This is a genomic window from Nonomuraea longicatena, assembly GCF_039525605.1.
Taxonomy (GTDB): domain Bacteria; phylum Actinomycetota; class Actinomycetes; order Streptosporangiales; family Streptosporangiaceae; genus Nonomuraea; species Nonomuraea longicatena.
Genome location: NZ_BAAAHQ010000023.1, coordinates 112,254 through 168,198, shown reverse-complemented (window position 1 = coordinate 168,198; position 55,945 = coordinate 112,254). Strand labels below are relative to the sequence as shown.

55 protein-coding genes (2 of these 55 only partly in view) are annotated in these 55,945 nt (G+C 72.2%); 27 read left to right on the top strand and 28 right to left on the bottom strand.

Translation table 11 applies throughout. From position 1 onward, the window contains the following. Positions 1–146, top strand: the 3' end of a protein-coding gene (locus tag ABD120_RS21950) for a beta/gamma crystallin domain-containing protein (RefSeq protein WP_343951839.1). The gene continues 220 nt to the left of window position 1, outside the view; only the last 146 of its 366 coding nucleotides appear in the window; its start codon lies off the left edge, out of view; the stop codon is at positions 144–146. A gap of 7 nt (positions 147–153) precedes the next feature. Here ABD120_RS21950 and ABD120_RS21945 read toward each other — a convergent pair whose 3' ends face one another. The 5 genes from ABD120_RS21945 to ABD120_RS21925 all read right to left on the bottom strand — a co-directional run bounded on the left by ABD120_RS21945 (position 154) and on the right by ABD120_RS21925 (position 6,905). Then, positions 154–2,139: an ATP-binding protein gene (locus tag ABD120_RS21945; protein ID WP_343951838.1), complete on the bottom strand. Its 1,986-nt coding sequence runs from the start codon at positions 2,137–2,139 to the stop codon at positions 154–156. A 97-nt stretch (positions 2,140–2,236) separates the two neighbouring features. After that, positions 2,237–2,926, bottom strand: a complete 690-nt coding sequence (locus ABD120_RS21940; RefSeq protein ID WP_343951837.1) for a DUF2306 domain-containing protein — start codon at positions 2,924–2,926, stop codon at positions 2,237–2,239. Between the two features lie 79 nt (positions 2,927–3,005). Further along, positions 3,006–3,869, bottom strand: a complete 864-nt coding sequence (locus ABD120_RS21935) for an SDR family oxidoreductase (RefSeq protein WP_343951836.1) — start codon at positions 3,867–3,869, stop codon at positions 3,006–3,008. A 20-nt stretch (positions 3,870–3,889) separates the two neighbouring features. Continuing rightward, a complete protein-coding gene (locus ABD120_RS21930) occupies positions 3,890–5,287 on the bottom strand; it encodes an MFS transporter (RefSeq protein WP_343951835.1) in 1,398 nt (465 codons plus the stop codon). Positions 5,288–5,981: 694 nt separating this feature from the next. Further along, positions 5,982–6,905, bottom strand: a complete 924-nt coding sequence (locus tag ABD120_RS21925) for a phosphotransferase family protein (RefSeq protein ID WP_343951834.1) — start codon at positions 6,903–6,905, stop codon at positions 5,982–5,984. A gap of 178 nt (positions 6,906–7,083) precedes the next feature. Here ABD120_RS21925 and ABD120_RS21920 point away from each other — a divergent pair, with 178 nt between their 5' ends. Next, positions 7,084–7,890, top strand: a complete 807-nt coding sequence (locus tag ABD120_RS21920; protein ID WP_343951833.1) for an LLM class flavin-dependent oxidoreductase — start codon at positions 7,084–7,086, stop codon at positions 7,888–7,890. 125 nt (positions 7,891–8,015) lie between these two features. Here the strand turns inward: ABD120_RS21920 and nuoH are convergent, their stop codons facing one another. Together nuoH and ABD120_RS21910 are read right to left on the bottom strand one after the other, a co-directional pair. Next, a complete protein-coding gene (gene nuoH, locus ABD120_RS21915; protein ID WP_343951832.1) occupies positions 8,016–9,296 on the bottom strand; it encodes an NADH-quinone oxidoreductase subunit NuoH in 1,281 nt (426 codons plus the stop codon). Positions 9,297–9,352: 56 nt separating this feature from the next. Beyond that, entirely contained in the window at positions 9,353–10,153 is an 801-nt protein-coding gene (locus ABD120_RS21910; RefSeq protein WP_343952187.1) for a helix-turn-helix transcriptional regulator, read from the bottom strand. Positions 10,154–10,212: 59 nt separating this feature from the next. On the opposite strand from ABD120_RS21910, the gene ABD120_RS21905 reads away from it, so the two are divergent. The 6 genes from ABD120_RS21905 to ABD120_RS21880 all read left to right on the top strand — a co-directional run bounded on the left by ABD120_RS21905 (position 10,213) and on the right by ABD120_RS21880 (position 14,107). Then, complete coding sequence (locus ABD120_RS21905; RefSeq protein ID WP_343951831.1) at positions 10,213–11,169, top strand: RNA polymerase subunit sigma-70; 957 nt, start codon at positions 10,213–10,215, stop codon at positions 11,167–11,169. Positions 11,170–11,173: 4 nt separating this feature from the next. Then, positions 11,174–11,572: a YybH family protein gene (locus ABD120_RS21900; RefSeq protein WP_343951830.1), complete on the top strand. Its 399-nt coding sequence runs from the start codon at positions 11,174–11,176 to the stop codon at positions 11,570–11,572. An 18-nt stretch (positions 11,573–11,590) separates the two neighbouring features. Next, positions 11,591–11,986 (top strand): hypothetical protein, encoded by a 396-nt coding sequence (locus ABD120_RS21895; protein ID WP_343951829.1) that lies wholly within the window; start codon positions 11,591–11,593, stop codon positions 11,984–11,986. Positions 11,987–12,166: 180 nt separating this feature from the next. Then, positions 12,167–12,418, top strand: a complete 252-nt coding sequence (locus ABD120_RS21890; RefSeq protein ID WP_343951828.1) for a hypothetical protein — start codon at positions 12,167–12,169, stop codon at positions 12,416–12,418. Positions 12,419–12,536: 118 nt separating this feature from the next. Then, positions 12,537–13,022: a hypothetical protein gene (locus ABD120_RS21885; RefSeq protein ID WP_343951827.1), complete on the top strand. Its 486-nt coding sequence runs from the start codon at positions 12,537–12,539 to the stop codon at positions 13,020–13,022. A gap of 239 nt (positions 13,023–13,261) precedes the next feature. After that, a complete protein-coding gene (locus ABD120_RS21880; protein ID WP_343951826.1) occupies positions 13,262–14,107 on the top strand; it encodes an alpha/beta fold hydrolase in 846 nt (281 codons plus the stop codon). 97 nt (positions 14,108–14,204) lie between these two features. On the opposite strand, the gene ABD120_RS21875 is transcribed toward ABD120_RS21880, so the two are convergent. Beyond that, positions 14,205–15,353, bottom strand: coding sequence for a winged helix DNA-binding domain-containing protein (locus ABD120_RS21875; protein WP_343951825.1), 1,149 nt, complete (start codon positions 15,351–15,353; stop codon positions 14,205–14,207). 122 nt (positions 15,354–15,475) lie between these two features. Then, positions 15,476–16,111, bottom strand: a complete 636-nt coding sequence (locus ABD120_RS21870; RefSeq protein WP_343951824.1) for a MerR family transcriptional regulator — start codon at positions 16,109–16,111, stop codon at positions 15,476–15,478. A gap of 110 nt (positions 16,112–16,221) precedes the next feature. On the opposite strand from ABD120_RS21870, the gene ABD120_RS21865 reads away from it, so the two are divergent. The 4 genes from ABD120_RS21865 to ABD120_RS21850 all read left to right on the top strand — a co-directional run bounded on the left by ABD120_RS21865 (position 16,222) and on the right by ABD120_RS21850 (position 22,034). Further along, on the top strand, positions 16,222–17,997 hold the full coding sequence (locus ABD120_RS21865; protein ID WP_343951823.1) for an ABC transporter ATP-binding protein: 1,776 nt from the start codon (positions 16,222–16,224) through the stop codon (positions 17,995–17,997). Continuing rightward, on the top strand, positions 17,994–19,736 hold the full coding sequence (locus ABD120_RS21860; RefSeq protein ID WP_343951822.1) for an ABC transporter ATP-binding protein: 1,743 nt from the start codon (positions 17,994–17,996) through the stop codon (positions 19,734–19,736). Before ABD120_RS21865 ends, ABD120_RS21860 begins: the two co-directional genes overlap by 4 nt. Before the next feature lie 87 nt (positions 19,737–19,823). After that, a complete protein-coding gene (locus ABD120_RS21855; protein WP_343951821.1) occupies positions 19,824–20,711 on the top strand; it encodes a LysR family transcriptional regulator in 888 nt (295 codons plus the stop codon). An 81-nt stretch (positions 20,712–20,792) separates the two neighbouring features. After that, on the top strand, positions 20,793–22,034 hold the full coding sequence (locus ABD120_RS21850) for an SGNH/GDSL hydrolase family protein (protein ID WP_343951820.1): 1,242 nt from the start codon (positions 20,793–20,795) through the stop codon (positions 22,032–22,034). A 96-nt stretch (positions 22,035–22,130) separates the two neighbouring features. Here ABD120_RS21850 and ABD120_RS21845 read toward each other — a convergent pair whose 3' ends face one another. Continuing rightward, entirely contained in the window at positions 22,131–22,748 is a 618-nt protein-coding gene (locus ABD120_RS21845; protein WP_343951819.1) for a sigma factor-like helix-turn-helix DNA-binding protein, read from the bottom strand. A 315-nt stretch (positions 22,749–23,063) separates the two neighbouring features. Here ABD120_RS21845 and ABD120_RS21840 point away from each other — a divergent pair, with 315 nt between their 5' ends. Continuing rightward, positions 23,064–26,093: a S8 family serine peptidase gene (locus ABD120_RS21840; protein ID WP_343951818.1), complete on the top strand. Its 3,030-nt coding sequence runs from the start codon at positions 23,064–23,066 to the stop codon at positions 26,091–26,093. A gap of 106 nt (positions 26,094–26,199) precedes the next feature. On the opposite strand, the gene ABD120_RS21835 is transcribed toward ABD120_RS21840, so the two are convergent. The 4 genes from ABD120_RS21835 to ABD120_RS21820 all read right to left on the bottom strand — a co-directional run bounded on the left by ABD120_RS21835 (position 26,200) and on the right by ABD120_RS21820 (position 29,319). Continuing rightward, positions 26,200–27,006, bottom strand: a complete 807-nt coding sequence (locus ABD120_RS21835; RefSeq protein WP_343951817.1) for an SAM-dependent methyltransferase — start codon at positions 27,004–27,006, stop codon at positions 26,200–26,202. An 82-nt stretch (positions 27,007–27,088) separates the two neighbouring features. Beyond that, positions 27,089–27,886: an NAD(P)H-binding protein gene (locus ABD120_RS21830; RefSeq protein ID WP_343951816.1), complete on the bottom strand. Its 798-nt coding sequence runs from the start codon at positions 27,884–27,886 to the stop codon at positions 27,089–27,091. A gap of 249 nt (positions 27,887–28,135) precedes the next feature. Beyond that, the gene (locus ABD120_RS21825; RefSeq protein WP_343951815.1) at positions 28,136–28,798 is read right to left on the bottom strand and encodes a class I SAM-dependent methyltransferase; all 663 of its coding nucleotides are present in this window, start codon (positions 28,796–28,798) and stop codon (positions 28,136–28,138) included. Positions 28,799–28,833: 35 nt separating this feature from the next. Continuing rightward, a complete protein-coding gene (locus tag ABD120_RS21820) occupies positions 28,834–29,319 on the bottom strand; it encodes a response regulator transcription factor (protein WP_343951814.1) in 486 nt (161 codons plus the stop codon). Between the two features lie 227 nt (positions 29,320–29,546). Here ABD120_RS21820 and ABD120_RS21815 point away from each other — a divergent pair, with 227 nt between their 5' ends. Next, positions 29,547–31,166 carry an alpha/beta fold hydrolase gene (locus tag ABD120_RS21815; RefSeq protein WP_343951813.1) on the top strand — a complete coding sequence of 540 codons (1,620 nt, stop codon included), beginning with the start codon at positions 29,547–29,549 and terminating at the stop codon, positions 31,164–31,166. A gap of 56 nt (positions 31,167–31,222) precedes the next feature. On the opposite strand, the gene ABD120_RS21810 is transcribed toward ABD120_RS21815, so the two are convergent. Next, a complete protein-coding gene (locus ABD120_RS21810) occupies positions 31,223–31,963 on the bottom strand; it encodes a hypothetical protein (RefSeq protein ID WP_343951812.1) in 741 nt (246 codons plus the stop codon). A 229-nt stretch (positions 31,964–32,192) separates the two neighbouring features. Between ABD120_RS21810 and ABD120_RS21805 the strand changes: the two genes are divergently transcribed. The 3 genes from ABD120_RS21805 (at position 32,193) to ABD120_RS21795 (ending at position 35,580) form a co-directional block, all read left to right on the top strand. Next, positions 32,193–32,735, top strand: a complete 543-nt coding sequence (locus tag ABD120_RS21805; protein WP_343951811.1) for an RNA polymerase sigma factor — start codon at positions 32,193–32,195, stop codon at positions 32,733–32,735. After that, a complete protein-coding gene (locus ABD120_RS21800; protein WP_343951810.1) occupies positions 32,732–33,622 on the top strand; it encodes a hypothetical protein in 891 nt (296 codons plus the stop codon). The genes ABD120_RS21805 and ABD120_RS21800 overlap by 4 nt, the downstream gene beginning before the upstream one ends. 746 nt (positions 33,623–34,368) lie before the next feature. Next, on the top strand, positions 34,369–35,580 hold the full coding sequence (locus ABD120_RS21795) for a glycosyltransferase (RefSeq protein ID WP_343951809.1): 1,212 nt from the start codon (positions 34,369–34,371) through the stop codon (positions 35,578–35,580). A gap of 2 nt (positions 35,581–35,582) precedes the next feature. Here ABD120_RS21795 and ABD120_RS21790 read toward each other — a convergent pair whose 3' ends face one another. Beyond that, the gene (locus tag ABD120_RS21790) at positions 35,583–37,166 is read right to left on the bottom strand and encodes a multicopper oxidase family protein (protein ID WP_343951808.1); all 1,584 of its coding nucleotides are present in this window, start codon (positions 37,164–37,166) and stop codon (positions 35,583–35,585) included. Further along, entirely contained in the window at positions 37,159–37,566 is a 408-nt protein-coding gene (locus ABD120_RS21785; RefSeq protein ID WP_343951807.1) for a hypothetical protein, read from the bottom strand. The genes ABD120_RS21790 and ABD120_RS21785 overlap by 8 nt, the downstream gene beginning before the upstream one ends. 107 nt (positions 37,567–37,673) lie before the next feature. On the opposite strand from ABD120_RS21785, the gene ABD120_RS21780 reads away from it, so the two are divergent. Together ABD120_RS21780 and ABD120_RS21775 are read left to right on the top strand one after the other, a co-directional pair. Beyond that, entirely contained in the window at positions 37,674–38,600 is a 927-nt protein-coding gene (locus tag ABD120_RS21780) for a LysR family transcriptional regulator (RefSeq protein ID WP_343951806.1), read from the top strand. 70 nt (positions 38,601–38,670) lie between these two features. After that, entirely contained in the window at positions 38,671–39,717 is a 1,047-nt protein-coding gene (locus ABD120_RS21775) for a questin oxidase family protein (RefSeq protein WP_343951805.1), read from the top strand. Between the two features lie 37 nt (positions 39,718–39,754). On the opposite strand, the gene ABD120_RS21770 is transcribed toward ABD120_RS21775, so the two are convergent. Then, a complete protein-coding gene (locus ABD120_RS21770) occupies positions 39,755–40,312 on the bottom strand; it encodes a TetR/AcrR family transcriptional regulator (RefSeq protein WP_343952186.1) in 558 nt (185 codons plus the stop codon). 69 nt (positions 40,313–40,381) lie between these two features. On the opposite strand from ABD120_RS21770, the gene ABD120_RS21765 reads away from it, so the two are divergent. Next, entirely contained in the window at positions 40,382–41,167 is a 786-nt protein-coding gene (locus ABD120_RS21765) for an SDR family NAD(P)-dependent oxidoreductase (RefSeq protein ID WP_343951804.1), read from the top strand. 4 nt (positions 41,168–41,171) lie between these two features. Here the strand turns inward: ABD120_RS21765 and ABD120_RS21760 are convergent, their stop codons facing one another. Continuing rightward, entirely contained in the window at positions 41,172–41,579 is a 408-nt protein-coding gene (locus ABD120_RS21760) for a DUF2000 domain-containing protein (protein WP_343951803.1), read from the bottom strand. Between the two features lie 79 nt (positions 41,580–41,658). Here ABD120_RS21760 and ABD120_RS21755 point away from each other — a divergent pair, with 79 nt between their 5' ends. Then, positions 41,659–42,117, top strand: a complete 459-nt coding sequence (locus ABD120_RS21755; protein WP_343951802.1) for an Lrp/AsnC family transcriptional regulator — start codon at positions 41,659–41,661, stop codon at positions 42,115–42,117. A gap of 42 nt (positions 42,118–42,159) precedes the next feature. Further along, entirely contained in the window at positions 42,160–42,900 is a 741-nt protein-coding gene (locus tag ABD120_RS21750; protein ID WP_343951801.1) for a hypothetical protein, read from the top strand. A 15-nt stretch (positions 42,901–42,915) separates the two neighbouring features. Here the strand turns inward: ABD120_RS21750 and ABD120_RS21745 are convergent, their stop codons facing one another. Together ABD120_RS21745 and ABD120_RS21740 are read right to left on the bottom strand one after the other, a co-directional pair. Then, on the bottom strand, positions 42,916–43,941 hold the full coding sequence (locus ABD120_RS21745; protein ID WP_343951800.1) for a methyltransferase: 1,026 nt from the start codon (positions 43,939–43,941) through the stop codon (positions 42,916–42,918). Positions 43,942–44,095: 154 nt separating this feature from the next. Then, positions 44,096–44,893, bottom strand: coding sequence for a pentapeptide repeat-containing protein (locus ABD120_RS21740; RefSeq protein WP_343951799.1), 798 nt, complete (start codon positions 44,891–44,893; stop codon positions 44,096–44,098). 88 nt (positions 44,894–44,981) lie between these two features. On the opposite strand from ABD120_RS21740, the gene ABD120_RS21735 reads away from it, so the two are divergent. Beyond that, complete coding sequence (locus ABD120_RS21735) at positions 44,982–45,740, top strand: ABC transporter permease (protein WP_343951798.1); 759 nt, start codon at positions 44,982–44,984, stop codon at positions 45,738–45,740. Between the two features lie 53 nt (positions 45,741–45,793). On the opposite strand, the gene ABD120_RS21730 is transcribed toward ABD120_RS21735, so the two are convergent. Further along, positions 45,794–46,822 carry a glycoside hydrolase family 113 protein gene (locus ABD120_RS21730; protein WP_343951797.1) on the bottom strand — a complete coding sequence of 343 codons (1,029 nt, stop codon included), beginning with the start codon at positions 46,820–46,822 and terminating at the stop codon, positions 45,794–45,796. An 85-nt stretch (positions 46,823–46,907) separates the two neighbouring features. On the opposite strand from ABD120_RS21730, the gene ABD120_RS21725 reads away from it, so the two are divergent. Further along, positions 46,908–47,519: a TetR/AcrR family transcriptional regulator gene (locus ABD120_RS21725; protein ID WP_343951796.1), complete on the top strand. Its 612-nt coding sequence runs from the start codon at positions 46,908–46,910 to the stop codon at positions 47,517–47,519. 9 nt (positions 47,520–47,528) lie between these two features. Here ABD120_RS21725 and ABD120_RS21720 read toward each other — a convergent pair whose 3' ends face one another. Both ABD120_RS21720 and ABD120_RS21715 read right to left on the bottom strand, forming a co-directional pair. Then, a complete protein-coding gene (locus ABD120_RS21720) occupies positions 47,529–48,026 on the bottom strand; it encodes an EF-hand domain-containing protein (protein WP_343951795.1) in 498 nt (165 codons plus the stop codon). Between the two features lie 199 nt (positions 48,027–48,225). Beyond that, positions 48,226–48,990: a sigma-70 family RNA polymerase sigma factor gene (locus tag ABD120_RS21715; protein WP_343951794.1), complete on the bottom strand. Its 765-nt coding sequence runs from the start codon at positions 48,988–48,990 to the stop codon at positions 48,226–48,228. 184 nt (positions 48,991–49,174) lie between these two features. Here ABD120_RS21715 and ABD120_RS21710 point away from each other — a divergent pair, with 184 nt between their 5' ends. Continuing rightward, positions 49,175–49,351 (top strand): hypothetical protein, encoded by a 177-nt coding sequence (locus tag ABD120_RS21710; RefSeq protein WP_343951793.1) that lies wholly within the window; start codon positions 49,175–49,177, stop codon positions 49,349–49,351. A gap of 5 nt (positions 49,352–49,356) precedes the next feature. Here the strand turns inward: ABD120_RS21710 and ABD120_RS21705 are convergent, their stop codons facing one another. The 3 genes from ABD120_RS21705 to wrbA form a co-directional block, all read right to left on the bottom strand. Continuing rightward, positions 49,357–51,156, bottom strand: coding sequence for a CocE/NonD family hydrolase (locus ABD120_RS21705; RefSeq protein ID WP_343951792.1), 1,800 nt, complete (start codon positions 51,154–51,156; stop codon positions 49,357–49,359). A 200-nt stretch (positions 51,157–51,356) separates the two neighbouring features. Continuing rightward, complete coding sequence (locus ABD120_RS21700) at positions 51,357–52,769, bottom strand: MFS transporter (protein ID WP_343951791.1); 1,413 nt, start codon at positions 52,767–52,769, stop codon at positions 51,357–51,359. An 18-nt stretch (positions 52,770–52,787) separates the two neighbouring features. Then, positions 52,788–53,420, bottom strand: coding sequence for an NAD(P)H:quinone oxidoreductase (gene wrbA, locus ABD120_RS21695; RefSeq protein WP_343951790.1), 633 nt, complete (start codon positions 53,418–53,420; stop codon positions 52,788–52,790). 80 nt (positions 53,421–53,500) lie between these two features. Here wrbA and ABD120_RS21690 point away from each other — a divergent pair, with 80 nt between their 5' ends. Beyond that, a complete protein-coding gene (locus ABD120_RS21690) occupies positions 53,501–53,944 on the top strand; it encodes a MarR family winged helix-turn-helix transcriptional regulator (RefSeq protein WP_343951789.1) in 444 nt (147 codons plus the stop codon). A 91-nt stretch (positions 53,945–54,035) separates the two neighbouring features. Then, positions 54,036–55,649, top strand: coding sequence for a carboxylesterase/lipase family protein (locus ABD120_RS21685; RefSeq protein WP_343951788.1), 1,614 nt, complete (start codon positions 54,036–54,038; stop codon positions 55,647–55,649). On the opposite strand, the gene ABD120_RS21680 is transcribed toward ABD120_RS21685, so the two are convergent. After that, on the bottom strand, positions 55,619–55,945 hold the end of the coding sequence (locus ABD120_RS21680) for an RNA polymerase sigma factor (RefSeq protein WP_343951787.1). The gene runs 870 nt beyond the window's last position; only the last 327 of its 1,197 coding nucleotides appear in the window; the start codon falls outside the window, past its right edge; it ends in the stop codon at positions 55,619–55,621. The two genes, ABD120_RS21685 and ABD120_RS21680, sit on opposite strands and share 31 nt — an antisense overlap.

Below are 55,945 nucleotides of genomic sequence, written 5' to 3'. Positions count from 1 at the left end.
CGGGCAACAACGACGTCGCCGTCTCCTACATCGACGACCTGGGCGGCCCGGAGGTCTTCATGCTGCTCGGCAGAGGCGACTCGTGGCACTACGACAGCCCGGGACAGGACCGGATTCACAAGATCACCAGACTTCAGATCCTCTGAACGGCCGTCACCGCACCCCGCCGTACAACTCCCGGTGCCACAGGGCGGCGCAGACGCGTTCGACGCCCGCGGTCAGGTGACGGCGGTAGGTGGTGAAGGGCAGCCCGAGCTTCTCGGCGGCCAGTTGCTGAGTGGGTGTGCCGCTCAGGAACGTGGCGGCCAGGGTCCGGTGGAACTTGACCGAGCGCGGGTCGTCGCGCAGTTCCTCGATCGCCTCGCGCAGCACGTCGTGCAGTTCCGTGGCCGGGTCCTGGCCGTCCCGCTCGGTGACCAGCCTGGTGCGGGTCAGCGGGGAGGCCGCCAGCGCGTCGGGCCGCGAGAGCTGGCGTAACGCCTTCCTGACCTCCTCGGCGAACTCGGCGCGCGACAGCACCGCCAGCTTCGCCGGGGCGGCCAGGTCGCCGTCGGGCGCCCGGTTCAGGTAGTCCAGCCACACCGACGCGGGCGCCGCCCGCCAGTCGTGGGCGAACAGGTTGCCGGCCGCCTGCTCGTCCGCGACGTCGGGCATCCCCAGGTGCCGGAACTGCTCCACCAGCGCGGGGCACGGGTCCGCGTTCGCGATGTACGACCACGCGAGCCGTTCCGTGCGCAGGCAGTTGCCGATCAACCGCCGTTTGACCAGCTCAAGTACCTGCGCGGCGTACGCGGAGGCAGGCAGCCACACCCGGCCGACGGCAAGTTGCTCGCCGGGGCGCAGCGGCGCGGTGGCCCGCGCGTGCGCCCACGCCGCGCCCACGACCGGATCGGCCGCCAGTTCCTCCTCGTCGAGGTGGGGCAGGCGCAGCCAGGCGCAGCCGCCCACCGGCTCGCCTGTGGCGGCCAGCCGGTAGATCCGGAACGACTCCGGACGGCGTCGCGCCCAGAACGCGGCGAGGGCGGCCGACTCCGTACCCTCGGCCATACGCGGTAGCAGGCCCGTGTCCCCGGCCCGCAGCACGTCCTCCCGGATCTCGGCTTCCTCCTGAGCCTCGTGGACCGCGGTCGTCACCGCGTCGAGGCGGTGCAGGTGGAACAAGGCCCCCACCGCGCCCAGCACCTCGGGTTCGGCCGAGGTCCGCACCTTGTCGGCCAGGTAGGCGTGGAGCCGGTCGTGCATGTCCGCGTGCCCCTGCGGGTCCCGCCAGCGGAAGTCGCCGTCCAGCACCTCGCGCACCAGGTCGTGAAGGAACAGGCCGGGGCCGCCCGACTCCACGAACGGCAACCGGCGCAGCCATCGAAACAGCGCACCCGCGTCGTCGGGCAGCACCGCACGCAGCAGATCCTCGGTCGTCGCGTACGCGTGCGCGCAGACCTGCAGCGCACGCAGGTGCGCCTCGGACGGGACCGGCCCCACCACCCGCTCCAGCAACGCGGCCACCACGTCCTGGCGCGACGTCCCGTTCCTGACCGCCGCCGCCTCCAGTCGCAGGGCCAGCGGATGCCCGGCGGCGAAGGCGAGCACCGGCGCACGCAGTTCGTCCGGCACCCCGCTGAAATCCAGCAGCGCGTCGGCGTCCCGAGGCGCCAGCCCGCGCAGCGTCAGCACCTCGAGTGCGCCCTCCCATCCGGGGTCGGCCTGCCAGAGCAGGTCCGGCGGGAACCGTCCGGCGATCACCGTCAGCGTCCCCGTCGGCACCCTCGGCAGGAACCGCTCCCACAGCCACCCTTCGAGCCCTTGAATCCGGTCGAAGGCGTCCACCAGCAACACCGCGCGGGCGTCGTGCAGCACCGGCTCCGCCTTCTCCTCGAACGCCTCGGGGGACGGAGGCGTGAGCCGTCCGTCGACACTCGTCACCGCGCGCCCCGCCGTCGTCGCCGCACGCTCGAACATCCGCAACAGCGCCGACTTCCCGACGCCGCCGGGACCGTGGACGAACAGGACAGTGCGCTCCCCGCCGCGCAACGCGGCGCCGAAGACCTCCAGTTCCTCCTGCCGTCCTGTGAACGCCAGTTCGCGCCCGGCCCGCACCCTCCACCCCAGGAGGTCGGAGAAGCAGGCCATCTCTGTCGACATACGCACGACTCCCGGTTCTGACTCGGCTCGCCGACGGGCTCGGGCGAGCGACGGTGTACACGCGACCGCCCGGCGGTCCGATCAGGCTGCGCGTTCCTTACCCGGCCACGGCCGCCGTGCTCGCGGGTGCGGCCTGCCCGCGCTGCCGGGCCCTCGGCGCCAGCGTGCGCTGGATGATGAAGTACTCGGCCACGACCACGTTGACCAGGACGGACGCCCACACGCTGGCGTTGTAGAGCTCGTCGAACGGCAGCGAGGTGAACGACTGCTTCAGCATCAGGCCGGTGACCAGGTAGAGGCGCAGGGTGACGGCGGCGAACGTCAGGGCGTAGTTACGGATCATCCAGATCCGGTGCAGCCGCGCATCGCCACGGCGGATGCTCTGATACGCCCTGACCAGCGTGTACAGCCAGGCCGCGACGAGCAGGTAGAACGCGACCTGGACGGAGAGGCCGCCGAGCGAGAACGTCGCGGCGAACAGCGCCGCGCCGGAGGCGAGCAGGACGGAGATCATGTAGATCCGGCCCGCCACCCGGTGCAGCCTGGGCCTGCGGGCGCGCAGCCGGGCCATGAACTGGAACGGCCCGATGATCAGGGCGAGGCCCCCGGGGAGGGCGTGCACGGCGAGCGACAGGTAGTGCAGCGCCACGTCCGGATCGATCGGCACGTTGCTGTCGGCCGGGTTCCCCGTCAGGTAGGGGGGCACCGCATAGGCGGCGATGCCGATCGCGGACACGGCCATCAGCGCCGGCCACCAAAGGCGGCGGCTGGTCTTGGGGACGGTCATCAGAATGCTCCGGTGGTGGGCGGCGGCGGGATGCGGCCTGAGTGGATGGGTCGGTGCGTGACCACGGAGTCGGTTCCGCCTACCGCGTGGTGAAGGCGGCCGCGTGGTCGCGGGCGAAGTCGGTCAGGTCCCGGGCCGTGCCGCCGGTGAGATCGGCGACGTCGGGGTGGACCTCGGCGGCCTCTCCCCTCGCGTAGTGCGCGTAGTCCTCGACCACGCCGTCGGCCTGCCAGGGCGGCAGCACCCGGTGCAGCGACGCGGCGAAGTCGGCGGGAGACACGTCGGCGAAGGTGATCCGGCTGCCCGTCGCCTGTGACAGGGCGCGGGCGATCTCGGCGTGGGTCACCGCGCGGGGGCCGGTCAGCGTGTAGGTGCGGGCGTGGTGTCCCGGCCGGGTGAGGACGACCGCCGCCGCGTCGGCGATGTCGCGGGTGTCCACGGCGCTCACGGCGGCCTCGCCGATCGCGGCGCCGAAGCGGCCGTGCGCCCTGATCGGGCCGGCGAAGTTCAGCAGCCCTTGCAGGAACAGGTTCGGGCGCAGCACCGTCCACTCGGCGAGACCGAGGCCGCGCACGGCGGACTCCACCGCCGCGTGCCAGCGCAGGAACCGCACGGGTGAGTCCGCGCGGGCCGCGTACTGCGACAGCAGCACCAGCCGGGGCACTGCGGCCTGCCGTACCCGCTCGGCGAAGCGGATCTGGACGTCGGCGGCGTCCGGGGCGGACGGGCTGTTCAGGAAGACCGCGTCCACCCCCCGCAGGGCGGTGTCGTGGGTGCGGGGCTCGCCCAGGTCCGCCAGGACGGGCTCGACGCCGACGGGAAGGGACGCGGCGCGTTCGGGCGTCCTGGTCACCGCGCGCACCCGTACGCCGCGCGCCAGCAGCGCGGGCAGCAGGTGCGAGCCGATTCCTCCGGTCGCGCCGACCACCAGTACCGTCCTCATGCGTTCTCCTTGGAACAGGGTCATCGGACGTCCACGGCCGCACGGGTCGCCGGACCGCCGCCGTACGTCGGCGAGCGGTGGGCGGCCGGGAGGAGGGACAGGGCGGCGGCCGCCAGGGCGAGCACCGCCGTCCCGAGGAACGCGTCGGTGTGGGCGACGCCGTCGCCGGATGCGGCAACGGCGATCAGGGCGGCCAGCCCGAGCGCGCCGCCGAGTTGGCGGGTGGCGTTGACCAGGCCGCTGAACAGGCCGGTCTCCCCCACGGCGGCGCCGGAGACCGCGATGGTCGTCGCGTGGACGAAGCCGAGGCCGAGACCGGCGCCGATCAGCAGGAACGGCCCCAGCAGCGCGGTGGTGTACTCACTGGTGGCGTCGCTTCCGGCGAGCCAGAACAACCCTGCGGTCAGCGCGGTCAGCGCGCCCGCCATCGCCGGCCGCAGGCCCACCAGCCGGGCCGTCCACGGCGCGGCGAACCCGCCCAGCGTGATCAGGATCGCGATCGGCAACTGGGTCAGCCCGGCCGTGACCGGCGACATGCCGAGCACGTTCTGCTGGTACTGGGGCAGGAAGTAGAACAGACCCACCGACACCGCCCCCAGCAGGAGCATCACGGTGTTGGCGAGGACCACCGGCGGCCGGCGGAAGACGCCCAGAGGGACGAGCGGCCGAGCGGCCCGGCGTTCGGCGACGACGAACACCGCGAGCGCGGCGACGCCGATCGCGAGGCTCACCAGGGTGCGCGCGGCGCCCCACCCTGCCTCGGGGGCGGAGATCAGCCCGAAGGCCAGCGCGGAGACACCGAGGGTGATGGTGGCGGCTCCGGGCAGGTCGAAGCCTCCCGACCGGGCCGGGGACGGCGGCACCGCGTACGCCACCAGGGCGGCGGCGACGATCCCGACCGGCACCGGGATCCAGAAGATCGCCGTCCAGCCCAGGGACTGGGTCACCACTCCGCCGAGCGCGACACCGAGCAGGCTGCCCGCGCCGGCGACGCCACCCCAGACGCCGAGCGCCCGGCGGCGTTCTCCGTCCCCTTGGTAGAGGCCGAGCACGAGGGAGAGCGCGGCGGGGGCCACGACCGCCGCCCCCGCTCCTTGCAGGATCCGCGCGACGCTCAGCGTGGTCGCGTCGAAGGACAGGGCGCAGGCCATGGACGCGGCCGTGTAGAGCGCGAGGCCCCACAGGAACATCCGCCGACCGCCGAGTACGTCGGCGAGCCGGCCGCCGAGCAGCAGCAGCCCCGCGAAGGAGATCAGATAGCTGTCCACGATCCACGACAGTTCGGTCGCCGACAGGTGCAACGCGGTCCGTATGGCGGGCGTGGCCAGGTTCACCATCGCGGCGTCGAGGATCACCACCCCGGTGGCCGTGGCCAGACCGGCCATGGCGAGACCGACGCGTTGGGACCTGATGCTCACAGCTCTCCTCCAGTACGCACTATATTCTCTGAATCGCTATAACTTCTCGCGATTGAGAGTATGCATCACTCATGGAGTTAGCTCAAGGCAAAGCCAGTTATTCTCGGCATGATCACGGGTCGGCCCGATGCCGGCGTTACGCACTGACTCTCGTCGGCGCGGCGGTGGCCCTCACCCTGCGCAGGCCCCAAGCCTCAGGGCCGACGCGACAGGTCGCGTCGGCCTCACCCGGTGACATACGGGGTCCCAGCAGCAATGAAGAAATTTTCCCACGAAGTTTCCTCTGACCTGCGGTGACTCCGACCCCTGCGGCTAAGGTCTCGATTCGCTCACGGATGTGGATCCCGATCAGCAGTGAACAAGGCCGTACGCCTGCTTGGCCGACACCTTGGATGGCGGTGACTTCGAGGTGGCGCAGGCTGATTCCACGACCGGGTGGCCGTAGGCGTTCTCACCTCCACCGTTGACGGGGTCGACTTGAAGGAAGCGCGTCCGGTGGCCGGGTTGTGGAGGCGGGCGCCACGAGCATGACACCGCCGATGGCGTCGGCGGTGTCATGCCGGCCGTACCTGAGCGGATCGACGGTGTTCTCAGCGCGAGGAATGCCGTCCTCGGTCGGCCTGAAGCAGGCGCTCAGGCCGACAGCGGCGGGGTGTCGTCGATGCCGCCGACCTGTCGGACACGAGCCTCAAGGTCACACGAGCAGCGCTTCCAGCTCCGGGAGCCGGCCGAACAGGTCGGGGAGTCCGCGCACGCCGTCGCGCACGGACTCGTGCGACAGCGCGAGGCCGGGGCCGGTACTCGCCTCGACATCGGCGAGGCACCGGAGGATGTTCCATCTCGTGTGCCCCAGCCAGCCGCCGATCATGAACGCGAACCAGCTCGGACCGGACGGCGGCAGCGCTCCGCCCCCCGCGACATAGCCGTCGAGGACCGAGCGGAAGACGGCGGGCTCGATGTCGTCGAAGCCAGGTCCCTTCGCGAGGCTCAGCGCGGTCGAGCCGAGCTCACCGGACAGGTCGAGCATCCCCGAGAGCTCCCAGTCGAGCACCACCGGCCTGCCTTCTCGGGCGAGCAGGTTCCACGGCTGGATGTCCTTGTGGGTCAGCACGACGGGGCCCGGGCGTTCGCAGGTGTCGACGAAGTGGGCGATCGCGAGGAACGTCTCGACGTGAGAGGCGAGTTCACCGGCCCACGGCTGCCCGGTCGCCGCCGCCCGCGCGGCGAGTTCGGGCCAGTCCCGCGACGTCGGTTCCTCGATGGACACATGGGTCCATGCGACGTCGAGCACGTGGATGCGCGCGAGGATCTCACCGATCTCGAACGCGTACGCCGCCGACACCGGTGCTTCGGGCACCGTTTCTCCCTCGACCCACCGGTGAACGAGCGTGTCGTGGCCGGCCGAGATCGGCTCCGGCATCGGGATCCCGGCCGCGAAGGCCGCCCGCTCGAACCTGAACACGTCCTCGACGCGATAGGCCCAGCGGCGGTCGGCGAGGTTCAGTTCTTTCACCGCGAACGACCCTTGGTCGGTGTCGAGCCGGTACATCCGGTTGGCGAACCCGCCGTGGACGCGGATCATCGGCCCGATCGGCGCGCCGAGCTGCGAAAGGTTCACCCACGCATGCTAATGACCTGCGGTGCGGTTGGCGTCACCGACAGGAGCGTCGGCCTGTTCGCGGGTAAGCCGGATCTGCTTTGCCGCGCTCTCTCGGGCGGCGCTCGCCCGCTCGTCGGCGCAGTGCCGCCCGATCGCGGCACCCCGGATGTCGGTGCCAGGTGCTTGGGTCGGGGGTATGCGTTTCGGCATCGACGTCGCGATCCTCGGTGACCTCGCGGAGCCGGCACACCTGGTCACGCTCGCCCGGGAGGCCGAGACCGCCGGGTGGGACGCCGTGCTGGTGTGGGACCACCTGGCCTTCACGTGGGGCATGCCGTCGGCCGACCCGTGGGTGATGCTGGCCGCCGCAGCGCAGGCGACCTCGCGTATCAGGCTGGGTACTGCGGTGACGGCCGTGGCCCGGCACCGCCCGGAAAGGCTCGCCCAGACGGTGGCGACGCTCGACCGGCTGAGCGGCGGCCGCGCGATCCTGGGCGCCGGACTGGGCGGCGTGAGGCAGGAGTTCACCGCCTTCGGCTCGACGCGGCCCGGCGGGGTCGTGCTCGACGAGGCACTCGATGTGATGGTCTCGCTCTGGTCCGGCGAGCAGGTGCACCACCGAGGCGCTCATTACACCGTTGACGGGGTGCGGCTCGCGCCGCTGCCCCTCCAGCGGCCCCGGGTGCCGGTGTGGGTCGGCGGCACGGCTCCGAGCGCCCTTCGGCGTGCCGCCCGCTGGGACGGCTGGATCGTCGTCGGCGACGATCGGGAGGGCCGCATGACGCTTTCACCCGGCTCCCTGGCCGCCCAGGTCGGCGAGTTGCGCCGGTACCGGGCTGACGCGGGCGACCTCGACGTGGCGATCATCGGGGTGAGCGCGCCAGGCTCGTCGGTCCGGGCCTACGCCGACGCGGGCGCCACCTGGTGGCTGGAGCACCTCCACAGCTACCGGGGGTCGATGGAACGACTGGTGCGACGCGTCAAGGCGGGCCCGCCTGTGTGAACACGTGGCTCGGGACAGCTCCGTGCATGGGCTCGCGGCCCCGGAGTGCCAGGGCGGCCTGCGAAATCGCCTCGACCTGACGCGCCTCCCGACGGCCGGACCGACTGTTCTCGGGGCGAACGCGCTCAGCGCGATGAGACGCCGTGGTAGTGCGGCAGATCGAGCGGCGGTACCGGGAATCCGCCGGCCTCCGGCTCGCGGGCCAGTTCCTCGAACTCGGCCTCCACCTGTGCCCTCTCCGCTTCCCTGCGCCGCTGGCTCACGGTGTCGAAGCGCATCCAGACACCCGCCGCGACGACCACGACGGCCACGCCGAGCGCGATGCCGAGCGTCCTGTCGCCCTCGTTCACCACCAGGTTGCGCACCGAGGCCACCAGCATGATCCACGCCAGGCTGACCGGGATCAGCACCTTCCAGCCCAGCGACATCAACTGGTCGTAGCGCACGCGCGGCAGCGAGGCCCGCACCCACACGACGAAGGCGAAGGTCAGCACGAACTTCACGAGGAACCACAGCACCGGCCACCAGCCCTGGTGGGCACCGTCCCACAGCGAGATCGGGAACGGCGCCCGCCACCCGCCCAGGAACAGCGTGACCGCGATGCCGGAGGCGGTGAAGGTGTGCAGGTACTCCCCCATCATGATCAGGGCGAACTTCAGCGAGGAGGAGTACTCGGTCTGGAAGCCGCCGACCAGTTCGCCCTCACCTTCGGGCAGGTCGAACGGGATGCGCGCGGACTCGCCGAACATGCAGACCACGTACACCAGGAACGACGGGATCAGCAGCACCGCGAACCAGGTCTGCTCCTGCGCCTTGACGATCTCGGACGTCGACAGCGTCCCGGCGAACAGGAAGACGGCCACGAACGACAGCCCCATCGCGATCTCGTAGGAGACCACCTGCGCCGCCGAGCGCAGCCCGCCCAGCAGCGCGTACGGCGAGCGCGAGGCCCACCCGGCCAGCACCACCCCGTAGACCGACACCGCGCCCATGGCCAGCGTGAACAGCACCGCCACCGGCAGGTCCACCAGTTGCAGCGGGGTCCGCACGCCGAACAGGTTCACGATCGGCCCGAACGGCACGACCGAGAACGCCAGAAACGCGGGCACCACCATGATGACCGGCGCCAGCAGGTAGAGCACCCGGTCCACCTGGCGCGGGAAGAGATCCTCTTTCAGGCCCATCTTGATCGCGTCGGCGACCGACTGCAGGACGCCGAACGGCCCGGCCCGGTCGGGCCCCCGCCGGTGCTGCATCCGCGCGATCAGCTTGCGCTCGAACCAGACCCCGAAGACGACTCCCAGTCCCAGGAAGAGGAAGACCGTCACCGCCTTCACGATGGTGATCCACAACGGGTCCCCGCCGAAGTCGGCGAGAGTGGGATCGGCCGCGAGAACGCCTGCCATGACGTGTTGCCCCTTCCTGTCCCCGGCACCCGTGCGGTCCGGAGCGGAAGGTCACGCTAATCGGTGAGCCGATCGGTGTATTGAACGAATGCGAACAGCTGTTTCGGGGTCATCCGCGTCATCGCCCGGACCTCGCGGGCGAGGTGCGACTGGTCGGCGAACCCGCAGGCGACGGCCGCGTCCAGCGTCGCGGCGGGCCGCCGCCACGTGTCCAGGGTGCGCTGGAAGCGGGCGATCCTGGCGACCGTCTTGGGCGACAGGCCCACCACGCGGCGGAATCCGAGTTCGAGGTAGCGACGGCTGACGCCCAGTTCGCCGGCGAGGGCGGCGATGGTGGCCGGGCCGGACGGCTCCTGCAGCCGCCGCCAGGCGTACATGATCAGGTCGTCGGGGCCGGCGCCTGGGCGCAGCCATGTGGTCAGCCGCTCCTCCAGCAGGCCGAAGCGCGCTCCCCAGTCCGCCGACGCGGCCAGCCGTCCGGTGAGCTCGGCCGCGCGGGCGCCGAGAAGATCCGCCAGCGGGACGGTCGCGCCGGTCACCTCACGCATGGGGATCCCCGTCAGCGCCGACATCCCGGCGGGGGTGAGCCCGGCCGCCACGCCGTGGCGCCACGGCGTGTGGACGGAGAACGTCGTGGCGGCGCGAGGCCCGGTGACGATCGGGCCGAGGCCGGTGAAGTCGACGATCAGGGTGGCCGCGTTGAGCGGCAGCATCCGGCTGGGCTCGGCGGGCTCACCCGGCCGGGTGCGAAAGCCCGCCCAGCCCAGCACGTACGGGCGCAGCCTCGGCGGCGCCAGCCGGGCGGTCATCTCGTACGGCTCCGCCTGCCGCCGCGTGGGCAGCGAATGAATCGCCATCACCCCGCCAAGCCTGCCCTACGCCCGGGCCTGCGAGCCCGGCGGGTTAGTCTCCTGCGATGGACGGGAACCTCGTCGCGGCCGCGCGGTCCGGTGACGGCGACGCCTTCGCACGACTGGTCGGACCCCTGCGCGAGGAGCTCCGCGCCCACTGCTACCGGCTGCTCGGATCCGTGCACGACGCCGAGGACGCCGTTCAGGAGACCCTCGACCGCGCCTGGCGCGACCTCGGCCGTTTCGAGGACCGAGGTTCCCTCCGCCCGTGGCTGTACAAGATCGCGACCAACCGGGCGCTGACCCTCATCGAGCGGCGCGGGCGGCGGGCGCTGCCCACCGACCCGCTCGGGGAGACCGCGTGGCTGGAGCCGTACCCCGACAGGTGGATGAGCTGGAGCGAAGACCTCGGCCCGGAGGCGAGCGCGCTCGCGCGGGAGAGCGTGGAGCTGGCGTTCGTGGCCGCGCTGCAGCATCTGTCGGCGCTGCAGCGGGCCGTCCTGCTCATGCGCGAGGTGTACGGTTTCTCCGCCCGTGAGACGGCCGGACTGCTGGAGACCACGGTGCCCTCGGTCAACAGCGCGCTGCAGAGGGCCCGGAAGTCCATGGCCGGGCTGCTGCCCGGGACCAGCCGGCGTGCCGAGCCCGGCGAGCACGCGGAACTGGCCCGGCGTTACCTGGCCGCATGGGAGGCGGGCGACGTCGAGGCCGTCGTGGCGTTGCTGGCGGAGGACGCGAAGTACTCGATGCCGCCGCTCACCGCCTGGTTCGAGGGGCACGAGGCCATCCGCGCCTTCCTCGCCGGCGGGCCGCTCACGCGACGGTGGCGGTTCCTGCCCGCCGCCGCCAACGGCCGGGTCGCGTTCGGCACCTACCGGTGGGACGGCGGCCGCTTCGTCTTCGGCGGGCTGGACCTGCTGGCCGTACGCGGTGGCCGGATCGCCGAGGTGGTCTCCTTCCTTAATGCGGATCCGGCGGTTTTCGGGTTGCCCGATGAGTTCGGGGCCGCGCCGGGGTTGTAGCCGTGTGAACACCGACGAGAAGCAGATCCGTAAGCTCATCGAGCGCTGGGCCGAGGCGGTCCGCGCGGGAGACCTCAAGGGTGTGCTGGCGGCGCACTCCTCGGGCATCGTGATGTTCGACGTCCCGCCGCCGTACGACGGCGTGCGCGGCCTCGACGCCTACCGGGCGATCTGGCCCGGGTTCTTCGCATGGCAGGCCGGCGGCGCCACCTTCGACATCGAGTCGCTGGAGGTCACAGCCGGACCGGACGTCGCCTTCGCCTTCGCCCTGCTGCGGTGCGGCACCGACGCGGCCTCCGCCGAGCGCCTGCGGCTGACCGTCGGCCTGCGCAAGCGGGACGCCCGGTGGGTCGTCACGCACGAGCACCACTCCTTCCCTCACCCGGTCCCCGCCGAGGGGTAGTTCGGTTTAGTCATCCTCATGTCAGTGCCGTATTTTCCGGTTGAGTGGTGCACGCGCCCGCCCGCACAATCGAACGAAGCCGAGCGACATCGATCCGGGGAGAACCTCATGTCGGGCAAGGCCGCGTTCGAGATCGTCAAGGGCACTCGGTCGATCCTCACCCTCACCGAGGCCGAGGTCGAGGCGAACCTCGATCCGCAGGAATTGCTCGACGGCCTCGAAGACGGCTTTCGCGGGCTCGAACGGGGCGAGGTGCAGTCGCCGGGCCGGTCGGAGGTGACCGTCCCCGGCAAGGGCTGCTCCCTGGCGATGCCGGCCTGGCGGCCCGCTCCGGCCTCGCCCGCGCCGACCTGGAGGCCGCGGTGGCCGAGTCCGACGTCGTCTGCCTGGCGACCTACGCGGCCACCCCGGTGATCGAGGCCGGATGGGTGCGGCCCGGCACGCACGTGTCGTCGGTCGGGTACTTCCCGCCGGGCGGCGAGCTGCCTCGCGAGCTGGCCGAGACCCAGCCAGCCGGCCGACTTCCTGACCGACGACCTCGACGCGGGGATCGACTGGTGTCCGGGCGACTGGCCCAACGCCGAGAACACGCTGGTGCTGCACGGCAGGTTCACGATCGTGTGCAGCCCCTCGTTCCTGGAGCGGCTGCCGCCCGACCCCGTGCCGCACGACCTGCTGGAGCACCGGCTGATGTACGAGTTCAGCCTCGGACATCTGATCCGCTGGTTCGAGGCCGCCGGCGTCCATCGGCCCGATCCGCCGCGAGCCGAGCAGGTGGACGACTCGCACACGCTGGTGTTCATGACGTGGCTGATGAGCGAGGTCGCGGCCGACCCTTACGTGTGACCGTCCGGGGTGGCTCCGACACGCCGGCGACAGCGGGACGACATCCCCGCGACAGCGCCCGCCCCTACGTTGAGGATCGCGACGACGTCTGCGAAAAGCTCGACACACAGGGGGGAACATGCGCAAAAGGAACCTTGGTCTGGCCATCGCCTCGGTGGCCGTCGTCACCGGAGCCCTCGCGAGCGCGCCGGCCGCCTCGGCGGCGCGGGTCGCCGAGGCGCCCGCCGCCCGCGCGGCGGGGCCGATCGACTGCGGCGGCTGGTCGCGCTACACCGGCAACCGTCCGGCGTCCGTCCGCATGGTGCGGTGGGGCGGGGTCAACGGGCGCCCGCAGATCAACCTCATGACCGGCTACATCCGTGGCGTCCAGCACGGGTGGGCCCAGTTGTCCGGCGCGAAGAGGGGCGACTGGGTCACTCTCGACGTGAGCTCGGACGGAGGCAGGACGTGGGGTTACTGCGGCCCGTTCGAGGCCCGGTGGGACGGGGAGATCGTCATCTCGCCGGCCGCCCGTTCGTCCAGCGACCCGAACCTCCGCTTCCGCGCCTGCGGCGCGCCCTCGGGCGTCCCGGGCGGCCGTGCGGTGTGCACCACGCCGTGGTGAGCCGCCGCTGAGTCCGCGTGACACCGTGCGCGCCGTCCTCTCCCGCGACTGCCGGAGAGGACGGCGCGCGAGGCGTTCCCGTCGCCAGGTCCAGCGGAGGCCGACCTGGCTGTCCGGATGTTGCGCGGCGGTCTGCGACCTTCCGGGTGGACGACACAAACTACTCTATCGATCCCCATCATAAGGACATATAGGGTAGTTTGTGTGATCAGTCGCCGTATCGAAGGAAGCAGCTTGTCATGACCGCGATCTACAAGTCCGAGGCGGGCGCCGACCTCCTCCAGAGCCGCTACCGGCAGGTCCTGGACGCCTGGCCGGTCCCGGCCGAGCGGGTACGGGTGCCGACCCGCGAGGGTGAGACGTTCGTCCTGGTCTCCGGCCCCGAGGACGCCCCGCCCCTGCTGCTCCTGCACGGCTCCGCGGGCAACGCGGCGATGTGGCGGGACGACGTCGCCGCCTGGACCCGCGACTTCCGTACCTACGCCGTCGACATCATCGGCGAGCCCGGACTGAGCGCCCCGTCCCGCCCGCCCATGGACTCCGGCGCCTACGCGGCGTGGCTGGACGACGTCCTGGCGGCGCTCGGTCTCACCGCCGTCTCGGTCGCGGGCATCTCCCTCGGCGGCTGGACGGCGCTGGACTACGCCACCCGCCGTCCGGAGCGGGTCACCCGCCTGGCTGTCATGTGCCCCGGCGGGGTGGGCAGGACCAAGTCGGGGTGGCTGTTCAAGGCCGTGTTCCTGCGGCTGTTCGGCGAGCGGGGGCTACGCAGGTCGGCGCGTGAGGTCGCGGGCCTGCACGGGCCGGGCCTCGAAAGCGTGCTCGACGACGTGGTGCTGACCTTCCGGCACTTCAATCCGCGTACGGCGCGGCTGCCCCGCTTCACCGACGAGACCTTGAGCGGCCTCACCATCCCCGTCCTGGTGATCGTCGGCGCCCGGGACGCGCTGTTCGACTCGGCCGAGACCGCCGAGCGCGTACGGCGGTGCCTGCCTGGCGCGCGCGTGCGCGTCCTGCCCGGCGTCGGCCACTCGATCTTCGGCCAGACCGACACGGTGTCGGACTTCCTCCGCGAGCGGCCCTGACCCCGGTTTCCCCGGCGTCGGTCCGAGGCGGGCCGGGCGACCGGCTCGTCGCCCCGGCCGGTTCCGCGATGACCCGGACCGTGAAAGGCGGCCTCGTTCAGAGCCGCCGCACCTCGGCGTCGGGGAGTTGCGCCCACCAGCGGTGATAGCGGCTGTAGACGGCCGTGTCGCGGGTGCCGAGAACCCCGGTCAGGGCCTGGGCCTCGACGGCCAGGCCGTCCCAGACGGAGGGCGGCAGGGGGTGGAAGGCGGTGGCCTCGATGCCTCCGTCCACGTGGCGCCACACGCCGGCGACCTGACCGTCCACCAGCAGGGTGGGCAGCACGTCACCGTTTCGCCGGATCACCAGCGGCCGGTACGCCGGGGGGATCACCCTGCTGCGGTCGGAGTAGGCCAGCAGGACGCTGTCCCACATGGCCATGAGCCGGGGCGGCGCGGGGGTGTCCGCGTGGGGCCGGGGGGCGCCGGGCAGGTCGACCAGTTCGGTGCCGCCCGGTCCTCGCAGGTGCTCGACGGCGCCCTCCAGCGTGCCGAGCGCGTCGCGGATCGCCGTCCGCCGTACCAGGGCGAACTGCGCGATGTCGGCCACCGACGCGGGACCGAACCCCGCCAGATAGCGCAGGATCAGGGCGCGCAGCGCCTGCGGCTCGGCCGTCCGGCCGGTGGGGGGCGCCGTCCGCGCGGCGACGAAGGACGGCCGCAGACCGAACGACCACGGTGCGCCGGTCGGCGCGTGGTGCAGCGGCGCGTACGCCTTCAGCCCCCACCACGCCCCCTCTCCCTTCTCGCCGCCGAGCCGCTGCCCGAGCCACGCCCGCATCTCCGCCGAGGTGCGCGCCCGCTCGGCGTAGGCCAGCAGTTCCGGCACCAGTTCGTCGGCGTCGGCGGGGCTCAGCCCGGCTTCGGCGAAGCGGGCGCCGAGGCGGCCGGAGTACAGGGTGGGCTGCACCGCGCCGCGGAAGTCCGGGTAGTCCTCGGCGTGCACGGCGTGCAGCGTGATCCGCATCAGCGTCGCCTTCACCACCGAACCTCCGGCGAAGGCGGCGTCGAGGTCGGCCGGCGCGAACCCGCCGAGCCGGTTCCACAGCGCGACGTACGGCGAGGCCGGGTCCTGCGCCTGGAGTGCGACCACCCTGCGGACCCCGTCGGGGACGCTCAACGGCTCGCGCTCCAGCAGCAACTGGCGGCCGAGGGTCGCCCGGTTGAGTTCACGCACGGTCAACGTCACCGCCACATTCTGCCCCATTCATCACCTTCCGCCAGCCATGCGCGGCGAACCGGGGCCGCCGAGGAGTGCCTGCGCGTGGAGGGCCCCTTCGGGATCAGCGACGCCGACGCGGCCGAGCGCCCCCGCACGCCGCCGGGCGCTCACGACCTCGGGCGCGGGGACTGACTCGCCTGGTTCCGGGGAGCCACCCGGGAGGCGTTCTCCCGGTAGCGGCGCTGACGGCACGCGCGCGAGCAGTACCGGCGCCGGCGCCCGCTCGCCGGCTGGGTGAACGACCCGCCGCAGACCGCGCATTCGTCACGCGGCGGCCCTGTTTCGTCACTCCGGAGGACGGCCTGCGCCGCCGCGACGAGGTCCGCGGCGGCGACCCGCCCGCGCGGCGTGTGCCGTACCAGTTCGCCGTCGAGGTCCGGGCACTGGCCGACGATGTCGTCGTCCGGGCAGCGCAGCAGGTGCAGCAGGTACTCGTGCGCGCTGCGCAGGCGCCTGATCTTCTCCTCGATGAGACCGGCCTGGTGCCGCACGGTGCTCTGCCAGTGCGGGTTGCGGCTGCCCAGGGTCACCACGGCGGCCTGCTCCAGCGGCATGGCCCCGGTGACGCAGCACAGGTAGGCCAGGCCGAGTCGGCGCAGGTCGGTCTCGGTGTAGACGCGGCGCCCGTTGACACGCGGCGGCTCGGGCAGCACCCCTTGGGCCTCCCACCACCGCAGCGTGGACGGGGGCAGGCCGTACAGGGCCGCCGCCTGGCCGATCGAGACGCCGTCGGAATCGCTCATGCCCCCATTTGACATCAAGTCGCCTTGAAGACTCAAGATGGCTAGTGAGGTTAGGCAAACCTTAGTGCCTCTGATCGCGGAGGCGGAGACGGCCACAGGAAGACCGAGGAATGAGCACATCAGACACACGCGCGGACGACGGCCGGCCGGCCGGACTCGCGAAACCCGGGGCGCTGGCACGGCTGCTCGCGCCCGTCCGGCCGCACCTGATCGCCTGCGGGGTGTTGTCGGCGCTGTCCGCCGCCGCCGGGATCGTGCCCTACATCGCCGCCGCCGAGATCGCGCGGATCGTGCTCGAACGGCCCGGCGGGGCGCAAGCGGCCGTCTGGACCTGGGTCGGCGTCGGCGCCGCCGGCGCCGCCCTGTGGCTGATCCTGCTCGTGCAGTCCTCCCGCATCGGGCACTACGCCGACGCGGCGATCCTGCACGACCTGCGCGTGCGGATCGTGCGCCACCTCGGCGCGCTGCCGCTGGGCTGGTTCCGCGCCACGGGCTCCGGGCGGGTCAAACGGGCCATGACCGGTGACCTGGAGGAGATGCACGAGGTCATCGCGCACGCCCTGGGACAACTGACCGGGGCCGCCACCGTGATCGTCGTGGCGATGGGCTACCTGTTCCTCGTCGACGTCCCCATGACCCTGGTCGCCCTGGGCGTCCTCGCGCTGATGGGGGTCTGCTACCGCGTCTCGATGCGGTCGATGACCTCCCACATGAACCGCCTGATCGCCGCCGAAGGACGCATCAGCGCCGCCAGCGTCGAGTACGCCGACGGCATCCAGGTGGTCAAGGCCTTCGGCACCGGCGGCCGCGTCCTGAGCCGCTTCGACGACGCCGTGCACGAATACGCCCAGGCGTTCGCCGCGTGGGTCGCCGAGGTGCGCTACAGCTCGGCGGCGACCCGGCTGTTCGGCTCGGAGATGGCCGTCCTGACCGCCGTGACCGCCGCCGGGCTGGCGTTCGTCTCCGGCGGGTCGCTCACCGTCGCGGACCTCGTGGCGTTCCTGGTGGTCGCCGTCGGGCTGCCGACCTCGATCCTGCCCGCCGTGTCCGCCTCCCAGGGCGTGCGCAAGGGCAGGATGGGCGCGGCCCACATCGAGCGGCTGCTGTCGCACGCGCCGCTGCCGGAGCCGGAGCACCCTCGGCCGCCGGACGGTCACGGCGTCGAGTTCGACCGCGTCACCTTCTCCTACGACGGGGTGACGAACGCGGTCCAGGAGATCAGCGCCGTGTGCCCGCCCGGGCGTGTGACCGCGATCGTCGGCCCGTCGGGCGCGGGCAAGACGACGCTCACCAGCCTGCTGCCCCGCTTCTACGACGTGACGGCCGGGGCGATCCGGATCGGCGGGATCGACGTGCGCGAGATCCCGTCGGCCGAACTGCTGGCGTCGATGTCGCTGGTGTTCCAGGACGTCGCGCTGCTGCGTGACAGTGTGGCGGAGAACATCCGCATCGGCCGCCCCGGCGCTGGCGACCACGAGGTACGGCAGGCCGCCGCCGCAGCGCACGTCCACGACGTGATCGAACGCCTGCCCGACGGGTACGACACGCTGCTCGACGGCGGCGGAGGCGGCCTGTCCGGCGGCGAGCGCCAGCGGCTGACGATCGCGCGGGCCATCCTGTCCGGGGCGCCGATCGTGGTCCTGGACGAGGCGACGGCCGCGCTCGACCCCGACAGCGAGGCGGCGGTCCAGGACGCGCTGGCCTCCCTCGCGGTCGGCAAGACGGTGATCGTGATCGCCCACCGGCTGCACACGATCGCCGGCGCCGACCAGATCCTGGTGATCGACCGGGGCCGGCTGGTGGAGCGGGGCAGCCACGCCGAACTGCTCGGACTCGACGGACTGTACGCGCGGATGTGGGCCGCGCAGGAAGGGGTGCCCGCATGATCCGCCGCCTTCACCGGCTGTGGCCCGATCCCCGGCTGCTGTCGCGGCTGTGGTCGCTCACCGCGGCGCAGGCCGTACTGCAGGGCCTGCTGCTCGGCCTGCTCGTCCCGATCCTGGACGCCGTCGTACGGCCCGAGCCCGATCTCGCCTCGGCCGCCCCGTGGCTCGTGCTCGGCGCGGCCGGCGCGCTCGCCTACGGGGTGCTGAGCGTCGTCGCCGACCCGGTCGGCTACGCGGCGGCGGGCGCGCTGGCGGCGCAACTGCGGCAGCGGCTGATGCGCCACGTGGCCACGCTGCCGCTCGGGTGGTTCACCGCCGAGCACAAGGCGCGGCTGGCCCGGGGCGTGACCGCCGACGTGGGCGACGCCGCGCAACTGGCCGTGACGATCGGCGGGCCGGTGATCGTCTCGACGCTGCTGCCCGCGACCGTCGTGGCCGTGACGTTCGCCGCCGACTGGCGGGTGGCGCTGCTGCTGTGCGCGATCGCGCTGCTCGCGTCCTGGGCGCTGCGGCACGCCGCGCACGTCTCCGCCGTCTCCGAGATCGAACTGGAGCGGGCGGCGACCTCGGTCGCCGGGCGGGCGATCGAGCTCGGCCAGGCCCAGCCGGTCCTGCGCGCGGCGGGCCACGCCGAGGGCACACCCCGGATGCGGGCCGTACTGGAGGAGCATCGCGAGACCTACCGGGAGGGCATGCGCAGGGCCCGGCGGCCGTTCTTCGTCTACACCGGCGTGGTCGCGGCCGGGTTCGTCGCGGTCCTGGCCCTGATCGCCGCGCTCCTGCTCAGCGGCCGCATCGAGGTCGCCCTGGCGATCGCGCTGCTGGTGCTGGCCGCCCGTTTCCTGCAGCCGCTCGGCAACCTCATCGACCTCGTCGGCGCCCTGCGCGCGATGACGAACAAGATCACCCGGATCGAGGAGCTGCTCGCCGCCCCCGTGCTGCCTATGCCGGCCGACCCGGTGCGCGCGATCGGCAGCGCCGACGTCGAGTTCTCGCACGTCACTTTCACCTACCCGGGCGGAGACGCCCCGGCGCTGAGGGAGGTGTCCCTGCGCTGCCGTCCCGGCACCACCACGGCACTGGTCGGGCCGTCGGGCTCGGGCAAGACGACCGTCACCCGGCTCATCGCCCGCTTCTTCGACATCGACTCCGGGCTGCTGCGCGTGGGCGGCGTCGACGTCCGCGAACTCGATCCGGGCGTCCTGCTCGACGAGATCGCCATCGTCTTCCAGGAGGTGTACCTGTTCGACGACACCATCGAGAACAACCTCCGCCTCGCGCACCCCGAGGCGACCTGGGACGAACTCGCGCAGGCCGCGCGGGCCGCGCGGCTCGATGAGGTGGTCGAGCGGCTGCCCGACGGCTGGAACACCCGCGTGGGCGAGGCCGGGGCCCAGCTGTCCGGCGGTGAGCGCCAGCGCGTCGCGATCGCCCGCGCGATCCTCAAGCGGGCCCGCATCGTGCTCGTGGACGAGGCCAGCTCCGCGCTCGACCCCGAGAACGAGGCCGCGATCACGCAGGCCATCGCCAACCTCGGCGACGACCCCGATCGCACGGTCATCGTCATCGCCCACCGTCCCGCCACCCTGGCCGCGGCCGACCACGTGATCTCGCTCGACGGCGGCCGGGTGGCCGAGACCGGCACGCCCGCGCAACTGCTGTCCACGGGCGGGGCGTTCGCGCGCATCAGCCGGCAGTACGAGCGGGCGCGGCAGTGGCGCATCGCCGGCCACGGATGACACCCACGTGATCGCCCCCGGCATCCGCACCGATCGATTAGTCTGGCGGATAAATCGATTAGTCTGGCGGATAATCGGAGGTGGGCAATGGATCGGCGCGAGCTCGAAGTCTTCCTCGTCCTCGCCGACGAACTCCACTTCGGCCGCACCGCCGAGCGGCTGCGCCTGTCGCAGGGCAACGTCAGCCAGACCCTCAGGAAGCTGGAGCGCCGGATCGGCGCACCGCTGTTCGAGCGCACCAGCCGCCAGGTGACCATCACCGCCATCGGCGAGCGGCTGCGCCAGGACATCACCCCCGCCGCCCGGCTCATCCGCGACGGCCTGGCCAGGGCCACCGCCGCCGGGCGGGGCCTCGGCGGGCCGATCACGGTCGGCTTCGTGGGCGCCGCCATGGGCGATCTGCTGGCGCGGGCCGGCGCCCGCCATCCGGAGTTCGAGGCTCAGTTGCGCGAGATCCAGATCGGCGACGGCCTCGCGCCGCTGCGCGCCGGGGAGATCGACCTCATGGCCGGGCCGTACCTGTCCCGCGAGCCCGGCCTGATCACCGGCCCGGTGCTGCTGCGCGAGCCGAGGATGCTCGCCGTCCCGTCCGATCACCGCCTGGCCCGGCAGGAGTCGGTCTGCCTGGAAGACCTGGCGTCGGCATCGGTGCTGACGCTCGGGGCGGCGTCGTGGCCGGACTCCTTCGCCGACGACCGGAGCCCGAGCCACACTCCCGGCGGCAGGGAGATCCCGCGCGGGCCCGAGGTCAAGACCTTCTCCGAGGCGCTGACCCTCATCACCGCGGGCAAGGGCGTCATCGCGGTCGGTGCGCAGGCCAACCGCTACTACGCGTGGCCCGGAGTGACCTACGTGCCCTTCCGCGACGCCGCGCCGGTCGAATGGGCGCTGGTGTGGCGGGCGGCCAGCCAGACCGTCCGCGTGCGCGAGTTCGCCCGCGCCGTCGCCGGGCTCGCGACCGTTCAGTCCGGCTGATCGATCACGCCGGATCCCGTCATTGATCTGCGGACCGGCTGCGACGACCCTGGTGCGGAGTCCTATGACGAAGGGTGTCGAATGAACCTGGTTTCGAAGGCTTTGCTACTCGCGTTGCCGCTCAGTCTGACGTCCCTGCCCGCCGCCGCGCAGCCGGACGACCGGTGGGCGGCCGGATGGGTGAGCGCCGTGCAGCATCCCAGCGCGAACGAATGGATCTCCAGTTGGGCACAGCAGGGTTTCGCCGACCAATCCGTGCGCCAGGTGGTCCGGGTCGGCGCGGAGGGATCGCGCCTGCGGCTGCGCCTGTCCAACATCTACGGCAAGACGCCGCTCAAACTGACGGGCGCCAGCATCGGCAAGACGGCCAAGGGCGCGTCGGTCCGTCCTGAGACGCTCCGCCCGCTGCGCTTCCGCGGCGCGGCCGGCGTGACGATCCCCGCAGGCGGGCGGGTGGCCGCCGATCCGGTCACGCTGCCGGTCGAGGCGCGCGAGCACGTGACGGTGACGCTGTACTTCAAGGGCGCCACCGGACCGGCCACCAACCATCACCTGGCCGCCGCGACCTCCTTCCGGGCCACCGGGGACCGGCTGCGCGATCCGGGCGCGGGCGCGTTCTCGGACAAGAGCACCTCCTGGTACTTCCTGGAGGGACTCGACGTGTCCGGACGTTCCTCCACGAAGAGGGACACCGTGGTCGCGTTCGGCGATTCGATCACCGACGGGCTGGGTTCGACGGTCGACGCCGACCGGCGCTACCCCGACGTACTCGCCGACCGGCTCGCGCGCCGCTCGCTGACCGTGCTCAACAGCGGCATCGGCGGCAACCGGATCCTGAACGACTCGGCGTGCTTCGGCGAGGCGGCCACGGCCAGGTTCCAGCGCGACGTGCTCGACCAGCCCCGGGTACGGACGGTGATCGCGATGGGCGGCATCAACGACATCATGCACGGTGAGATGGCGCCCTCGCAGTGCACGGTGCCCCGCCCCAAGATGACCGCAGACGCCCTGATCAAGGGCTACCGCGCCCTGATCCGCGCCGCCCGCGCCGACGACATCGAGATCATCGGGGGAACGATCCCGCCGTTCAAGGGCTCGCCGGTCTACAACGAGTACGGCGAGGGCGTGCGTGACACGGTCAACACGTGGATCCGGACCGGCGGCGAGTTCGACGGCGTCGCGGACTTCGACCGGGCCCTGGCCGACCCGGCCGACCCCGACCGGCTGCGCCCCGACTTCGACAGCGGCGACCACCTGCACCTCAGCGACGGCGGTTACCGGGCGATGGCCGAGGCCGTCGACCTCGACGAACTGTCACGCTAGAAATCTGGTGGCCGTCCGGGCGCCCCCGGGGAAATGGCCGGACGGCGACCCGCACCCAGGTCGCCCCCGCCTGCCTCCCGGCCGCCTCTGGACGGCTCACGCCGGGTCCGGCAGGCGCATCGCGGCGAGCCGGGCGGGATCGGCCACGATCGCGATGGCGGCGATGCGACCGCCGGCGACCGTGAACGAGATGATCGCGAGCGGGGTTCCGTCCTCCCGCCACGAGACGTAGCCGGGCCGGCCGTCGACGAGCACCGTGCGGTGCCGTCCGACCGCGCCGGAGACCGTCCGCGCGCCGGCGGCCACCTCGGTGGCGCCGAGAGTGACGACCACCCCGCCCGCAGTGTCGACCGTCAGCCGCACGTCCGGGTCGAGCACACGCAGCAGCGCCGCGAAATCGCCGTCCGTCGCGGCCTCGCGAAAGGCCGCGACGACCCGCCGCCGCTCCCGGCTCGCGACCGTCCGCCGCTCGGCCGCCCGCACCTTCCTGCGGGCGCGGCTGGCGATCATCTTGGTGGCGTCGGCGGACTTGCCGAGGATCCGGCCGATCTCGGCGAACGGCACCGCGAACAGGTCGTGCAGCACGAACGCCAGCCGCTCGCCGGGCCCGAGCGAGTCCAGGACGACGAGCAGCGCGAGTTCCACCGAATCGGTGAGCGCCGCGCTCTCCCCCGGCTCGGCGCTGTCATCGGTCTCCATCACGAGCTCGGACAAACCATCCCCGTAGGACGCCTCGGGGCGGGTCTGGCGCGGGTTCGACGGCCGGGGGCGTACTCGGCCGTCGCCCGTATGACGGGGGCGGACGTCAGAAGGTAACAAGGGGCGTCACGGGTGTCCGCTCCCTGCCCTGAGGGGCGATAGTGACGCCGATGCTCGGTTCGGCGGTTCCCCGGGCCGAGACCGGTGGGCGCAGCCTCACGCGGCCGGCTTCGTTACCGCGCCCCCGATTCGATCTTCCCGCTTTGCCCCACCCCGAGATGATCTTTGCCTTATCGTCTCATCGCGATGACATCTCACAGGGGGAGAAACATGAGATTTCTTAGCGGAGTGCTGGTCGCGGTGACGACGATGGGTGCCTTAACCGGCACCGCCGCCGCCGACAGCGAAACGGCGTCGGAAACGGTGACGCTGCTGACCGGTGACCGGGTCACCGTCACCGGGCAGAACTTCCACATCGAACCGGGCACGCGGCGCAAGGTCCGCTTCGCCGTCACCCAACGCGACGGCGATCTCCACATCATCCCGTCGGACGCCAGACCTCTGGTGGCACAGGGACTGCTCGACCACCAGCTGTTCAACGTCACCCAGCTCCTTGAGTGGGGTTACGGCGACGCGCAGAAGAAGGAGATCCCGCTGATCACGCAGTCCGCCTCGGGGGAGGCGGCCGTGCTCGGCGGCGCGCGGCAGGCCAGGCAGCTCGCGGGGCTGGGGCTGGCGACGATGAGCGTCCCGAAGGCCGAGGCCGCCAAGACCTGGCAGGACGTCCTCGGCGGCGTCGGCACGCTCAGGTCGAGCCGGTCCAAGATCTGGCTCGACGGAAAACTTTCCCCCACCCTTGAGCGGAGCGTGGCGCAGATCGGCGCCCCGCAGGCGTGGCAGCAGGGCCTGACCGGGGCCGGGGTCACCGTCGCGGTGCTCGACTCCGGCTACGATCCCGACCATCCCGATCTCAAGGGCGTGGTCGCCCACTCGCGGAACTTCTCCGACGAACCCGACCCGACCGACCGAAACGGCCACGGCACCCATGTGTCCGCCACCATCGCCAGCGGCGGCGACAGGTACAAGGGCGTCGCGCCCGGCTCGAAGCTGGCGGTCGGCAAGCTGGGCACCGGCCAATACCCCCAGTCCGTGATGCTGGCGGGCATGCAGTGGGCCGCCGTCGAGGTCAAAGCCAAGATCATCAACATGAGCGTGGGCATGGCGGACGAGCCCGGAACCGTCGACAGTCCCGGCAGCGCGGACGCCGCGCTGACGGTCGGCGCGGTCGACAAGTCCGACGCCATGTCCCCCAGCTCCAGCCGAGGTCCCCGGAAGTTCGACCACGCGGTCAAGCCGGATGTGACCGCCCCGGGCGTGGGCATCGTCGCAGCGGAAGCCAGGGGCTCGCACGTGGCCAAGTCCGGTACTTCCATGGCGGCGCCGCACGTGGCCGGGGCCGCCGCCATCCTGGCCCAGAAGCACCCGACCTGGACCGGCAGGCAGCTCAAGGCCGCCCTCACCGGCAGCGCCGCGCCCCAGCCCGGCACCACCGTCTTCGATCAGGGCGCCGGACGCGTGGACGTGCTCCGCGCCGTGACGCAGCAGGTGGTCGCCACACCCGCCAACCTGCACGCCGCCTTCCCCTACGGCTCGACCGGCGGACGCGAGGTCACCCGCGAGATCGTCTACACCAACGCCGGGGACACCCCCGTCACCCTCGACCTCACCGTCGAGGGCGAGACCCTGCGCGTCTCCGCCCAGCGCGTCGAGATCCCCGCCAAGGGCAGCACCCCGGTCACCGTCACCATCAACGCCGAGGGCAAAGCCCCCGGCGACCACCCCGGCACCGTCACCGCGAAAGCGGGCGACCAGATCGTCCGCACCGTCGCCAACGCCTGGATCGAACCCGAGTCCTACGACCTGCCCGTCAGCGCCCTCGACAGGAACGGCGCCCCCGCCACCATAGGCGGCAGTGCCTACAACGCTGCAGGCGATGTGCACCAATTCCATCTTGAGAACGGATCCGGCACCATCCGGCTTCCCGCCGGCGAATGGAACCTCTTTCTGGAAATCGATGCCGCCGACGGCTCCAACAGCACCGTCGCCCACGAAGTGGTGCAGGTCACAAAGTCAGCGGCGGTGAACGTTGACGCCCGCCAGAGCAAGCCGATCACGTTCACGGTGGACGCCCCCACCGCCGCGCCCGGAGTGATTGACCAGTATGTGACCCACGGCTGGTGGAACTACGGCAGGGTGAGCATAAGCGGTGATACGACCTTCGCCATCCCGGCGAAGCGGCCGGGGCTCAGCTTCTTCGCCAGGTCCGTGTGGCACAAACAGGGCGCCACCCCGAGCCCGTACCGCTACGACCTCGTCATCCGAGGGACCGACGGGATCCCGGAGAACCTCGCCTACGCAGCCAGAACCGAGGACCTCGCCAAGGTGAGCACCACCTTCCGGGGCGCCGGCGTGGCCACGACCGGCACGCATTCCGTGGCGTTTGAATGGGGGGAGAACCGCTGGACGTACAATGCGGAGACGCCTCGTGTCACCCTGCCCGGCACCCTGACCCAGTACCGGACGCCCGGCCTCACCTGGCGTTCGACCCTGGCCACCGGCAGGTCCCGCCTCATGGACACCGGCCGGCGCGTGGACGGCGGCCACACCCGCGAGACGTGGAACGCGGCGGTCAGCGGACCGTCCTTCGCCACCCTCGGCGGCCAGCGCGACGGCGACAAGCTGGCCTTCAGCGCCGCCCGCCTGTTCAGCGACGCCGCCAGGGGCCGGACCGGCATGGACGCCGACGCCTCCGGCAGCGTCACCCTCGCCAAGGACGGCCAGGTCGTCGCCAAGACCGACTACACGGGGTGCTACGTGTTCGACCCGCGCGGATGCGGGGTGGAGGCGACCCTGCCCGCCGAGGCTGCGACGTACACGCTGACCGCGACCGGCACCCGCCAGGTGCCGCACTCCACGCTGTCCACCTCGGTGGAGGCGGCGTGGACGTTCCGCTCCGCGCGTACCCCCTCGCCTCAGGCGCTGCCGCTGACCGCCGTCCGCTTCGCGCCGCACGGGCTCGACGACCACAACCGCGCCAAACCCGGATCCACCACCACGGTCCCGATCTGGACCGAGCGCAACCCCGGCGCCACCAAAGCACAGGTGAAGAGCCTCCACCTGGAGATCTCCACCGACGCCGGCGCCACCTGGCGGAACACACCCGTCAAGGCGACGCCGCACGGCTGGATCGCACGCGTCGCCAACCCGCAGACCGGGTCCGTCTCCCTGCGTGCCCAGGCCACCGACACCAACGGTGACAGTGTCACCCAGACCATCCGCGACGCCTACGTGATCGGCTGATCCCTCGGCCGGTGGGGGCGAACCCCACCGGCCTTCCCGGCTGCCGGAGCACACCAGCCTCGCGGACATCGCGGCTGGCGCCGTACCCGAGGCGACCGGGCCGCGGTCAGGCCGGGTGCGAGACTCGGCCGACGCCGCCGAACAAGGAGCTGGTACGGGGCGAGCCGTCATCGCCCGGGCGCCAGTCGTACGGACGCACCAGGCCGGGCTCGACGAGATCGTAGCCGTGGAAAAGGCGGCGGATGTCCGCCTCCTTCCTGAGCACGAGAGGCACCGTCGCGCCGGCGAACCCGGCATACCATCCCTGCTGCTCCGGCTCGGACATCCCGTCGGTGGTCAGGTGGGAGATCGCCACGTACGAACCGGGGGCCTGCCGTTCGCGAAAGGCCGCCACGATCCCGGCGGGATCCTCCTCCGGGGTGACGAAGTGGAAGACCGCGACGAACAGCACCGCGACCGGCCGGCCGAAGTCGAGGAACCCGTTGACCCGCTCGTCGTCCAGGATCGTCTCGGGCCGGCGCATGTCGGCGGTGACGATCCGGGTGGAGTCGTCGGCCAGCAGCGCCCGGCCGTGCACGGCGACGATCGGATCGATGTCGACGTAGACGACCCGGGACCCGGGATCGGCCTCCTTGGCGATCTGGTGGGTGTTGCTGGCGGTCGGCAGCCCGGAGCCGACGTCGAGGAACTGGCGGATGCCGCACTCCTCCGACAGATACCGCACCACCCGCCCCAGGAACCGGCGGTTCTCCATGGCGGTGGACCGTACCCGGTCCTCGCCGATCGCCTTGTACAGCCTCGCGTTGGCCGCCCTGTCGACCTCGAAGTGATCCTTGCCGCCCAGCGCTTCGTCGTACATGCGCGCGGCGGTGGGTACCCCGAGCGGGATGTTCGAGGTGCTTTCCGTCGTCATGCCATCTCCTCGGCGCATCGACACAGAACCAAGATCACCCTAACAACCAGGTGGCCCTTCCACCCGCCGAAACCGCTCACCGTCAAGAAGTCGCGGGACGGAAGGCAGCGGCGTTCTCCTGCGCCCACTGCCGGAAGGTCCGGGCCGGCGCCCCCGTGACCTGCGACACCGTGTCGCGTACCCGGGCCAGCTCGTCGTTGACGTCCCCGCCCGTCAGGTCGAGCACGGCGGCGGCGGTCTGATCCCCCAGGAAGGCGGCCATCCGCCGGTGCGCCTCCGCCCTCGTGATCTCGACCAGGGCCACCGGCCGGCCGGACGCCTCGGCGATGGCCGCGACCTGCTCGCGCGGCGTGATGCGCGCCGGTCCGGTCAGCGCGTACGTGCGGCCGTCGTGGCCGGGGCCGGTCAGCGCGGCGGCCGCCACGGCGGCGATGTCGGCGGGGTGGACGGCGGGCAGCCCGATGTCGGCGAAGGGGACGCGCACGCTCCCGTGCTCACGGACGCCTTCGGCCCACCGCAGGGCGTTGGAGGCGAACTGCGTCGGCCGCAGGATCGTCCAGCCCAGGCCGCTGTCCTCGACCAGGCGCTCACCGGCCCGGTTCTCGGCGGCCTCGCGCAGGTGCGGGTGCGTCTGCACGGAGATGGACGACACCAGCACCACGTGCTCGACACCGGCCTGCCGGGCGGCGGCGAGAAGGTCGGCCTCGACGCCCATCCCCCCGAGCAGGACGAGAGCGCGCGCCCCGTCGAGAGCGGGCCTCAGCGAGTCCGGGCGCGCGAGATCTCCGCCGACGGCCTCGACACCGTCGGGAAAGACGGCTCTGGCCGGATCGCGGGTCAGGCCGCGCGTTTTCGCACCGGATCGGTGCAGGTACGTCAAAGGGCACGGCCGATGTTCCCGGTCGCTCCGGTCACAAGGATCATCGTGGTTCCCCCGTCGCTCGGTGATCAGGTCGAGGGAACACCCTAGAACCTCAACTTCGATCGAGGTCAACATCAACCAGCGAGTCACCGGACACGCTCGAATCGTCGCGAGTACGGACCACCGGTTCGAAAAGGTCAGGCCGATGGCGGCGGACATGCTCGCCCATCGGGGCCCGTCGCACCACGGCTGTCAACGCGGGGCGAGTCAGGACTCCTGAGGCTTGCGGGCCAGGAAGAAGGCCTGCCGGCCCGAACGCGGCCGCTCGCTCTCGTCGGGTTCGCGGATCAGCCGAGCCTCCAGGACGAGTCCGGCGGCATCCAAGTACGCGGCGATACGCTCAGGAGGCACCCAGTAGATGTCGAGAGACAGCTTGTGACCGTAACCCCGCTCGGCGTGACGGCGTTCGTCGCCGACCTTGAACGCGAGCAGCAGCCGACCACCCGGCGCCAGCACCCGGTGGATCTCGGAGAACACCGTCGGCAGCACCCCCGGCGGGGTGTGAACGGTCGAGTACCAGGCGACCACGCCGCCGACGGCCCCGTCCGCGAGATCCAGGGCGGTCATCGAGCCCTCCTCGAACCGCAGCTGCGGATAGGCGGAACGAGCGACGGCGACCATCTTCGGCGACAGATCGACACCGAAGGCGTCCACCCCGAGAGCGTGCAGGTGGGCGGTGACGCGCCCGGGACCACAGCCGAGATCGGCCACCTCCCCGGCACCCGGCACCCGCATGTACTCGGCGAACGCCGCCAGCATGGCACGGTCGAGCGGCTTGGCGTCGAGCTCGTCCCGCAACAGCAGCGCGTAGTCGACGGCGACGGTGTCGTAGGCCACCCGCGTGGCGTGGAGATAGGCCGATTCGGTCATGTCCAGGACGATAACGAACCAGAGGGAACGGCCGATCAGGCCCGCAAGTAGTGCAGGACGGCCAGCACCCGGCGATGATCACCGCCCGACACCGGCAGGCCGAGCTTGGCGAAGATCTGCGAGACATGCTTCTCCACCGCACCGTACGACAGGTGCAACACGGCGGCGATCGCATGGTTGGAACGGCCCTGCGCCATCGTCGCCAGCACCTGCCGCTCGCGCGGCGTCAGCGCCGCCAGCGCCTCAGCCCGCCGGGCCCCGCCCATGACCTGGGTGACGACCTCCGGATCGAGCACCGCCTCCCCCGCCGCCGGCAGGACGACGGCGAGCAGCGGCAGCCCGATCACGTTGACGACCAGAAGCACGGCGACCCCCGTCACCAGCACGTGCAGCAGCCCCAGCACCGTCATGGCAGCCGCCGCCCCCACATAGGCGAGTTCCCGCCCGCACACCCCAGGCCCGCTCCCCCAGCCCGTGACCGTCGCCACGTACGCCAGTCCCCGCACCGCCCGTCGCCGCACACCCCCACCCTGCCCCAACCAGCCCGAACCTGCGACGCCCCGAAAGGCCGAACCGCGCATGACCGCAGCACACGCAAGGACTCCCCGCCCTCCCCCACCTCCGCGAGGAGGAGGGGGAAGGGCCCGGATTCGGTCTTCAGGAGGAGAACCGGGCCCCCGACCGGCACACGATGACGACGACCAACGGCCGTAGCAGCGAAGATCGCCACCCCGCCACACTGACCACCATGTCGTTCATTTCGGCTTTCATGGCACTGAACACCTCCCTGTCAGTCCTCACACCGACAGTTCCCCCACCCCCCGCCCCACCCCAACAACAACAGCAGCACGTCCTGCCGTATCCCCTGTCCCCCGAACCCTTCCCCCTCCCCCCGAACCTGCGACCCCCCGCCAACGCCACCGAGCACGCCCCCAGGACCGAAGGCCCCGACTGGTGCCCCACCGTCCCCGGACGCCGCGTCCAATGCGGCACCCGGCCCCGCCCCCTCGTCCACGGCAAACCCGAACTCGGCACCATCGACGTCGCCTACGCCCTCGTCCGCCGCACGAACGAATCCGCCCCCGCCACCAACACCGTCATGGTCAACCCCGGCGGCCCGGGCGGCGCCGCCCTCGACCTCGCCCAGTGGTACGACGGACTGCTCGCCTCCCTGCGCACCGACCACGACCTGCTCCTCATCGACCCGCGCGGCATCGGCCGCTCCTCCCCCGTGAGCTGCGGCCTCGGCAACTACCTCCTCGCCGACCGCCCCCAGCAGCGCACCATGGTCGCCGACTGCGCCGCCGCCCTCGGCCCCCGCGCGGCCGGCTACACCTCCGCCGCCACCGCCGACGACTTCAACGCCGTCCGCAAACACCTCGGCATCGCCAAAGTCGTCCTCTACGGCCAGTCCTACGGCACCTACCTCATGCCCATCTACGCCGAACGACACCCGCGCACCGTCCGCTCCATCGTCCTGTCAGCCGCCTACCCCGTCACCTTCGACCCCTTCGGCGCCCCCAGCGCCCGCGCCATCGGCAACTCCCTGCGCCTGGTCTGCGAACGCAGCGCCGCCTGCGACGGCAACACCGCCGTCGAGGACCTGCGCACCGTGAACGCCCGCCTGCGCGCCCAGCCCATCGACACCACCATCACCGTCGGCGGCCACCCCCGCACCTTCCGGCTCACCGAGACCTTCCTGGCCCAGGCCCTCACCTTCGCCGCCAGCAGCGGCGTCGGCGCACTCCCCGACCAGGTACTGCTCATCGGCCGCCTGCCCGCCCTGCTGCACCAGGCCGCCCGAGGCGAGACCACCCCGCTGAAGAACGAACTCACCGCCCTCGTGCAAGGATTCGCCGACCTCCAGCACGACCAGAGCCACACCATCACCGTCGTCTGCAACGACTACACCCGCCCATGGTCCGTCGAGGCCCCCCTGCGCAAACGGTGGCAGCAGTTCGACCGTGCCCTCGCCAAGACCGCCCCCGGAGCCTTCGACACCTTCAGCGCCCAAAGCTTCGCACTCAGCGCCCCCGACGGCGGCGACCTGTGCATCGAATGGCCCGAGGAAGGCACCGCCCGGCCGTACAAACTGACCCGGCCCCTGCCCGACGTACCCACCCTCGTCGTCTCCGGCGACCTCGACAACAACACCGCCGCAGAGAACAGCAGGCTCAGCGCGGCACAATTCCCCCGCGCCCAGTTCCTGTCGGTGCCCAACACCGGACACGGCGCCGAAATGGACTCCACCGGCTGCGGCGCCGCCCTCGTCAGCGGCTTCATCCGCGACGGACGCCTCGGCGACACCTCCTGCCTGGCCGCCATCCCGCCCCTCAAGGTCAACCCGGTAGGCCCACCCACCCAGTGAGACACCACCAGCCGAGCGCGCTCTCCGACCAGCCGGCCGGAGAGCGCGTCCGGCGTTCAACGGGGCATCCGGCCCCCGGACGCACCCCGCGCCACCACCAGCCGCGCCGCCGCCAACCGCGCCAGCATCGCCCGCGCCTGCCCACCCGCCGCCGCGACCACCTGCTCCACATCCCGGCTGCCATCACACAACCGCAGCAACTCCGCCGTCGCCTCACTGATGCGGTACGTACGCACACACGCCGGATCCCGCACCCGCTGCAACACCGCGAACGTCCGCCGCACCGGCAGCCCTCGCAACGGCGGCCCCGCAGTCACATCCACCTCGAACTCCACCAACCGCACAGCCGGCGACAACAACGGCCACCCACTGCCCGCAGGAGCAGACCGCTCACGCAACAACTCCGCCTTCGCCAACTCATACCGCGCGTAACACCCCAACCCCCCGAGCCCCCGGCCCTCCAACCACGCCGCCAACTGCCGCGCCTCCGACACCCCCACCCGCACCCCCACCGGCGGCGGCCGCCGTACCGTCACCGACACGAACTCCGCCCACAACCCCGCATCCCGCCCCACCTCCGCCACCGTCACCGGAACACACGCCTCCAGCGCCGAACGCACCAGCCGCACCACACCACGACTCGTCACCTCCGACCCCGGCGAACGAGCCGACATCACCATCGCCAGCTCCCCCTCGGTCAGCGCGTAACGCCGCCGCAACCGCTCCGGATCCGCCCGAAGCAACGCCAGCTCCCGCTCACTCGACAGCACCGCCGCCAACGCCTCACCCACACTCACCGCAACCCCCACCCCGCCGACACCACCCCCGCGACCAGGGTGACAACCCCCTCACCAGGACGCACGACCATCACTCCCGAACACACTTCGAAGCCACACCATCACAGACAGTGCCCATCCGGCAGAGGTTAACCCCTCCCCCACACACCGCGAAACCAACGCCCCCTGTAATGCGCCGAACAACCCGGACATGAATGGACGACCAACTCACCGCACACAAGGAGACCGGATGGGAGCCGACGCCCCCGGCCGGTTCGTGGACATCTACGAACACGCCTACCGACCCCTTCTCGGCTACGCGCTACGCCGCTGCCAGGACCCGGACGACGCCGCCGACATCGTCGCAGAGACCTTCACCATCGCCTGGCGGCGCATCGACCAGGTACCCGACGGAGACCAGGCACGACCCTGGCTCTACGGCGTCGCCCGCCGCGTCCTCGCCAACCACCAACGCGGCAGACGACGCCACGACCAGCGCACCGCCGCCCTACGCCAACAACTCGCCGCCACCCCCCTCACCACCCACCGACCGCCCGACGACCTCACCCCCATCCACCACGCCCTCACCACCCTCACCGACGACGACCGCGAACTCCTCACCCTCATCGCCTGGGAGAACCTCGACACCGCCCAGATCGCCACCGCCCTCGGCATCACCCGCAACGCCGTACGCGTGCGTCTCTACCGGGCCCGCAAACGCTTCGCCCGCGCCCTCGCCAAGGCCGGCGTCGACCACCCCCGCGCCCTCGACTTCCAACGGAGCACCGTATGAGCCTCGCCGACCTCACCCCGATCCACGACCGCGACCTCGCCGACCACCCCGCCGCCCAGCCCACCGGACCCGCCGCCCGCGCCCTCATGAACGCCATCATGTCCGAAGAACCCGCCCCAGCACCGGCACCGGCCCGCCGCAAACCCCGCCGCCTGCTCATCCTCGGTACGGCCGCAGCCACCCTCGCCGCCGCCGTCACGCTCGCCCTCACCCTGCCACCCGGCGGCCCCGCCACCGAGTACGCCAACGCCGCCGTCGCCATCAACCGCGACGCCGACCAGTTCACCGTCACCGTCATCGACCCCACCGCCGAGCGCGAACGCTTCGAGGAGGCTTTTCGCGCCGTCGGCCTCAACGTCACCGTCAAGATCATCCCCACCGAGCCCAAGTACGTCGGCACCATGCTCGGCCCCATCGCCCCCGGCGGCTTCGAATGGAGCGGTCACCTCGGCAGATCCACTCCGAAGAACTGCGACAGCGCCCACTGCGCCGCCTTCTCCGTCCCCTCCGACTACCCCGGCCGCATCGCCTTCGGCATCGGCCGCGCCGCCAGACCCGGAGAACGCTACGCCGAAACGGACCTCTACGACCAGGGACAAGAACCCCTCGACGGCTACACCCTCAGCGGCAAGACCGTGGAAACCGTACGCGCCGCACTCCGCGAACGCGGCCTCACCGTCCACTACCGCCTGCTCTGGGACCACGCCGACGGCGGCTACTTCGACCAGTCCGTCCCAGCCGAGCGCGTCAAGGACGCCTGGATCGTCGACGGCGGCAAGAAGAGCAGCAGCGACGGCCTCGACCTCTACATCAAGCCCGGCCCCGAAGCCGGACCCGCCCCCGACTCCCAGAGCGTCGCCGAACCCCAGTGGTACGACCAGCCATGAGGACACAGAAGATCGCTCACCGCAAATGATGATCTCCCGTGCCGCCCCTTCCATCGACGGAGGAGCCGCCACGTTTCACTCAGCGGGCAACCCCCAGAACGCCCCCCGCAGCCCGGCCTCCGCGAAGTACGCCGTCGCCTCAACCGGAACCCGGCGCACATGGCCCCGATCCAGCCGCCCGGTGTACCCCCCTCGCCAACCGCCACAACGTACCCAGATCCATCACATAACCCCGCGCCAGCTCTTCGCGGGCCAGCCACCCGTCCACACAGTCCACCCCGCAGAACACCCGCTGATGGGCACACGAGCGCACCACGTCGTCCCACATCCGCGCCACCGACGTCAGAAAGTGCGCCACCTGCTCACCCTCTGGCGGCGCCTGAGTTCCGACGTTCCACGACTGAACGCCTTTACAAAGTAGATTTTTTCAGCGCGGAACCAGGTCCGGGTCTGGAGGAGACACAGGAGCTCGTTTCCTGACAACGGACACGGCGGTCATGATCAAGGGATGCGGCATGATGCCGCCGTTCGGAGTGGAACAAGTCGCCTTGCCGCACCGCGAAGATCGACGGCGGGTATGAGACGCACGCGGCAGGCGCCACCGCGCGGATTCCGTGTTGAAGGGTCCGGACCCGGGGCACCCTTCCACTGTCAAGGTATAGCGGAGTGGGGGGCTTGCGGCAAGACCGGGCAGGTGCCGCAGAATCAGACGGCCAAGCCTGTCAACTGCGGAAACGGGGATGCGAATGCGTGTGCTGATGTCGACGTACGGATCGCGCGGAGATGTCGAGCCACTGGTGGCGCTCGCGGCGCGGCTGCGGGAGCGCGGCGCCGAGGTGCGGGTGTGCGCACCGCCCGACGAGGTGTTCGAGCGGCGTCTCGCCCACGTCGGCGCGCCGCTGGTGCCGGTCGGCCCGTCGGCTCGGGCGCTCACGACCTCGGCGCCGCGGCCGACGACACTGCCCGAGCGGGCGGCGGAGCTGATCGCCGGGCAGTTCGAGACGGTCACGGCGGCGGCAGAGGGATGCGACGTGCTGGTCGCTACGGGCATGCTGCCCGCGGCGGCGGGCGCGCGGTCGGTGGCCGAGATGCTCGGCATCCGCTGCGTGTCCGTGACCTTCCAGCAGCTCACCCTGCCCTCGCCGCACCGCGCTCCCCTGGCCTACCCGGGCCGGCCGTTCCCGCCCGAGGTGACGGACAACCGGGTGCTGTGGGAACTGGACGCTCGGACTGCCGACGAGTTGTTCGGCGAGGCACTCAACTCGAACCGGACTGCGGCCGGGCTGCCGCCGGTGGGGCACGTCCGCGACTACGCCGAAGGCGAGCGGCCGTGGCTGGCGTCGGATCCGGTCCTGGACCCGTGGCGGGACGGGCCGGAGCTCGGCGTCGTGCAGACAGGGGCGTGGATCGTCCAGGACGAGCGGCCGCTCCCGGCCGGGCTGGCGGAGTTCCTCGCGGACGGGGAGCCGCCCGTGTACGTGGGGTTCGGCAGCATGCCGATGCACGGGGCCGCGGATGCCGCCGGGCAGGCCGTCGAGGCGGTCCGTGCCCAGGGCCGCCGCGCGGTCGTGTCCAGGGGCTGGGCGGACCTGTCCGTAGTAGACGGGCAGGACGACTGCTTCGTCGTCGGGGAGGTCAACCACCAGGCGTTGTTCGGACGGGTGGCGGCCGTCGTGCACCACGGGGGCGCGGGGACCACGACGGCCGCGACCAGGTCCGGTACGCCGCAGGTCGTGGTGCCGCAGGTGGCGGACCAGCCGTACTGGGCGGGGCGGGTGGCCGAACTGGGCGTCGGCGTCGCGCACGACGGCCCGGTGCCGACCGCCGAGTCGCTTTCGGCCGCGCTCGCGGCCGTCCTGAATCCGGAGACCCGGGCGCGCGCGGCGGCCGTGGCGGCGACGGTCCGCACCGACGGGGCTGCGGTGGCCGCCGGGCTGCTGCTCGGCGAGACCGGCTGAGTTCAGACGATCTCCAGGTTGGCCATCATGCCCATGTCCTCGTGCTCGGCGTTGTGGCAGTGGAACAGGTAGCGCCCGCGATACCCCTCGAAGCGGGTGATGATCTCCGCCGACTCTCCCGGCCGCAGTGACACCGTGTCCTTCAATCCCGCGTCGTGCGGCAGCGGCGGCCCGCCGCCGCGTGACAGCACCCGGAAGCCGACCAGGTGCAGGTGCACGGGGTGGTGGACGTCGGCGATCAGCCGCCACACCTCCACCTCGCCCAGGCGGGCGGTCACGTCGGTGCGGACGGGGTCGAACGGCAGCCCGCCGATCACCCACCCGTGCCTGCCGTGCATCCGCCCGGCGCGGAACGACAGGTCCCGCACCCGCACCGCCTCCGACCGCCGCCACTCCGGCACGTCCCTCGCGAGGGTGCGCGGGACGCGGCTCGCGTCCGCGGCCTTGCGGGCGACACGGAAGGCCATCACCTCACGGGTCCGGCCGGAGCCCAGCCGGTTGACCAGCCGCACCCGGCCGCCGACCGGCACCTGGGAGAAGTCGACGACCACGTCGTAGCGCTCGGCCGGGGCGATCGGCAGCGACCTGTGGGCCACCGGTGCCGTGAGCAGCCCCAGGTCGGCGCCGACCTGCACGAGTTCCAGCACCCGCCCGTCGTCGGCGACGGCCTCCAGTTCGTAGTGGCGGGCGTTGGAGGCGTTCAGGATCCGCAACCGGTAGCGGGCGGCGTCCACCTCGTGCACCGGCCAGGGCGCCCCGTTGACCAGGATCACATCGCCCAGCACCCCGGCAAGGTACGGCCCGTGCACCCCGGGCCGCCCGCGCAGGGCCGGGTCGAGGGCCGGGTAGGTCAGGGCGCCGTCGGCGGCGAACGCCCGGTCGGCGATCATCAGCGGTAGTTCGCGCGCCCCGGACGGCAGGCCGAGCGCGTCCTCGACGTCGTCGCGCACGATGTGGAGCCCGGCCAGCCCGCGCCAGATCGCCGGGGCGGTGAAGTCCATCCGGTGATCGTGGTACCACAGCAGCGCCGCCCTCTGGTCCAGCGGGAAGGTGTAGTCGCGGGTCACCCGTGACCGCACCGCCCTCGGGTCGTGCATCACATGCCCGCCGTGGGCGGTGTCGTGCCAGTGTTCGGGCAGCACGAGGTCGGTCGGGTATCCGTCGGAGGCGGCGGGGGTGTGCCCGCCGTGCAGGTGCACGACCGTCGGCACCGGCAGCAGGTTGCGGTGGGTCACCGTCACCGGACGGCCGCGCCGCGACTCGATCGTCGGACCGGGGAAACCGCCCTCGTACGTCCACAGCGGCGTCCTGACCCCGGGCAGGATCTCCGCGCTCGTCTCCCGCTGGGTGATCTCGTACCGGTCGGCGCCTGCGACGGTACCGACGGGTTTGAGCACCGGCGGGATCGGCAGCGGCACCTGGAACGGCGGCGGCAGCGGCAGTTCGCTGCGCAACTCGGCACCCGTGTACGGCGAGGTGCGCGACAGCGCCGCCGTCGCCGTCAGGCCGGTGGCCGCCATCAGCCCGAGTGCCCCGCCGATGCCGAACACCCGCCGCCTGCTCACCCCTCGGACCCGCTCACGCATCCCGCACCTCCTTCTGCCACGACAGCGGCCGCGACCAGATCGCGATGAACAGCACGACGAGCGCGACCACCGTCGCCACCCCCAAAGGGAAGTGCAGCCACAACGCCCCCCACAACCCGGCGAAGTACTGCACCGTCTCGGCCGCCACGACGCCCGCCGTCGCCCAGAAGGGCCAGGATCGGCGCGACCTGGCCCACACGACGATCCCCACGACCAACTGCGCGTAGCCGATCGAGGTGACCACGTCGGCCCCGGTCGAATGCATCATCAGCCCGTCGTAATCACCGCTCATGTAGACGCCGGCGAACACGGGCTGGCCGATCGCCGCCACCACGTGCGCGCTGACGACGGCCCGCAGTATCCACTCGGACGGCCGGAGCCTTTCCGCCTCGGCGACCATGGGAGGTCCTCCTCGTTCTGTCCTCGTTTCCCTGACGGCCCGACAATATGATTCAGCGGCTATCTTGTCTAAGATTAATATTGCTATGGAGATATGCTCGTGGAGGCATGATGGATCTGAACTCGCTGAGGCAGTTTCTGGTGGTGGCCCGGCTGGAACACCTCAGCCGCGCGGCCGACGAACTCCGCGTGGCCCAGCCGTCGCTGAGCCGTACCGTCGCCCGGCTGGAGAGCGAGCTGGGCACCCCGCTGTTCGACCGCGCCGGACGCCTCCGGCTGAACGACGCCGGACGGCTGTTCGCCGGTTACGTCGAACGCTCCCTCGGCGAGCTCGACGCCGGGGTGCGGGCCGTCGCGGAGGCCGCGGGCGCGGGGTTCGGCACCGTACGGCTGGCGGCTGAGACCTTCTTCACCCTCACCGGGCCGCTGGCGGCCTTCAAACGCGCCCACCCGCAGGTCGAGGTCGAGATCCACCAGCTCGGCGCCGAGGAGATGTCGCGCCGCCTGCGGGCCCAGGACGTCGATCTGTGCGTCGCCTCGCAGCCGATCCCCGCTGAGGGGCTGACCGCCGTGCGGCTGCTCGACGAGCCGGTGTGGCTGGTCGCGCCGCTCGGGCACCCGCTGGCCGGCCGTACGTCGGTGAGCGTGGAAGACCTCGCCGACCAGCCGTTCGTCACCACCCGCAGGGGGCACTGGCAGCGCCGGGTGCTCGACCGGCTCTTCGCCACGAAGGACCTCACCCCTCGGATCGTCTGTGAGGGCGACGAGCCCGGCGCCGTCCAGGCTCTGGTGACCGCGGGGCTCGGCCTCACCCTCACGCCCGAGATGGCCCGGCGCTCCCCCATCAGCGCGCCCGTCGCGTGGATCGCCGTCGACAGCCCGGAGTGCCACCGCACGCTCACCCTGCTCTGGGGTACGGACACCCGCCTGCCCGCCGCCGCCGAGCTGATGCGGGCCACGATCACCGGCTGGGACTGGTCCTCGGGAGCGGCGGGCATGGGCCGTCCCGGTGGAAAGACGTCTTTGCCGACCTAGGACCAAAGGCGGAGCCGAAACCCGGTCGAGGGCCGAAGAGATCGGCGGCGCGCGTGGTTATCGTGCGGGCATGAGTGGTGATGGGACGCTGAACGAGGCGTACGAGCGGTTGCACCGACTGGGTCCGGAATTCGAGGGCTGGCTCACCAACCACGCGCCGATGGCCGCCGAATCCCTGGTCGCCCACGGGCACGAGGACGTGGTCCACCGCTGGCTCGACCAGTACGTCGGGCAGTTGGAGGAGAAGCCACGCGGGCTGTGGCCCATCGACCCCGCCGAGTGGCGGCCCGCGATGGGCGATCCGCATCGGCTGGGCGACTGGCTCACCTTCTTCGAGCACGAGGTGGACAGCCGGCCGTGGCGCGAGGTGCTGGAGACGTGGTGGCCCCGGCTGCTGCCCGGCATCGCCGCCGGTGCGACACACGGGGTGATCCGTACCGGGCACGCGGTGCGCGCACTGCTCCTGCAGGAGGACGCGCCCCGGCTGGCGGAGTTCGCGCAGGCGCTCGGCTACTGGGCGGCGCGCTGGCAGAGTGTGCCCGGTGTGGTGGCCCCGGCGGGGACGGCGGACTTCGACGCGGCCCTCGACGCCGTGCCCCAGGTGCCCGAGCAGGCCAGAGGCATCAACCACCGGCTCGATCAGCTGGCCGGACTCGGCGGCTGGTCCGCCGCACTGGCCTCGCTGGAGCCCGCCGCCGACCCCGGCGAGGCAAGGCGGCGGCTCACGCGGCTGGCCGACGCCGCGACCCTGCGCTACCTGTCGCACGGGCACGGCTCCGGCATCATGCTGGTCCACACGGCGACCGCGCCCACGGCCGTGCTGCGGACGCTTCCCGCGCTGCCCCGCTCACAGTGGGTGGACAGCTTCAACGCGGCCTGGGCGGCCAGCGCCGCCGTCGTGGCCGCGTACGGACCGGCGGAGCCGCTGCCGGGCGAGGCCCTGCCGGTCGCCGCGCACACGCCGGAGGAGGTGTTCGAGCAGGCCGTCGAGCACGCGGACGCCCACGTGATCAAGCTCGCCGACACGGCCCTCGACGTCTTCGAGCGCACCGGCGACCGAGGCGCGCTCTCGGCGGTCGTGCACGCCGGGAACCTCATCCAGCGGCCGGGCGACTAGCGCGGCCGGTCCCAAGACCGGTGCCTGCTTCAGTCGGCTATCCCACGCCGCGCAGCAGGGTGTCCAGCACCCGGGTGGCGAGCACGTCGACGTCGCCGTTCTCCTGCGCGGCCTCGTGGATGAGGCCGTAGTAGACGCGCCTGGCCCAGTCGAGGTCGACCCCGGCCCGCAGCACGCCCGCCTCCCGCGCACGCCGGAACAGGCGGTCGCAGCCCGCGCGCACCTCGGCGTTCACCCTGGCCGCCTCGGGGTGGGCGTTGACGGCGGCGTGGTGCATGGCGAACGACCAGCTCGTCTTGACCCGCAGCACGTTGACGGTGACCTGGTAGAGAGCGACGAGCGGCGGCGTGGTCTCGGTGCGTGAGTCCTCGACCGCCTGGGCGAACTGCCGGGCGGCCCAGGTGGCGAGCTCGTCCAGCAGCACGTCGCGGGTGGCGAAGCGGCGGTGGACGGTGGTCCGCGAGACCCCGGCGGCCTCCGCGACCTGCTCCATGGTCGCGGCCGGATTGTCGGCGAGAACCCGTTCGGCCGCCTGGAGGATCGTCCGGGCGGTCCGCTGGGAGTCGGCCCGCTTCGCCTGCTGTCGTTGCGCCATCACCCGAACATGCTACTCGAAACATCCCACTTGCCAAGAAGTTGCTACATTCATGTAGCATCTCGTGTCATGAACCTGAACCTTGAGGGAAAGACCGCACTCGTGACCGGCGCCAGCCGGGGCATCGGCCTGGAGATCGTCAGGACGCTCACCGCCGAAGGCGTACGCGTCGCGGCCGCCGCCCGGAGCCTCACCCCCGAACTCGCGGCGACCGGCTGCGTCACGCTCACCGCCGACCTCGCGGCGCCCGGCGCCCCGGCCCAGTTGGTCGCGCAGGCCCTCGACGCGCTCGGCGGCGACCTCGACATCCTGGTGAACAACGTGGGCGGCGGTGACGGCGACGGCGTGCGCGGCTTCCTCGAATGGGACGACGCCGACTGGACGGCCATGCTGGAGCTGAACTTCCTGTCCGCCGTGCGGACCACGCGGGCGGCCCTGCCGGACCTGCTGCGCGCCAGGGGCGCGATCGTGAACGTCTCCTCCATCGGCGCCCGCGTGCCCAAGGGCGGGCCGGTGCCGTACACGACCGCGAAGGCCGCGCTCACCACGCTGGGCAAGGCCCTGTCCGAGGAGTTCGGGCCGCTGGGCGTGCGCGTGAACACGGTCTCGCCAGGACCGGTGCGCACCGCGATGTGGGAGGCCCCCGGCGGGTACGGCGCGCAACTGGCCGCCGCGCTCGGCGTCGGGCACGAGGACCTGCTGGCCGGTCTGCCCGCCACCATGGGCATGACGACCGGGCGGCTGGTCGAGCCCGGCGAGGTCGCCTCGCTCGTCGCCTACCTCGCCTCACCGCAGGCCGCCAGCGTCACCGGCGCCGACCTGATCGTGGACGGCGGCTCGACCAAGCACGTCTGAGCGGTCACCGCATCAGCGGGAACCGCTTGGTCAGCTTCGTGACCGGCCCGCGCGGGCCGAAGACGAGCGCGCCCACATAGCCGATCTCCTCCCCCGGGGTCGCCTCCAGGGCGGCGAGGTAGTCGTCGTAGTCGCGTGAGCGCCTGGCGACCTCGTTGAAGGCGACCACCCGCAGCTCGGACCGGTCGGCCGCGCGCTCGCGCAGTTCGCGCAGTTCCCGGCCGGTGGCGGTGACCACCGGGACGGGGTGGGTGTTGAGCCCGGCGTGGACGCCGCCGGAGGCGTCCTTCCCGTCGGCACCCAGCCAGCCGTCGAGCCGCCCGCCGAGGCTGAGCGCGAGCACGGCCGCCGCGTTGACGGCGAGCCCGCGGGGGAGGTCGTCGCGCAGGACCATGACCAGTTTGGTATTCATGCCGGAATGCTAAGCAAACGCCCAGTCCAACGGCCGCTCATCCGATCGTTTGACCGGCCCTCTGCCAGAATAGGTGTCCATGGACGAACTTGATTCGGCGATTGTCACCCAGCTCCAACTGGATGCGCGGGTGTCCAATCGCGAACTCGCCCGCAGGCTCGGCATCGCCCCCTCCACCTGCCTGGAGCGGGTGCGCGCACTGCGGGAGCGGGGGGTCATCACCGGTTACCGGGCCGAACTCGATCTGGCCAAGCTCAACCGTCGGGTGCAGGCGCTCGTCTCGGCGCAGGTGCGGCCGCTCAGCCGGAGCGTGATCGACTCCTTCCAGGAGGCGGTGGCCGCGCTGCCCGAGGTCCTTGAGGTGCTGGTCGTCGCGGGTGGCGACGACTTCTGGATCAGGGTCGCGGTGCAGGACAACGAGCGGCTGCACGCCTTCCTCGTCGACCATCTGGCCAAGCGCCGGGAGGTGGTCGGGTTCAGGACCCTGGTGGTCTTCCAGCAGTCGTCCAAGAAGGTACTCACCGCGCTGCCCGACTGAGCCCATGATGGAGGGAGGAGTTCCCCCCCAGGAGGCTCATCGATGCGACGTTCGGCCTTTGCCGTGGCCTGCTCCACCCTCCCCTTCGGATTCGCGGCGTCCGCCCTGCTCGTGGTCGGGCTCGAATGGCTCGCGCCCGACGTCATCCCCTTCCGGCTCGACACGTTCTTACAGTCGCCCTTGGGTTTCAAGGACGCGCTGACGCTCATCTGGCCGGTGCTCGCGGTCGGCGTGCTGATGTCGCTCGTGTTCACGATCCGCAGCCGCGACGCCCAGCGGTACCTGGCCAGGTTCGGCGCGGAGGAGGGCCAGGTCGTGGTTCTCCGGCCGTTCCCGGTGTTCGTGTCGAGCGCACTGGAGGAGATCGCCTTCCGGTTCGTTCTGTTCTACGCCGCCATCGCGGGCGCCAGGTTCATGGACTTCCTCGTGCTCGGCTTCGCCGACCTGCACCCCGTCCGCTGGCTGTTCGCCGACGTGCTCGTCCCGGTGGCCGACTTCGCCACGGCGGGGCGGATGCGGGAGATCCTGCTCCTCTCTCCGTGGTTCGTCGCCGCCGCCGTGCTCGCCAGCAACGGACGCTTCCGCAACGGCCACACCTACCAGGGCGTCCTCGGCTGGATCTTCTCCTGGTACTTCGGCATGTCGCTGTTCCTCGTCATGTTCGAGCACGGACTGCCGGTCGCCATCGCCGTCCACATCTTCTACAACATGACCGTCGTGGCCCTCAACCGCGTCGTCACCGGCGTCTACCCCCACCTGCACATCGTGCCGCCCACCAGGTGATCGCCGATGGCGCTCTCACAGAGTGCGCCACGGCTGCCGGGCGGTGATCAGCGTGTGCGTCGCCGAGCGGCTCAGGTCGCGGTGCTCGATCGGGCCGCAGCCCGCCGAGGCGAGCCAGCCGGTGATCGTCGGTACGTCGAGGACGCCACCGCCCTGGGTGTGCCACAGGTTGAGATCGAACCCCGCGGTGAACGCGGTCTCCGCGACCCCAGCGCGCGCTCCGGCGACGGTCTCGAGGATCACCACCCGGCCGCCGGGCACGGTGGCGGACACGGCGCCGTCCACGAGGCGCCGGGCCTGTGCGGCGGGGAAGCCGTGCAGCACGTCGCACAACAGCACCACGTCGTAGCGGCCCGCGACGGGGTCGAGGAGCGGGTCGGCGGCCCGCCACTCGACGCGGCCGTGGCCGCCCTCGCCGAGCGCCTCCGGCAGGTCCGTCACGGTCGCGGTCAGTCCCGGGTGGACGGCGCAGAAGGCCAGGCTGTAGGCGCCGTGCCCACCGGCGAGGTCCAGCAGCCGAAGCGGGCCCTCCGGCAGCGGGACCAGCCAGGCCACCTCTTCGGCGAGCCACTGGGCCAGCCCGCGCTGCAGGGACTGGAAGGGGATCGACACCTCGGGCCGCTCCGCCAGCCAGGCGGTGAGGTCGCCGCGCGGCCTCCCGGTCCTGATCGCCGGGGCGAGATCGGCCCACAGCTCACCGAGTACCGCCTGCCAGACGCGCAGGACGTGGCCATAGGTGGCGGGCGGGCACAGCCACGCGGCGGCGACGGGGGCGTTGCCGTAACCGTGGTCGGTGAGTTCCAGGTAGCCGGTGGTGTGCAGCAGGGCGAGCAGGCGGGCCAGGCCCGAGGGGTCGCAACCGAGGTCACCGGCGAGCGCCTCGGCGTGGCGCGGGCCCCGGGACAGCGCCTCGAACACGCCCAGGCTCGCCCCGGTGGCGGCGGCCTGGCCGGCCATCGCGCCGACGAGGTCGAGGAGAGGTGCGGGCGCCCGTCCGTGGGCGTACGCTCTGGCCTCGGCGAACGGCAGGTCGATCGGCATGCGGGCGCTCCACGGGGTCGGGGGCATGGGAGGGCGCATCGGCCTAACTCATAGGAAAGTTTCCTATTAATAACCGGGTCGATGGTACACACGGCACCTGGCGTCCACAAGGACCGCCGACCCCTCGCGAGGGCGCCTTGGGTGGCCGGCGGGCTCAGGCGAGCCAGCGGGCGGGCGCGGGCAGGCCGGCGGGCAGGGTGGTCGCCCGGTCTCCTACCGCCGCGTCGATCTGGAACCGGGTCAGGAACAGGCTGCCGTCCAGCATGGCCCCACGCACGTCGGCGCCGCGCAGGTCGGCGCCGATCAGATCGGCCAGCCACAGATCGGCGCCCCGCAGGTCGGCCCCGATGAGGTAGGCGCCGCGCAGGTTGGCCCCGCGCAGGTCGGCGCCCCGCAGCCGGGCCCCGATCAGGTCGGCGCCGCGTCGTTCCTTCCTGCCCGCCACGCCCGCCCTGGCGAGTTCGCTGGCGTGCAGCAGCACCTCGTTGACCTCGGCGCGGACCTCCCCCACCCGGACGGCGAGCAGGTCGTCCGGCCCGCCGTCGGCCAGCGCCCCGACGCGGTCCCGCTGCCGCGCGGCCGCCGCGTGCACCGGTGCGGCGGCGGGCAGTTCCAGCGCCTGCGCGAGGTACCACAGCAGTTCGTGCAACTGCCGGACGACGGGGAAGGCGGCGAACATGGGCTCGGCCGTTTCGGGGTGGGAGCGCCAGTCGCGGCCGCCGAAGGTGACCTGCGCGACGTGCTGGCCGGCGCCGAAGCAGTCGTAGACGGTGCAGCCCGCGAACCCCTTCTGGCGCAGCCGCGCGTGCACGCCGCAGGAGAAGTCACGCTCCAGGTTGGGGCACGGCCGCCCGGCGGGCTTGGTGATCGCGAAATCGGCGGACTTCTCGAACGGCAGCGCCACGCAGCACAGCCCGAAGCAGGAGGAGCAGTCAGCCGTCAGATTCCGCACACCCCACCTTACCGTCACGTACCAGGCCGTCCCTCTCCCCCTGCGCGTGCGATGATCGTCGGGAACCGCCAGCCTACGGAGCCCGACCATGTTCGACGGTGTGTCCCCCGGCGGCCAGCCGTCTCTGGTCTCGATCACCGCCGCTCTCCCGGTGGTGCTGGCCCTGCTGGTGCTGCTCGGCGCGGCGGTGGCCGGGCTCGGCCGGCTCGGCCACGGCAGGGCGGTGGTGACCGCGTGCGTGCGCGCGGCCGTGCAGCTCGGCGCGGTTTCGCTGGTGATCGTCTGGGTGGTCGGCTCGGCGCCGCTGGTGGCGGCGTTCGTCGCCCTCATGTACGGCGTCGCCACCCTCACCGCCGGCCGCAGGATCGCCAAGGGCCGTTCGGTGTGGTGGGCCGGGGTGCCGATCGCGGCGGGGGTGGCTCCGGTGTTCGGCATCCTCCTGGCGGGCGGCGTGATCTCCGCCCGGGGCATCGTGGTCATCCCGATCGCGGGCATCCTGCTGGACGGCTGCCTGACCGCGACCACGCTGGCGGGCCGGCGGGCGCTCGACGAGCTGAGGCTGCGCAAGGGAGAGGTGGAGGCGGCGCTGTCGCTGGGGTTCACGCCTCGGGCGGCGGCGCTGGAGATCTGCCGCCCGGCGGCCAGCCAGGCGCTGGTCCCGGCGCTGGACCAGACGCGCACGGTGGGTCTGGTGACACTGCCGGGGGCGTTCGTGGGGATGCTGCTGGGGGGTGCGAGCCCGGTGCAGGCCGGGGTGGTGCAGCTGGTGGTGCTGGTCGCGCTGGTGGCGGCCGAGGCGATCGCCGTCCTGGTCACCGTGGAGCTGGCCGCGCGCGCCAGGATCTGACGCTGCCGCCTCAGCCGAAGGCGAGCCGGCCGCGTGCGGAGCCGTCCCGCAGGTCAGCGCCTGCTGTAGTGGTCGGCGACGGCAGCGAAGGCGGCCTTCGGCTCCCACGGCAGGCCGGGGTGGCTCGCGCCGTCGCGGCCGTCGAGGATCTTGACGATGCCGTAGCTCGCCGCGTCCAGGTCGTCGAGGGAGTCGCCGTCCGGGCGGTGCGGGTGGTCGTAGAGCGCGAAGGTGAAGACGAAGGCGCTGTCCACGCCTTCGGCGTCGAACACCTCAAGCAGCTCACGCAGGTACGCCGCCTGGCCGGGCTCGTCGCGGACGCAGGGCTTCCTCAGCCGCAGCGGCCTGCGGGTGGCCGGGTCGTACTCGACGACGTCCAGACCGGCACCGCCCAGATCGCCCGCGCCCCGGTAGCCGGCGGAGCCGAACTCGGTGATCGCGACCGGTTTGCCCTGGGCCACGGCGGCCCGCACGCCCGCGGCGAACCGGTCGGCGACCTCGGCGGTCCGGTAGAGGTCGAGGCCCACGATGTCGAACGGCTCCCAGTCGACGTGCTCCAGCGGCACGGCGGCGTAGGTGACCTTGCCGCCGAAGCGTTCGCGGATGAGCGGCACGGCCCGGCCGAGGAAGTCGTTGACCCGCGCGCTGACCTCGCCGACGCGCGCGGGCAGCTCGGCGGGGGATCCGGTCAGGAAGCGGGTCCGCTCCGCGAGGGTGTCGCCGGGCAGGAAGCCGGGGTTCATCAGGCTCAGTTCGGCGCCGGCGACGAACACGATCTCGGCGCCGCGCTCACGCAGCCGCTCCGCGCGTTCGGCGCAGTCGGCGAACAGCGCGAGCACCCGGTCGGCGGGCAGTTCGAGGGGGTAGGGCGAGAACCACACCTCCAGGCCGAGTTCGGCGGCGCAGGCGGCGGCGTGCTCCAGGCGCTCCGGGTCGCCGCCCATGATGCGGACGGCGTCGCAGTGCAGGTCGTCGCGGATGACGTGAAGTTCACGCGCGACGGTCTCGGGCTCGTACAGCTCGCGGGAGAACGTCCCGTGGTGCAGGAAGCCGGTGTCGTAGCTGATGCCTTGGGCACGCATGGCAAGAATCTCCTCAGTTAGGGTACTTGCCGTACCGTAATGGCGAATCACTCCATATACAAGCCCTTTGCGGTAAGGTACGACCATGACGGACTCAGCGGGACGGCCCGCCCGCAGGCGGCGCGGCGCCGCGCTGGAGGAGGCGATCCTGAGCGCCGCGGCGGCGGAGCTGACCGAGTCCGGCTACGCCGGGCTCACCATGGACCGGGTCGCCGCCCGCGCGGGCACCAACAAGAACGCGATCTACCGCCGCTGGCCGGGACGGCTCGCGCTCGGCATCGCCGCCTACCGGCGACTGGCCACGACCGTGCAGCCACCTGACACCGGCAGCCTGCGCGAGGACGCCCTCGAACTGCTGCGGCAGGCCAACCGCACCTGGAGTTCGCCGCTCGGCGCGGTCCTGCGCGACCTGCTCGCCGCCGCCGGCGGCACGGCCGAGTTGCTGGGGCAGCTTCAGGACCAGTCCGGCGATGCCGTGGCCGCGCCGTGGTTGCTGGTCCTCGGCCGCGCGGTCGCGCGCGGCGAGGCCGCGCCGGAGGCGCTGCACCCCCGTGTGGCCACTTCGGCCGTCGTCCTGCTGCGCAACGAGTTCGTCGTGCGCGGGGCCCCCACCGCGCCCGACGACGTCCTCGTCGACATCGTGGACGAGGTCTACCTGCCGCTCGTCCGGGGCCGAGGGCTCGCGCCGGACGTGTGACCTCCGAGGTCAGAGCAGGTCGGCCGCGCTGGTGTAGTAGTCGCGGACGAAGGCGGCGAAGTCGGCCGTGCTCACCCTGCCGGTCACGCCGCGGTCGAGGTCGCCGAACAGCCTGGCCGCGTACGCCAGCGGGAAGCCCGCCGCGCTGTGCAGTCCCAGGAAGTCGTCGCGCTCGATGAGCCCGTCGTCGTCCAGGTCGCCCACGGCCGCGATCGCCACCGCGTACGCCTCGCCGTGCGCGGCGAACCAGGACGGGTCGTGCGAGAGCGCTGCGTACTCCTCGAAGGTCACCCTCCCATCGTGGTCCCGGTCGGCCGATGCGGCGAGGTTCTCCCAGTAGCGGCCGCAGGCCGCCGCCAGGGCCTCGGCCTTGGGCGAGCCGTCGGCCACCCCCAGTACCCGGCACACCCGGGAGGTGTAGAGGACGAAGTCCGCGCGGGTCAGCACCGAGCTGCCGTCGGTGTCGAGCAGTTCGAAGCGCAGGCGCAGCCGATCGGCGGAGGACATGGACACAGGGGTTCCCCTCTCGACAAGTGACTACCCTAGATAATCGATCCGTCGCCGACAGTAGTCAACGGCTGGGGAGCCCCGAATGCCGGAGCGCGGGTGGTCCACGTTCGTGGTGCCCGGGCCGGGCATCCGGTGCGTGCCGTCCCGCAGGTCGTGCGGCGCGGCCGGTTCCATGATCGGCTTCCTGGGGCGGCGGTCAGGCCAGCAGGCCGGCGAGTTCGCGGGCGCGGGCGGGGTGGCGCAGTTTCCGCATCGCCTTGACCTCGATCTGGCGGATGCGTTCGCGGCTCAGGCCGTAGCGGCGGCCGATCTCGTCGAAGGTCTGCGGCTCGCCACCGGACAGGCCGTAACGGCGGGCGAGCACCTCGGCCTCGCGCTCGGTCAGCGTGGCGAGCGCGCGGTCCATGTGGTGGCGCAGCAACGAGTCCGCGACCTCCTCACCCGGGTCCGGGGCGGCGTCGGCGATGAGGTCGCCCAGTTCGGTGTCGCCCTCGCCGGAGACCGGCGTGTGCGGCGACACCGGCTCGCCCGTGTGGCGCAGCGCCAGCTTCACCTTCTCCAGCGGCAGGCCGAGCTCGGCGGCGAGCCGCTCGGGCGCCGGGTCCTCGCCGGTGCGCTGCTGGACGTCACGGCGGGTGCGGGCGACCTGGTTGACGACCTCGACCATGTGCGAGGGGACGCGGATGGTCCGGCTCTGGTCGGTCAGGGCACGGCCGACGGCCTGCTTGATCCACCAGGTGGCGTACGTGGAGAACTTCAGGCCGCGCCGGTGGTCGAACTTCTCCACTGCGCGCATCATCCCGATCGTGCCCTCCTGGACCAGGTCGAGCAGGGGCAGGGCGCCCCCTGCGTCGAGCCGCTGCCGCGCCAGCGCGCCCGCTTCGATGCGCTCGCCCAGCGCCACCTCCTGCTGCGCGGTCAGGAGCGGGGTGCGGGAGATCGCCTTGAGATAGTCCTTCACGGAGTCGCCGGTGAACGCGGTGGAGGCGGTGGAGGCCCGTCATCGGCTTCTCCGGCCCGGAGTTCGCCAAAATGATCACCGATAGCCCGGCGCTGGTGGCCAGGCTGCGGGAGTTCCACGACGACAGGGAGAAGGTCATGGCCCAGGTCCTCGCCGAGGAGACCGGCGCCGGGCCGGACGACACGTGCCCCGTGTCGCGGCCGCACAGCTGGGCTGCGTCCACCGGCTGCTGTTCGACGAGACGATGCGCCTCACCCTCGAAGGGCGCGGCGACGACGAGATCGCCGGGATCGTCGAAGGCCACGCGGTGGTCGCCTTCGACGCCCTGGAACCCTCGCTCGGCGGTTACGCGATCCGCTGACGGGGCTACCTCCCGCCCACGGTGGGCAACACCAGGTGGCTGGCCCGCAGGCCGAGGGTGAGCCTGCCCGCCGCCGGGTCGGTGGCGATGTAGTCCTTGTCGTTGGCCACGATCACCAGGCCGACGCGGTGCCCCTCGGGGAAGACGTGATCGACCGCGTGCAGGCGCAGGCTGACGGTGTGGGCCTTGCCCGGCTCCAGCGGGCTGGGCCGTTCCAGGGAGTGCCGGTTCTTGACGTCGAGCGCGCCCCGGCTGACGATCGGCAGCTTGGTCACCGGCTTGCGCACCGGCGCCAGCTCCGCCGTCACCTGCCCCGTGCCGTCCGACAGGCCGGGCGACGGAGCGGGCGACGGGGTGGCTGCCGGGCCGTAGTCCACGAGCAGCGCGGTGAGCGGCGTACTGGCCGTGCTCGACGACAGGCGCACCCGGACCGTCGGCGTCCCCGACACGTGGGTGGCCTTGGTCAGCGGCGGGGTGAGGTAGGCCAGCCGATTGGGTGCGGCGGCCTCGGGCGCGGAGATCATCACGGCCTCGTTCTGGGCGGGGGCGTCCGTGAAGGACTGGGTCCCGCTGCCGGACGGCGTGCGCAGCAGCCCGCCCTCGGCCGCCTCGCTCGCCGGGCCGAACCACAGATGCGTGGGACGGCTGCCCGGGTGCGGCCAGTCGGCCGAGGTCTGCCAGGAGGAGTCCGGGCGCTGCACGCTCACCCTCGGCTCGCTCATGATGCCGTTGTCCACCCGGTACAGCCAGTGGTCCATCCACCGGTGCAGGGTCTCCTGCCAGGCCGCGCCGCCCGTGACGAGCGGATCCTCGTGCCCGCCCTTGTGCAGCCACAGCTTGCGCGCGACGCCGTGCTCGCCCAGCGCCTGCCACAGGGCCGCGAAGTGCCTGTTGCGCACCTTCGTGTCGGCCAGCCCCTGGGCCAGCAGGACCGAGGACCTGATGCCGGCGGCGTCCTTGACGTAGTCGCGCTCGTCCCAGAAGGCCGTGCGGTCGGCGGTGTCGTCGGCGGCGGCGTCCCCGAGTTCCTTCAGCACCTCGCCGCAGCGGGCCGTGGCGCTCTGGCTGGCCACCCGGCTCGCCTGGTACTCGGGGTAACGGGTGCCCAGATTGCCGTTGTAGGCGACCCCCTGGTCGCGGGCGTAGTCGTACCAGCTGGAGATCGCGCCTTCCGGCACGATGGTCTTCAGGCCCTCGACGCCCGTGGTCGCGGCCGCCGTCGCCAGCGTGCCGTCGTAGGACAGTCCGACCATGCCCACGTCGCCGGTGCTCCAGCCGGCGACGGCCGCCCGCCCGTCGGCGTAGGTGGCCGGTGCCCGGCCGTTGAGCCAGTCGATCGCGGCGGTCACGCTGGTCGTGTCGGCCGGGCCGCCGGTGGTCGGGCACCCCTCCGACTGACCCGTCCCCTGCAACTCGACCTCGACGACCGCGTACCCGCGCGGCACGAAGTACTCGTCGTACCACTCGGAGAAGACGCCGGGGTCCGGCACCGTCGCGGCGCGCGGCGCCTTGCCCGTGTACGGGGTCGCCTTCATGACGGTGGCGACCTTCATGCCCTGCTCGGACTGCGCCGGGCGCAGCACGGCCACGGCCACCCGGTCGCGGCGGCCGTCGCGGTCGCTGTCCATCGGGGCTTCGACGTAGACGGTCTCCCGTACGGCCTCGCCGTACGGGAACACCGGCTGGGTGCGCCCGTCATGCACCACCGGAGCCGGTACGGCGGCGGCCGGTAGGGCATAGAGCGTGCTCAGAAGCAGGGCGCCGAGTGCGGCACCTGCCGGCAAACGGCGCAAAGTGATTCTCATGAACGGGCACCTTGGCAGCCCGACCTCAAAGCCAGATGGGAGCGCCCTCGGAGGGGCCGGCCCGGTGCCGCGAGAGGCAGGAGGCGATCTGTTCCCCGACTCGACATCCGATCGCGACGTGCTGCCGGTCGGCACCGGCCGAGGCGGAGCGGGCGCGACCGGGCGCGTCGGCGGACCGGCTCCCGTTCCTCCTCGGCTGATCACCGTCCGGGTCGTGGCAGCAGCAGACCGGCCGCCCCGACGGCCACGCCGAGCCCGGCCGCCACAAGGAAGACCAGGCTGTAGCCGGAGGCGATGGCCTCGGCGGACGAGTTCCCCCCGGTCCTGGCGCCGGCGACCGTCGCGAGCACCGCCAGGCCCAGCGACCCGCCGAGCTGGTTGGCGGTGTTGGCGACACCGCCGACGATCCCCTCGTCGCCCTCGGGGACGCCTTCTGTCGCGGCGGCCATGAGAGTGGGGAAGGTCAGCCCGATGCCCACCGCGATGAGCAGCGTGGGTCCGAGCAGGCCGGTGACGTAGCCGCTGCCGGCCTGGGCCTGCGCGAGCCAGCCGAACCCGGCCAGGAAAAAGGCGCCGCCGGCCAGCACCGGCGGGCGCCCGCCCGTCCTCGGCAGCAGGGTGGCCGACCAACGGGCGACCAGCAGGAAGGCCACCGCCGCGGGCGCCTGCCCGAGACCTGCCTGGAGTGCGCTGTAGCCGAGGACGTTCTGCAGGAACAACGCGGTGAAGTACCACATCGCGATGGCGATTCCGCCGAACAGCAGGAGCATGCCGCCGCCGACGGCCACCCCGCGAAGCCTGAACAGCCGCGGCGGCAGCATCGGCCGGGCGGCGAAGCGCGCCTCCACCGCGACGAAGGCGCCGAGCAGGAGCAGACCCGCCGTCACCGGCCAGACGACCTGGGCGGAGGTCCAGGCGTGCTCGGCGCTCCGCATGATTCCGTAGATCAGCGCGCCCAGCCCCGCCGTCCCGGTGAGCGCGCCGGCGATGTCGAGCGGTTCGCGGCGGCGGGCGCGCGTCGCGGCCAGCGACATCACGGCCATGACGATCAGCAGTGCGCCGATCGGCACGTTGATCAGGAACACCCAGCGCCATGACAGGCCGGTGGTGAGCGCACCTCCCGCGACCGCGCCGGCCATACCGCCCACCCCGCCCGCGGCCGACCACGCCCCGAACGCCCGGACCCGCGCGCGCGGCTCGGTGAAGCAGGTGTTGATCACCACCAGCGTCGCGGGGGCGAGCATGGCGGCCCCCACGCCTTGTGCGACGCGTGCCGCCACCAGGGTCCCCGGGCCTGTCGCCAGGCCGGCGACCAGGCTGGCGGCGGAGAACACGAGCAGCCCGGCGACCAGCAGCCGGCGGTGGCCGAACAGGTCGGCGGCGCGGCCGCCCAGCAGCATGAACCCGGCGAAGGTGAGCAGGTAGCCGTTCACCACCCAGGCGAGGCCGGTGTCGGTGTAGCCGAGTTCCCGATCGAGCGAGGGCAGGGCGACGTTGACGATGGACGCGTCCAGGATCACCATGAACTGACAGGCGCACACCAAGGTCAGGACCATCCAGGCGGGTCCGGTCGTGGTTCGCGTCTCACTACTGTTCTCGATCACTACGAGCATCTCCTGGGTACGTCGGGTTCACGTGGTCTGGGGAACGGCTTCGGCGTTCGAACGCAACCTGGCCGTGATGTGCGCCAGCCGCCGGCCCTGGTACCTGGCGGCCTCCAGCGTGGCGGCACCGGGGCCGCCGCCGTTCGCCGAGGCGGCCGAGAACGACGTGCCGTACGGATTCCCACCGGCCTCTGACACGACCGGGTCGGTGAACCCGGTCGGCACGATCAGCGACCCCCAGTGGTAGAAGACGTTGGCCAGCGACAGGATCGTGGCCTCGCTGCCGCCGTGCTCGTGGTAGGCGGAGGTGAAGGCCGTCACCGGTTTGTCGGCCAGCCTGCCCTCCCGCCACAGCCCGCTGGTCTGGTCGATGAACTGCTTGAGCTGCGCGGCGGGCGCGCCGAAGCGTGTCGGTGTCCCGAACGCGAAGGCGTCGGCCCACGCCAGATCCTCGATCGAGGCCCGGCCCGCCGAGGCGGTGGCGTCCGCGTGCCGCCGCCACAACGGGTTCTCGTCGATGGCACTGTCGGGCGCCAACTCGGTGACCTGCCGCATCCGCACCGACGCTCCCGTCGAGGCGGCGCCTTCGGCGACGGCCTGCGCGAGCGCGTGCACCGTGCCCGTCGCGCTGTAGTAGATGACGGCGACCTTCACGGTCATGTCGACTCCCTGATCTGCATCCCGTAGAATTAGTTATGCGGATAATGTTATGCGCATAACTAACTTGTCAAGGAGGAACCGTGGACTTCGAGCACGCAGACGCCCTCAACCAGGCCATCCGCCTGCTGAGCCTCCGCCACCGGGCCAGGGCGGCCGCGCTGCTGGCCCCGCTCGGGCTGTACCCCGGGCAGGAGGCGCTGCTGCTCGAACTCGACCGGTCCGGCGCGATGATCCAGGCGCAGCTCAGCGAGGCACTCGGGTGCGAGCCGCCGAGCGTCACTCTCATGACCCGCAAGCTTGAGGCCACCGGCCACATCAGCCGCCGGCCCGCCCCCGCCGACAAGCGGGCCAGCGTCGTCGAGCTCACCGACAGCGGCAGGGCGCTGGTCGCCCGGATCAGGGAACTGTGGCGCTCCCTGGCGGAGGAGACCACCGCCGGGCTGTCCGCCCGGACCGTGGCCGAACTGCCCGGACTCCTCAAGACCCTGACCGACAACGTCGACACGAGGCAGCCCCGATCCTGACGTTCCCCGCGCTCCGGGAGTGGATGTAGGTACACCCGGGAGTGCACGTATCGGCATTCCCGGCGGGAGCCGGGGATCCTAGATTCGGGCCGTGACCATCAAAAGGATTCTGTGCGGGGCGGCAGGCGTCGCGGCCGTGCTGCTGCCTGCGGCCCCCGCCCTGGCCGGCACTGTGGCCCCCGCCCTGGCCGGCACCGTGGGCGGCACTGTGGCCGGCGCAGGCGGCTCGATCGTGCGCACCGACGCCGGGCTGGTGCGCGGCACCGTCCAGAAGGAACGCCGCGTCTTCCGGGGCATCCCGTACGCGGCCCCGCCCGTGGGGCAACTGCGCTGGCGCTCCCCGAAACCGCCCGCGACGTGGAAGGGCGTGCGCGCGGCCACCCGGCCGGGACCCGCGTGCGCCCAGGCGCCGAACCCGCTGGCCGGGTTGCCCGGCAGCGAGGCGGAGGACTGCCTGTTCCTCGACGTCACCACCCCGCGCGAGCGCGGCCGGCCCCGGCCCGTCATGGTCTACCTGCACGGCGGCGGCTTCGTGTCGGGCGCGGGACACGACTACGACGCCTCCCGGCTCGTCGCCGGGGGCGACGTCGTCGTGGTCACCGTCGGCTACCGGCTGGGCGTCTTCGGCTTCCTCGCCCACCCCGGCGAGCCGGGCGCGGGCGCGTTCGGCCTGGAGGACCAGCAGGCCGCCCTGAAGTGGGTACGGCGCAACGCCTCGGCGTTCGGCGGCGACCCGCGCAACGTGACCCTGTTCGGCGAGTCCGCCGGCGCCCTCAGCACCTGCGCCCACCTGACCTCTCCCGGCGCGGCCGGGCTGTTCCACCGGGCCATCATGCAGAGCGGCACCTGCGGCGCGCGCTGGCCGAAGAACAGCCTCGGCCCCGGCAGTCCGGCACTCGACCTGTGGGCACCGCCGGAGGAGGCCGCCCAGCTCGCCTCGGCCTACGCCGCCCAGCTCGGCTGCGACAGCCTGGCGTGCCTGCGCGGGCTCCCGACCGGCAGGCTCCTGGGCGGGCAGCTCGCCCCGCTGGTGTCCCGTCCCACGTACGGCAACCCGGTGCTGCCCGCACATCCCGCGACCGCCCTGACGAAGGGGCGCTTCCACCGCGTCCCGGTCATGAACGGCCACACCCGCGACGAGCATCGCCTGCTGACCTCCTGGGGCTACACACCGCCCATCACGGCCGATCGGTACCGCGAACTCGTGGCGGACACCTTCGCCGCCTACGCGCCCCGCGTGGCCGCCCGCTACCCGCTCGGCGAGCACGCCTCGCCCTCGGAGGCATGGTCCGCGATCATGACGGACGTGAGCTGGGCCTGCCCGGCCCAGGCCGACAACCGCCTGCTCTCCGCGAGGACCAGGGTCTACACCTTCGACTTCGCCGACCGCACCGCCCCGTGGACGGGCGCGAAGCCGCCGTTCCCGCTCGGCGCCTACCACGGCTCCGAGCTTCCGTACCTGTTCCCCGACCCCGCCGCGCGTCTCACCCCCGCGCAGGAGCGCCTGGCGGCGGCCATGATCGGATACTGGACGCGTTTCGCCCGCACGGGCTCGCCGGACGGAGGCGGGCTGCCCCGCTGGGCGCCCCACCCGGCGGGGCAGTCGCTGGACGCCGACGGCCCCAGGCCCGCAGACCTGGCCGCCCGGCACTCCTGCGACCTGTTCCCGGGAGGCTACAGCGCGTCGGCGCGGCCGGACAGGTAGGCGGCCTCCGGCAGGCTCGTCGTCCGGCGGGCCGCCTCGCGGTAGGCGGCCACGGCGGCCTCCCGCTCGCCCGCGAGTTCGAGCAGGTGGGCGCGGACCGCGTACAGCCGGTGGTGGTCGCCGAGCGGCCCGGCGAGCGACTCAAGCAGGTCGAGCCCGGCCTGCGGCCCGCGCACCATGGCGACGGCGACCGCGTGGTTGAGCCGTACGACCGGATTGTCGGTCATCCCGGCGAGAAGGTCGTACAGGGCCAGGATCTGCGTCCAGTCGGTGTCCTCCGCCGTCTCCGCCTCGTC

Coding starts and splice junctions, on each gene's coding strand:
- ABD120_RS21945 (WP_343951838.1), bottom strand. CDS start 2,139: ATGTCGACAGAGATGGCCTGCTTCTCCGACCTCCTGGGGTGGAGGGTG.
- ABD120_RS21940 (WP_343951837.1), bottom strand. CDS start 2,926: ATGACCGTCCCCAAGACCAGCCGCCGCCTTTGGTGGCCGGCGCTGATG.
- ABD120_RS21935 (WP_343951836.1), bottom strand. CDS start 3,869: ATGAGGACGGTACTGGTGGTCGGCGCGACCGGAGGAATCGGCTCGCAC.
- ABD120_RS21920 (WP_343951833.1), top strand. CDS start 7,084: ATGCGTTTCGGCATCGACGTCGCGATCCTCGGTGACCTCGCGGAGCCG.
- nuoH (WP_343951832.1), bottom strand. CDS start 9,296: ATGGCAGGCGTTCTCGCGGCCGATCCCACTCTCGCCGACTTCGGCGGG.
- ABD120_RS21910 (WP_343952187.1), bottom strand. CDS start 10,153: ATGGCGATTCATTCGCTGCCCACGCGGCGGCAGGCGGAGCCGTACGAG.
- ABD120_RS21905 (WP_343951831.1), top strand. CDS start 10,213: ATGGACGGGAACCTCGTCGCGGCCGCGCGGTCCGGTGACGGCGACGCC.
- ABD120_RS21895 (WP_343951829.1), top strand. CDS start 11,591: ATGTCAGTGCCGTATTTTCCGGTTGAGTGGTGCACGCGCCCGCCCGCA.
- ABD120_RS21885 (WP_343951827.1), top strand. CDS start 12,537: ATGCGCAAAAGGAACCTTGGTCTGGCCATCGCCTCGGTGGCCGTCGTC.
- ABD120_RS21880 (WP_343951826.1), top strand. CDS start 13,262: ATGACCGCGATCTACAAGTCCGAGGCGGGCGCCGACCTCCTCCAGAGC.
- ABD120_RS21875 (WP_343951825.1), bottom strand. CDS start 15,353: ATGGGGCAGAATGTGGCGGTGACGTTGACCGTGCGTGAACTCAACCGG.
- ABD120_RS21870 (WP_343951824.1), bottom strand. CDS start 16,111: ATGAGCGATTCCGACGGCGTCTCGATCGGCCAGGCGGCGGCCCTGTAC.
- ABD120_RS21865 (WP_343951823.1), top strand. CDS start 16,222: ATGAGCACATCAGACACACGCGCGGACGACGGCCGGCCGGCCGGACTC.
- ABD120_RS21860 (WP_343951822.1), top strand. CDS start 17,994: ATGATCCGCCGCCTTCACCGGCTGTGGCCCGATCCCCGGCTGCTGTCG.
- ABD120_RS21855 (WP_343951821.1), top strand. CDS start 19,824: ATGGATCGGCGCGAGCTCGAAGTCTTCCTCGTCCTCGCCGACGAACTC.
- ABD120_RS21850 (WP_343951820.1), top strand. CDS start 20,793: ATGAACCTGGTTTCGAAGGCTTTGCTACTCGCGTTGCCGCTCAGTCTG.
- ABD120_RS21840 (WP_343951818.1), top strand. CDS start 23,064: ATGAGATTTCTTAGCGGAGTGCTGGTCGCGGTGACGACGATGGGTGCC.
- ABD120_RS21835 (WP_343951817.1), bottom strand. CDS start 27,006: ATGACGACGGAAAGCACCTCGAACATCCCGCTCGGGGTACCCACCGCC.
- ABD120_RS21825 (WP_343951815.1), bottom strand. CDS start 28,798: ATGACCGAATCGGCCTATCTCCACGCCACGCGGGTGGCCTACGACACC.
- ABD120_RS21815 (WP_343951813.1), top strand. CDS start 29,547: ATGTCGTTCATTTCGGCTTTCATGGCACTGAACACCTCCCTGTCAGTC.
- ABD120_RS21805 (WP_343951811.1), top strand. CDS start 32,193: ATGGGAGCCGACGCCCCCGGCCGGTTCGTGGACATCTACGAACACGCC.
- ABD120_RS21800 (WP_343951810.1), top strand. CDS start 32,732: ATGAGCCTCGCCGACCTCACCCCGATCCACGACCGCGACCTCGCCGAC.
- ABD120_RS21795 (WP_343951809.1), top strand. CDS start 34,369: ATGCGTGTGCTGATGTCGACGTACGGATCGCGCGGAGATGTCGAGCCA.
- ABD120_RS21790 (WP_343951808.1), bottom strand. CDS start 37,166: ATGCGTGAGCGGGTCCGAGGGGTGAGCAGGCGGCGGGTGTTCGGCATC.
- ABD120_RS21785 (WP_343951807.1), bottom strand. CDS start 37,566: ATGGTCGCCGAGGCGGAAAGGCTCCGGCCGTCCGAGTGGATACTGCGG.
- ABD120_RS21780 (WP_343951806.1), top strand. CDS start 37,674: ATGATGGATCTGAACTCGCTGAGGCAGTTTCTGGTGGTGGCCCGGCTG.
- ABD120_RS21775 (WP_343951805.1), top strand. CDS start 38,671: ATGAGTGGTGATGGGACGCTGAACGAGGCGTACGAGCGGTTGCACCGA.
- ABD120_RS21770 (WP_343952186.1), bottom strand. CDS start 40,312: ATGGCGCAACGACAGCAGGCGAAGCGGGCCGACTCCCAGCGGACCGCC.
- ABD120_RS21765 (WP_343951804.1), top strand. CDS start 40,382: ATGAACCTGAACCTTGAGGGAAAGACCGCACTCGTGACCGGCGCCAGC.
- ABD120_RS21760 (WP_343951803.1), bottom strand. CDS start 41,579: ATGAATACCAAACTGGTCATGGTCCTGCGCGACGACCTCCCCCGCGGG.
- ABD120_RS21755 (WP_343951802.1), top strand. CDS start 41,659: ATGGACGAACTTGATTCGGCGATTGTCACCCAGCTCCAACTGGATGCG.
- ABD120_RS21750 (WP_343951801.1), top strand. CDS start 42,160: ATGCGACGTTCGGCCTTTGCCGTGGCCTGCTCCACCCTCCCCTTCGGA.
- ABD120_RS21745 (WP_343951800.1), bottom strand. CDS start 43,941: ATGCCGATCGACCTGCCGTTCGCCGAGGCCAGAGCGTACGCCCACGGA.
- ABD120_RS21735 (WP_343951798.1), top strand. CDS start 44,982: ATGTTCGACGGTGTGTCCCCCGGCGGCCAGCCGTCTCTGGTCTCGATC.
- ABD120_RS21730 (WP_343951797.1), bottom strand. CDS start 46,822: ATGCGTGCCCAAGGCATCAGCTACGACACCGGCTTCCTGCACCACGGG.
- ABD120_RS21725 (WP_343951796.1), top strand. CDS start 46,908: ATGACGGACTCAGCGGGACGGCCCGCCCGCAGGCGGCGCGGCGCCGCG.
- ABD120_RS21720 (WP_343951795.1), bottom strand. CDS start 48,026: ATGTCCTCCGCCGATCGGCTGCGCCTGCGCTTCGAACTGCTCGACACC.
- ABD120_RS21705 (WP_343951792.1), bottom strand. CDS start 51,156: ATGAGAATCACTTTGCGCCGTTTGCCGGCAGGTGCCGCACTCGGCGCC.
- ABD120_RS21700 (WP_343951791.1), bottom strand. CDS start 52,769: ATGCTCGTAGTGATCGAGAACAGTAGTGAGACGCGAACCACGACCGGA.
- wrbA (WP_343951790.1), bottom strand. CDS start 53,420: ATGACCGTGAAGGTCGCCGTCATCTACTACAGCGCGACGGGCACGGTG.